60 protein-coding genes and 1 pseudogene (1 of these 61 only partly in view) are annotated in these 53,949 nt (G+C 63.4%); 31 read left to right on the top strand and 30 right to left on the bottom strand.

Features of this window, described 5'->3' with window-relative positions:
- The 6 genes in view from ehuD to doeB are tightly spaced (at most 38 nt apart) and all read left to right on the top strand, a layout consistent with a single transcriptional unit that may run on beyond the window.
- Positions 1-531 carry the 3' portion of an ectoine/hydroxyectoine ABC transporter permease subunit EhuD gene (gene ehuD / locus NKH43_RS02625; protein ID WP_352856437.1) on the top strand. It extends 129 nt beyond the left edge of the window, so only the last 531 of its 660 coding nucleotides appear in the window; its start codon lies beyond the left edge, outside the window; its stop codon occupies positions 529-531.
- Positions 528-1,301: an ectoine utilization protein EutA gene (gene eutA / locus NKH43_RS02620; RefSeq protein ID WP_352856435.1), complete on the top strand. Its 774-nt coding sequence runs from the start codon at positions 528-530 to the stop codon at positions 1,299-1,301. The genes ehuD and eutA overlap by 4 nt, the downstream gene beginning before the upstream one ends.
- A 10-nt stretch (positions 1,302-1,311) precedes the next feature.
- Positions 1,312-2,304, top strand: a complete 993-nt coding sequence (gene eutB, locus NKH43_RS02615; RefSeq protein ID WP_352484024.1) for a hydroxyectoine utilization dehydratase EutB — start codon at positions 1,312-1,314, stop codon at positions 2,302-2,304.
- Positions 2,301-3,293 carry a cyclodeaminase gene (locus NKH43_RS02610; protein WP_352484023.1) on the top strand — a complete coding sequence of 331 codons (993 nt, stop codon included), beginning with the start codon at positions 2,301-2,303 and terminating at the stop codon, positions 3,291-3,293. Before eutB ends, NKH43_RS02610 begins: the two co-directional genes overlap by 4 nt.
- Before the next feature lie 38 nt (positions 3,294-3,331).
- Positions 3,332-4,510 carry an ectoine hydrolase DoeA gene (gene doeA / locus NKH43_RS02605; RefSeq protein WP_352484022.1) on the top strand — a complete coding sequence of 393 codons (1,179 nt, stop codon included), beginning with the start codon at positions 3,332-3,334 and terminating at the stop codon, positions 4,508-4,510.
- A gap of 5 nt (positions 4,511-4,515) precedes the next feature.
- Positions 4,516-5,517, top strand: a complete 1,002-nt coding sequence (gene doeB / locus NKH43_RS02600; protein ID WP_352484021.1) for a N(2)-acetyl-L-2,4-diaminobutanoate deacetylase DoeB — start codon at positions 4,516-4,518, stop codon at positions 5,515-5,517.
- Positions 5,518-5,519: 2 nt separating this feature from the next.
- Here the strand turns inward: doeB and NKH43_RS02595 are convergent, their stop codons facing one another.
- The gene (locus tag NKH43_RS02595; RefSeq protein WP_352589645.1) at positions 5,520-6,179 is read right to left on the bottom strand and encodes a GntR family transcriptional regulator; all 660 of its coding nucleotides are present in this window, start codon (positions 6,177-6,179) and stop codon (positions 5,520-5,522) included.
- Positions 6,180-6,501: 322 nt separating this feature from the next.
- Between NKH43_RS02595 and NKH43_RS02590 the strand changes: the two genes are divergently transcribed.
- From NKH43_RS02590 to atzF, 8 genes are read left to right on the top strand one after another with little or no spacing between them, the layout of a single operon-like run.
- Positions 6,502-7,629, top strand: a complete 1,128-nt coding sequence (locus tag NKH43_RS02590; protein ID WP_352856432.1) for a BMP family ABC transporter substrate-binding protein — start codon at positions 6,502-6,504, stop codon at positions 7,627-7,629.
- Positions 7,630-7,649: 20 nt separating this feature from the next.
- Positions 7,650-8,774 carry an ABC transporter permease gene (locus tag NKH43_RS02585; protein WP_352856430.1) on the top strand — a complete coding sequence of 375 codons (1,125 nt, stop codon included), beginning with the start codon at positions 7,650-7,652 and terminating at the stop codon, positions 8,772-8,774.
- Positions 8,774-9,700: an ABC transporter permease gene (locus tag NKH43_RS02580; protein WP_352856428.1), complete on the top strand. Its 927-nt coding sequence runs from the start codon at positions 8,774-8,776 to the stop codon at positions 9,698-9,700. The genes NKH43_RS02585 and NKH43_RS02580 overlap by 1 nt, the downstream gene beginning before the upstream one ends.
- Positions 9,701-9,714: 14 nt before the next feature.
- Entirely contained in the window at positions 9,715-10,416 is a 702-nt protein-coding gene (gene biuH / locus NKH43_RS02575) for a biuret amidohydrolase (RefSeq protein WP_023720643.1), read from the top strand.
- 10 nt (positions 10,417-10,426) lie between these two features.
- Positions 10,427-11,959 carry an ABC transporter ATP-binding protein gene (locus NKH43_RS02570; protein ID WP_023720642.1) on the top strand — a complete coding sequence of 511 codons (1,533 nt, stop codon included), beginning with the start codon at positions 10,427-10,429 and terminating at the stop codon, positions 11,957-11,959.
- Positions 11,959-12,627, top strand: a complete 669-nt coding sequence (locus NKH43_RS02565; protein ID WP_023720641.1) for a cysteine hydrolase family protein — start codon at positions 11,959-11,961, stop codon at positions 12,625-12,627. The genes NKH43_RS02570 and NKH43_RS02565 overlap by 1 nt, the downstream gene beginning before the upstream one ends.
- Positions 12,620-12,970, top strand: a complete 351-nt coding sequence (locus NKH43_RS02560; RefSeq protein WP_023720640.1) for a cupin domain-containing protein — start codon at positions 12,620-12,622, stop codon at positions 12,968-12,970. Before NKH43_RS02565 ends, NKH43_RS02560 begins: the two co-directional genes overlap by 8 nt.
- Positions 12,967-14,775: an allophanate hydrolase gene (gene atzF, locus NKH43_RS02555; RefSeq protein ID WP_352494456.1), complete on the top strand. Its 1,809-nt coding sequence runs from the start codon at positions 12,967-12,969 to the stop codon at positions 14,773-14,775. The genes NKH43_RS02560 and atzF overlap by 4 nt, the downstream gene beginning before the upstream one ends.
- Positions 14,776-14,780: 5 nt before the next feature.
- Here the strand turns inward: atzF and NKH43_RS02550 are convergent, their stop codons facing one another.
- Positions 14,781-15,338, bottom strand: coding sequence for a cytochrome c (locus tag NKH43_RS02550; RefSeq protein ID WP_352855734.1), 558 nt, complete (start codon positions 15,336-15,338; stop codon positions 14,781-14,783).
- Positions 15,335-15,733, bottom strand: coding sequence for a Cu(I)-responsive transcriptional regulator (cueR, locus tag NKH43_RS02545; protein ID WP_031194477.1), 399 nt, complete (start codon positions 15,731-15,733; stop codon positions 15,335-15,337). Before cueR ends, NKH43_RS02550 begins: the two co-directional genes overlap by 4 nt.
- A 263-nt stretch (positions 15,734-15,996) precedes the next feature.
- Between cueR and NKH43_RS02540 the strand changes: the two genes are divergently transcribed.
- From NKH43_RS02540 to NKH43_RS02530, 3 genes are read left to right on the top strand one after another with little or no spacing between them, the layout of a single operon-like run.
- Entirely contained in the window at positions 15,997-17,064 is a 1,068-nt protein-coding gene (locus tag NKH43_RS02540) for a type III polyketide synthase (RefSeq protein ID WP_352856426.1), read from the top strand.
- Positions 17,061-17,774, top strand: coding sequence for a methyltransferase domain-containing protein (locus NKH43_RS02535; RefSeq protein WP_023720635.1), 714 nt, complete (start codon positions 17,061-17,063; stop codon positions 17,772-17,774). Before NKH43_RS02540 ends, NKH43_RS02535 begins: the two co-directional genes overlap by 4 nt.
- Entirely contained in the window at positions 17,771-18,991 is a 1,221-nt protein-coding gene (locus NKH43_RS02530; RefSeq protein WP_352856424.1) for an NAD(P)/FAD-dependent oxidoreductase, read from the top strand. The genes NKH43_RS02535 and NKH43_RS02530 overlap by 4 nt, the downstream gene beginning before the upstream one ends.
- Before the next feature lie 123 nt (positions 18,992-19,114).
- Here the strand turns inward: NKH43_RS02530 and NKH43_RS02525 are convergent, their stop codons facing one another.
- From NKH43_RS02525 to NKH43_RS02490, 8 genes are all read right to left on the bottom strand, one after another.
- Positions 19,115-19,279, bottom strand: coding sequence for a hypothetical protein (locus NKH43_RS02525; RefSeq protein ID WP_352589569.1), 165 nt, complete (start codon positions 19,277-19,279; stop codon positions 19,115-19,117).
- 113 nt (positions 19,280-19,392) lie between these two features.
- The gene (locus tag NKH43_RS02520) at positions 19,393-19,959 is read right to left on the bottom strand and encodes a hypothetical protein (protein ID WP_023720632.1); all 567 of its coding nucleotides are present in this window, start codon (positions 19,957-19,959) and stop codon (positions 19,393-19,395) included.
- On the bottom strand, positions 19,956-20,735 hold the full coding sequence (locus NKH43_RS02515; protein WP_352484015.1) for a DsbA family protein: 780 nt from the start codon (positions 20,733-20,735) through the stop codon (positions 19,956-19,958). Before NKH43_RS02515 ends, NKH43_RS02520 begins: the two co-directional genes overlap by 4 nt.
- A gap of 51 nt (positions 20,736-20,786) precedes the next feature.
- Positions 20,787-21,470 (bottom strand): SCO family protein, encoded by a 684-nt coding sequence (locus NKH43_RS02510; protein WP_352856422.1) that lies wholly within the window; start codon positions 21,468-21,470, stop codon positions 20,787-20,789.
- A gap of 67 nt (positions 21,471-21,537) precedes the next feature.
- On the bottom strand, positions 21,538-22,065 hold the full coding sequence (locus tag NKH43_RS02505) for a TlpA family protein disulfide reductase (RefSeq protein WP_352856420.1): 528 nt from the start codon (positions 22,063-22,065) through the stop codon (positions 21,538-21,540).
- A gap of 7 nt (positions 22,066-22,072) precedes the next feature.
- Positions 22,073-22,513: a DUF411 domain-containing protein gene (locus NKH43_RS02500; RefSeq protein WP_023720628.1), complete on the bottom strand. Its 441-nt coding sequence runs from the start codon at positions 22,511-22,513 to the stop codon at positions 22,073-22,075.
- Between the two features lie 28 nt (positions 22,514-22,541).
- Positions 22,542-23,978 (bottom strand): multicopper oxidase family protein, encoded by a 1,437-nt coding sequence (locus tag NKH43_RS02495; RefSeq protein WP_352856418.1) that lies wholly within the window; start codon positions 23,976-23,978, stop codon positions 22,542-22,544.
- Between the two features lie 131 nt (positions 23,979-24,109).
- Positions 24,110-24,484, bottom strand: coding sequence for a hypothetical protein (locus tag NKH43_RS02490; RefSeq protein ID WP_352856416.1), 375 nt, complete (start codon positions 24,482-24,484; stop codon positions 24,110-24,112).
- 146 nt (positions 24,485-24,630) lie between these two features.
- On the opposite strand from NKH43_RS02490, the gene NKH43_RS02485 reads away from it, so the two are divergent.
- Positions 24,631-25,227, top strand: a complete 597-nt coding sequence (locus NKH43_RS02485; protein WP_023720625.1) for a cation efflux transmembrane domain-containing protein — start codon at positions 24,631-24,633, stop codon at positions 25,225-25,227.
- A 198-nt stretch (positions 25,228-25,425) separates the two neighbouring features.
- Here the strand turns inward: NKH43_RS02485 and NKH43_RS02480 are convergent, their stop codons facing one another.
- Positions 25,426-25,848 carry a hypothetical protein gene (locus NKH43_RS02480; RefSeq protein WP_352856414.1) on the bottom strand — a complete coding sequence of 141 codons (423 nt, stop codon included), beginning with the start codon at positions 25,846-25,848 and terminating at the stop codon, positions 25,426-25,428.
- A gap of 188 nt (positions 25,849-26,036) precedes the next feature.
- Here NKH43_RS02480 and NKH43_RS02475 point away from each other — a divergent pair, with 188 nt between their 5' ends.
- A complete protein-coding gene (locus NKH43_RS02475) occupies positions 26,037-26,849 on the top strand; it encodes a class I SAM-dependent methyltransferase (protein ID WP_352844661.1) in 813 nt (270 codons plus the stop codon).
- Here NKH43_RS02475 and NKH43_RS02470 read toward each other — a convergent pair.
- Complete coding sequence (locus NKH43_RS02470; protein ID WP_352844659.1) at positions 26,833-27,129, bottom strand: hypothetical protein; 297 nt, start codon at positions 27,127-27,129, stop codon at positions 26,833-26,835. The two genes, NKH43_RS02475 and NKH43_RS02470, sit on opposite strands and share 17 nt — an antisense overlap.
- Positions 27,130-27,460: 331 nt before the next feature.
- Here NKH43_RS02470 and NKH43_RS02465 point away from each other — a divergent pair, with 331 nt between their 5' ends.
- The 3 genes from NKH43_RS02465 to NKH43_RS02455 all read left to right on the top strand — a co-directional run bounded on the left by NKH43_RS02465 (position 27,461) and on the right by NKH43_RS02455 (position 31,086).
- Positions 27,461-28,990: a DUF2778 domain-containing protein gene (locus tag NKH43_RS02465; RefSeq protein WP_352856412.1), complete on the top strand. Its 1,530-nt coding sequence runs from the start codon at positions 27,461-27,463 to the stop codon at positions 28,988-28,990.
- A 196-nt stretch (positions 28,991-29,186) separates the two neighbouring features.
- Positions 29,187-29,972 carry a ThuA domain-containing protein gene (locus NKH43_RS02460; RefSeq protein WP_023720619.1) on the top strand — a complete coding sequence of 262 codons (786 nt, stop codon included), beginning with the start codon at positions 29,187-29,189 and terminating at the stop codon, positions 29,970-29,972.
- A 55-nt stretch (positions 29,973-30,027) separates the two neighbouring features.
- A complete protein-coding gene (locus tag NKH43_RS02455) occupies positions 30,028-31,086 on the top strand; it encodes a Gfo/Idh/MocA family protein (protein ID WP_352856410.1) in 1,059 nt (352 codons plus the stop codon).
- A gap of 103 nt (positions 31,087-31,189) precedes the next feature.
- Here the strand turns inward: NKH43_RS02455 and NKH43_RS02450 are convergent, their stop codons facing one another.
- Positions 31,190-31,888 (bottom strand): TetR/AcrR family transcriptional regulator, encoded by a 699-nt coding sequence (locus NKH43_RS02450; RefSeq protein ID WP_352639466.1) that lies wholly within the window; start codon positions 31,886-31,888, stop codon positions 31,190-31,192.
- 183 nt (positions 31,889-32,071) lie between these two features.
- Here NKH43_RS02450 and NKH43_RS02445 point away from each other — a divergent pair, with 183 nt between their 5' ends.
- Complete coding sequence (locus tag NKH43_RS02445) at positions 32,072-32,548, top strand: RidA family protein (RefSeq protein ID WP_023720616.1); 477 nt, start codon at positions 32,072-32,074, stop codon at positions 32,546-32,548.
- Positions 32,549-32,857: 309 nt separating this feature from the next.
- Positions 32,858-33,289 (top strand): DUF6841 family protein, encoded by a 432-nt coding sequence (locus NKH43_RS02440; protein ID WP_352856632.1) that lies wholly within the window; start codon positions 32,858-32,860, stop codon positions 33,287-33,289.
- Positions 33,290-33,313: 24 nt separating this feature from the next.
- Here the strand turns inward: NKH43_RS02440 and NKH43_RS02435 are convergent.
- Positions 33,314-33,511 (bottom strand): annotated as a pseudogene (locus NKH43_RS02435) (polar amino acid ABC transporter ATP-binding protein); the annotation flags it as partial.
- Positions 33,512-34,003: 492 nt separating this feature from the next.
- On the opposite strand from NKH43_RS02435, the gene NKH43_RS02430 reads away from it, so the two are divergent.
- Positions 34,004-34,426: a hypothetical protein gene (locus NKH43_RS02430; protein ID WP_352856408.1), complete on the top strand. Its 423-nt coding sequence runs from the start codon at positions 34,004-34,006 to the stop codon at positions 34,424-34,426.
- Positions 34,427-34,569: 143 nt separating this feature from the next.
- Here the strand turns inward: NKH43_RS02430 and NKH43_RS02425 are convergent, their stop codons facing one another.
- From NKH43_RS02425 to NKH43_RS02400, 6 genes are all read right to left on the bottom strand, one after another.
- Positions 34,570-35,298: an amino acid ABC transporter ATP-binding protein gene (locus NKH43_RS02425; RefSeq protein WP_376703691.1), complete on the bottom strand. Its 729-nt coding sequence runs from the start codon at positions 35,296-35,298 to the stop codon at positions 34,570-34,572.
- A gap of 29 nt (positions 35,299-35,327) precedes the next feature.
- Positions 35,328-36,002 (bottom strand): amino acid ABC transporter permease, encoded by a 675-nt coding sequence (locus NKH43_RS02420; protein WP_352484003.1) that lies wholly within the window; start codon positions 36,000-36,002, stop codon positions 35,328-35,330.
- Positions 35,999-36,670 (bottom strand): amino acid ABC transporter permease, encoded by a 672-nt coding sequence (locus NKH43_RS02415; protein WP_023720609.1) that lies wholly within the window; start codon positions 36,668-36,670, stop codon positions 35,999-36,001. Before NKH43_RS02415 ends, NKH43_RS02420 begins: the two co-directional genes overlap by 4 nt.
- A gap of 127 nt (positions 36,671-36,797) precedes the next feature.
- Positions 36,798-37,586, bottom strand: coding sequence for an ABC transporter substrate-binding protein (locus NKH43_RS02410; RefSeq protein WP_023720608.1), 789 nt, complete (start codon positions 37,584-37,586; stop codon positions 36,798-36,800).
- A gap of 111 nt (positions 37,587-37,697) precedes the next feature.
- Positions 37,698-38,861 carry a saccharopine dehydrogenase family protein gene (locus tag NKH43_RS02405; protein WP_352856405.1) on the bottom strand — a complete coding sequence of 388 codons (1,164 nt, stop codon included), beginning with the start codon at positions 38,859-38,861 and terminating at the stop codon, positions 37,698-37,700.
- A complete protein-coding gene (locus tag NKH43_RS02400) occupies positions 38,858-39,361 on the bottom strand; it encodes an Lrp/AsnC family transcriptional regulator (protein ID WP_023677254.1) in 504 nt (167 codons plus the stop codon). Before NKH43_RS02400 ends, NKH43_RS02405 begins: the two co-directional genes overlap by 4 nt.
- Before the next feature lie 777 nt (positions 39,362-40,138).
- On the opposite strand from NKH43_RS02400, the gene NKH43_RS02395 reads away from it, so the two are divergent.
- Positions 40,139-40,600: a hypothetical protein gene (locus tag NKH43_RS02395; RefSeq protein ID WP_352856403.1), complete on the top strand. Its 462-nt coding sequence runs from the start codon at positions 40,139-40,141 to the stop codon at positions 40,598-40,600.
- A 168-nt stretch (positions 40,601-40,768) separates the two neighbouring features.
- Here the strand turns inward: NKH43_RS02395 and NKH43_RS02390 are convergent, their stop codons facing one another.
- The 3 genes from NKH43_RS02390 to NKH43_RS02380 all read right to left on the bottom strand — a co-directional run bounded on the left by NKH43_RS02390 (position 40,769) and on the right by NKH43_RS02380 (position 42,743).
- Positions 40,769-41,203 carry an acyltransferase family protein gene (locus NKH43_RS02390; RefSeq protein WP_352856401.1) on the bottom strand — a complete coding sequence of 145 codons (435 nt, stop codon included), beginning with the start codon at positions 41,201-41,203 and terminating at the stop codon, positions 40,769-40,771.
- Positions 41,110-41,814: an acyltransferase family protein gene (locus tag NKH43_RS02385; protein WP_352856399.1), complete on the bottom strand. Its 705-nt coding sequence runs from the start codon at positions 41,812-41,814 to the stop codon at positions 41,110-41,112. The genes NKH43_RS02390 and NKH43_RS02385 overlap by 94 nt, the downstream gene beginning before the upstream one ends.
- 203 nt (positions 41,815-42,017) lie before the next feature.
- The gene (locus NKH43_RS02380) at positions 42,018-42,743 is read right to left on the bottom strand and encodes a 3-keto-5-aminohexanoate cleavage protein (protein WP_352856397.1); all 726 of its coding nucleotides are present in this window, start codon (positions 42,741-42,743) and stop codon (positions 42,018-42,020) included.
- A gap of 158 nt (positions 42,744-42,901) precedes the next feature.
- Between NKH43_RS02380 and NKH43_RS02375 the strand changes: the two genes are divergently transcribed.
- The gene (locus tag NKH43_RS02375) at positions 42,902-43,645 is read left to right on the top strand and encodes a 2OG-Fe(II) oxygenase (protein WP_352856396.1); all 744 of its coding nucleotides are present in this window, start codon (positions 42,902-42,904) and stop codon (positions 43,643-43,645) included.
- Between the two features lie 24 nt (positions 43,646-43,669).
- On the opposite strand, the gene NKH43_RS02370 is transcribed toward NKH43_RS02375, so the two are convergent.
- Positions 43,670-45,025, bottom strand: a complete 1,356-nt coding sequence (locus tag NKH43_RS02370) for a sigma-54-dependent transcriptional regulator (protein ID WP_023720598.1) — start codon at positions 45,023-45,025, stop codon at positions 43,670-43,672.
- Between the two features lie 6 nt (positions 45,026-45,031).
- Positions 45,032-46,891 (bottom strand): sensor histidine kinase, encoded by a 1,860-nt coding sequence (locus NKH43_RS02365; RefSeq protein WP_352788136.1) that lies wholly within the window; start codon positions 46,889-46,891, stop codon positions 45,032-45,034.
- A 236-nt stretch (positions 46,892-47,127) separates the two neighbouring features.
- Here NKH43_RS02365 and NKH43_RS02360 point away from each other — a divergent pair, with 236 nt between their 5' ends.
- From NKH43_RS02360 to NKH43_RS02345, 4 genes are all read left to right on the top strand, one after another.
- Positions 47,128-48,459, top strand: coding sequence for a dicarboxylate/amino acid:cation symporter (locus tag NKH43_RS02360; protein WP_292659748.1), 1,332 nt, complete (start codon positions 47,128-47,130; stop codon positions 48,457-48,459).
- A gap of 470 nt (positions 48,460-48,929) precedes the next feature.
- A complete protein-coding gene (locus NKH43_RS02355) occupies positions 48,930-49,994 on the top strand; it encodes a glycosyltransferase family 2 protein (protein ID WP_352494435.1) in 1,065 nt (354 codons plus the stop codon).
- A 153-nt stretch (positions 49,995-50,147) separates the two neighbouring features.
- Complete coding sequence (locus tag NKH43_RS02350; protein ID WP_352489936.1) at positions 50,148-50,426, top strand: type II toxin-antitoxin system RelE/ParE family toxin; 279 nt, start codon at positions 50,148-50,150, stop codon at positions 50,424-50,426.
- A 26-nt stretch (positions 50,427-50,452) separates the two neighbouring features.
- Positions 50,453-50,761 (top strand): HigA family addiction module antitoxin, encoded by a 309-nt coding sequence (locus NKH43_RS02345; protein WP_352455430.1) that lies wholly within the window; start codon positions 50,453-50,455, stop codon positions 50,759-50,761.
- A 41-nt stretch (positions 50,762-50,802) separates the two neighbouring features.
- Here NKH43_RS02345 and NKH43_RS02340 read toward each other — a convergent pair whose 3' ends face one another.
- The 4 genes from NKH43_RS02340 to NKH43_RS02325 form a co-directional block, all read right to left on the bottom strand.
- On the bottom strand, positions 50,803-51,081 hold the full coding sequence (locus NKH43_RS02340; RefSeq protein ID WP_352856393.1) for a DUF982 domain-containing protein: 279 nt from the start codon (positions 51,079-51,081) through the stop codon (positions 50,803-50,805).
- A gap of 90 nt (positions 51,082-51,171) precedes the next feature.
- Positions 51,172-51,978 carry an ABC transporter permease gene (locus tag NKH43_RS02335; protein ID WP_023720592.1) on the bottom strand — a complete coding sequence of 269 codons (807 nt, stop codon included), beginning with the start codon at positions 51,976-51,978 and terminating at the stop codon, positions 51,172-51,174.
- 4 nt (positions 51,979-51,982) lie between these two features.
- Positions 51,983-52,816: an ABC transporter permease gene (locus NKH43_RS02330; protein WP_031194462.1), complete on the bottom strand. Its 834-nt coding sequence runs from the start codon at positions 52,814-52,816 to the stop codon at positions 51,983-51,985.
- A 17-nt stretch (positions 52,817-52,833) separates the two neighbouring features.
- The gene (locus NKH43_RS02325) at positions 52,834-53,949 is read right to left on the bottom strand and encodes an ABC transporter substrate-binding protein (protein WP_031194461.1); all 1,116 of its coding nucleotides are present in this window, start codon (positions 53,947-53,949) and stop codon (positions 52,834-52,836) included.

Below are 53,949 nucleotides of genomic sequence, written 5' to 3'. Positions count from 1 at the left end.
CGCCGCTCGCCGAACAGGGCGTTGTCGCGCACGGTCGGCTTCCTTGCCGAGTTCATCCGCGGCACGCCGCTATTGGTGCAGCTCTATTTCATTTTCTACGTGTTGCCGGACGTTGGTATCCTGTTGCCGCCGCTGGTGGCGGGCGTCATCGGCCTTGGGCTGCACTACGGCACCTATACGGCCGAGGTCTACCGCGCCGGCATCGATAATGTGCCGCGCGGCCAATGGGAAGCGGCCAAGGCCTGCAATCTGAACGCCACGCAGACCTGGACGCACATCATCATGCCGCAGGCGATCCCGCCGATGATCCCGGCGCTTGCCAATTATTTCATCGCCATGTTCAAAGAGACGCCGCTGCTGTCGGCGATCACCGTGCTGGAACTGATGAACCAGGCCAAGAGCGTCGCCAATACCTATTATCGGTATATCGAACCGATCACCTTGGTCGGCGCCTTCTTCCTCGCCATCAGCCTGTTCTCGGTGGTGCTGCTGCGCTGGCTGGAACACCGTTATGGGCGGATCGAACGATGAGCGCTGCACCCGATATCCGCCTGCGCTCGGCCCGTCCAGCGCTCGATGCACGTCCGCTGGAAAAGCGGGTCGGCCTGATTATCCTTGCCACCGACCATACGAGCGAACCGGATTTTCACCGCATGGTGGCAAGCGATCATATCGGCGTCTATGTCGCGCGTATTCCCTACGCCAACCCGACGACGCCGGAGAATTTGCGCAAGATGCAGCCGTCACTGACGGCGGGCGCGGCCCTGATCCTTCCTGACGAACCGCTCGATGCGATCTGCTATTCCTGCACCTCGGCCTCCGTCGTGATCGGCGATGCCGAAATCGAGGCGGCGGTGAAGGCCGCGAAACCCGGCGCGCCGGTGGTGACGCCGCCGATGGCCGGAGTGCGCGGCCTGAAGGCGCTGGGCGCCAGGACAATCAGCATCCTCACCCCCTATACGGTCGAGACGAGCCGGCCAATGGCGGCCTATTTCGCGGCACATGGTTTCGAGATCGCCAGCTTCACTTGCCTCGGCTTCGAGGATGACCGCGAGATGGCGCGGATTGCGCCGAAATCCTTGGTCGATCTGGCCCGCGAGGCGACGGCCCCGCAGGCCGACGCGCTGTTCGTGTCCTGCACGGCGCTGCGGTCGGCGCTGGCAGTTGTCGGTATGGAAGAAGCCATCGGCCGTCCCGTCGTCACCAGCAACCAGGCGACAGCCTGGAATTGCCTGCGGCTTTGCGGCGACGACGAGCCACGCCCCGAATTCGGCCGCCTGATGACGCTGCCGTTGAACTGATTGCAGAGCCATGACCACGTCCAGGATAAGCCTCTCCGACATCCGCGCCGCACGCGAGCGCATCGCAGGCAAGGTCGAGCGCACGCCGACCGTCACTTCCCCGAGTCTTTCCCAACACTTGGACGCTCCTGTTTATCTCAAGCTCGAACATCGGCAGACCACCGGCGCCTTCAAGTTGCGCGGTGCCTCGAACGCTATCGCCTCGTTGACAGAAGAGGAGAGCGCGCGCGGCGTCGTCGCGGCCTCGACCGGCAACCATGGCCGGGCGCTTGCCTATGCCGCTCGACTGCAAGGCATCCACGCGACGATTTGCATGTCGCGGCTGGTGCCTGAGAACAAGCTCGAGGAAATCCGTCGGCTCGGCGCCGAGATCCGCATCGTCGGCAACAGCCAGGACGATGCGCAGCGGGAGGTCGAACGGCTGGTCGCGGAAGAGGGGCTGATCATGCTGCCGCCTTTCGATCATCCTGCGGTCGTTGCCGGGCAAGGAACACTTGGGCTGGAGATCATGGAACAAGTTGCGGACGCCGCGCTGGTGTTGGTGCCGCTTTCCGGCGGTGGGCTGGCGGCTGGCGTTGCCGCTGCCGTCAAGGGCGTCAGCCCGGCAACGAGGGTCATCGGCGTTTCGATGGCGCGCGGTGCGGCGATGAAGGCAAGCCTCGACGCCGGGCATCCGGTGTCGGTCGAGGAACTGCCGACGCTGGCCGACTCGCTCGGCGGCGGCATTGGGCTCGACAACCGGCTGACCTTCGCCATGTGCCGTGATCTGCTCGATGATGTGATCCTGCTCAGCGAGGACGAGATCGCCGCCGGCATCCGCCATGCTTATGAGCAGGAGCGCGAGATCGTCGAAGGCGCCGGCGCGGTCGGCATTGCGGCTGTGCTTGCCGGCAAGGTCGGGGCGAACGGCCCGACGGTGCTCGTGCTGTCCGGCCGCAACATCGACATGACACTGCACCGCAAGATCATTTGCGGCGAAGCAATTGCGGAGAGCGCAGCATGAGCCGGATGACGATCCTCACCGAAGCTGAATTGCGCAAGATCGTGAAGCTCGATCTCGATGCCGTCGCCTGTGTCGAGAACGCGTTTCGCGCGCTCGCCACCTTGCCGGTGGCGATGCCGCCGATCCTGCGGCTCGACATTCCCGAGCATCGCGGCGAGGTCGATGTCAAGACCGCCTATGTGCCGGGCATCGACGGTTTTGCGATCAAGATCAGCCCCGGCTTTTTCGATAATCCGAAGCTCGGCCTGCCTAGCGTCAACGGCATGATGGTGCTGCTGTCGGCGAAGACCGGGCTGGTCGAGGCGCTGCTGCTCGACAATGGCTATCTCACCGACATCCGCACGGCGGCGGCCGGCGCGGTCGCCGCCAAACATCTGTCGCGTCCGGACTCCTCCGTTGCCGCAATCTTCGGCGCCGGTGTTCAGGCCGGACTGCAGCTCGAGGCGCTGATGCTGGTGCGGTCGATCACCGAGGCTCGGATCTGGGCAAGGGATGCCGCCAAGGCCGAAGCCGCGGCGGACGCATTGTCCGAAAGACTGGGCATCGCCGTTCACGCCGAGCCGGACGCGGCAAAGGCTGCGGCCGATGCCGACATCATCGTCACCACGACGCCGTCGACCGAGCCGCTGATCAAGGCCGGCTTCGTCTCCGCCGGCCAGCACATCACCGCGATGGGCTCGGACGCGGAGCACAAGAACGAGATCGCGCCGGCGATCCTGCGCATGGCCGACCTCTACGTCGCCGACAGTGCGAAACAGACGCGGCGCCTGGGCGAACTGCACCATGCCATCGTGGCGGGCGTGATGGCGGCCGATGCCGAGATCACCGAGCTTGGCCACATCATCGCCGGCGAAAGGCATGGCCGGCGTTCGGACAGCGACATCACCATTGCCGATCTGACCGGCACCGGCGTGCAGGACACGGCGATCGCCACGCTCGCCCGCGACCGTGCGCGTGCAGCCAAGACCGGTACGATTTTCGAAAGCTGATACCGGCCGCAAGGCCCAACAAACGAGGACCAAGAACAATGCAGCCTAATTTGAAATTCTCGCGCGGCGAATATGCGGAGCGCCTCGCCAAGACGCGGAAGGCGATGGCGGCCAAGGGCGTCGATCTGCTTGTTGTCAGCGATCCGTCCAACATGGCCTGGCTGACCGGCTATGACGGCTGGTCGTTCTACGTACACCAGGCGGTCGTCGTGCCACCGTCGGGCGAGCCGGTGTGGTACGGGCGCGGCCAGGACGCCAACGGCGCCAAGCGCACCGCCTATCTCGCGCACGACAACATCGTCGGCTATGCCGACAACTATGTGCAGTCGACCGAGCGCCATCCGATGGATTTTCTGTCCAGCGTGCTCGCCGATCGCGGCTGGGGCAAGCTCAGCATCGGTGTCGAGATGGACAATTACTGGTTCTCGGCCGCTGCCTTCGCATCGCTGCAGAGGCACTTGCCCAACGCCCGCTTCGTCGATGCCACGGCACTGGTCAACTGGCAGCGCGCGGTGAAGAGCCCGACCGAAATCGACTACATGCGCAAAGCCGCCCGCATCGTCGAAGCGATGCACCAGCGCATCGTCGACAAGATCGAAGTCGGCATGCGCAAATGCGACCTGGTCGCCGAGATCTATGATGCCGGCACGCGCGGCGTCGACGGCATTGGCGGCGACTATCCGGCGATCGTGCCGCTGCTGCCGTCAGGCACTGATGCATCGGCACCGCATCTGACCTGGGACGACAGGCCGATGAAATCGGGCGAGGGCACTTTCTTCGAGATCGCCGGCTGCTACAACCGCTACCATTGTCCGCTGTCGCGCACCGTCTTCCTCGGCAAACCGACGCAGGAATTCCTCGATGCCGAGAAGGCGACGCTGGAAGGCATGGAGGCGGGACTTGCCGCGGCCAAGCCCGGCAACACCTGCGAGGACATCGCCAACGCCTTCTTCGCGGTCCTGAAGAGATACGGCATCGTCAAGGACAACCGTACCGGCTATCCGATCGGGCTTTCCTATCCGCCGGACTGGGGCGAACGCACGATGAGCCTGCGCCCAGGCGACCGCACCGAGCTCAAGCCCGGCATGACCTTCCATTTCATGACCGGCCTGTGGCTGGAGACGATGGGGCTGGAGATCACCGAATCCATCCTGATCACCGAAACGGGCGTCGAGTGCCTGGCCAATGTGCCGCGCAAGCTGGTGGTAAAGAATTGAGCCCGATGTCCAGCCTTCGCCCATCACCGATCACGCCGAGCGTCGATTTCGAGCGCGACGGCGTGCAGCACGGTTTCTTGCGCCTGCCTTACAGCCGTGACGATTCCGCCTGGGGATCGGTGATGATCCCGATCTGCGTCATCCGCAACGGCAACGGGCCGAGTGCGTTGCTCACCGGCGGTAATCATGGCGACGAATATGAGGGGCCGCTGGCGCTTTACGATCTCGCCCGCACGCTCGATCCGAAGCAGGTCAGCGGCACGGTCATCATCGTGCCGGCGATGAACTATCCGGCGTTCCGCGCCGGCACGCGCACCTCGCCGATCGACAAGGGCAATCTCAACCGCAGCTTTCCCGGCCGGCCCGACGGTACGGTGACCGAGAAGATCGCCGATTATTTCCAGCGCGAACTTCTGCCGCGCACCGACATCGCGCTCGATTTCCATTCCGGCGGCAAGACGCTCGACTTCGTGCCGTTCTGCGCCGCCCATATCCGGCCCGACAAGGTGCTGGAAGAGAAGGGGTTCGCTGCGGTTGAAGCTTTCTCGGCACCCTGGTCGATGAAGATGCTGGAGATCGACGCGGTCGGCATGTTCGACACTGCCGCCGAAGAGATGGGCAAGCTGTTCATCACCACCGAGCTCGGCGGCGGCGGAACTTCGCGCGCGGAAACGGTGCGGATCGCGCGTCGCGGCGTGCTCAATGTGCTGCGCCATGCCGGCATCGTCGCCGGCGCGGTCGAGATGCAGCCGACCCGCTGGCTCGACATGCCATCGGGAGATTGCTTCTCGTTCGCCGAGGACGACGGGATGATCGAAACCATGATCGATCTCGGCGAGCCGGTGGCAGAAAACCAGGTGCTGGCGCGCATCCATTCGATCGGCCGCACCGGCGGCGCTCCGCAGGAGATCCGGGCCAAGATGTCCGGTCTGTTGGCGGCGCGGCATTTCCCCGGATTGGTCAAGGCCGGCGACTGTGCTGCCGTGGTGGCCGTGCTGGTCGATTGAGGCTAGGAGGCCGATGTCGGAAACGGCTCGGCCTTGCCTTTAGGGCGGTCGCCGATGGCAAAGACGGCGCTCGCCTCGCTGACGATCGAGACATGGTCCTTGGCGGCTGTTCCGGCGGCCGTACTGTCGCCGCGCATGATTGCGGTAACGATGGCGTCATGCTCTTGCCAGGACTGGGCCAGCCGGCCGGGCAGCATGAATTGCGCGCGCCTGAACGGCGCCAGCCGGCCGCGGGTCATGACGGTCAACTCATAAATGTGCTTGCTGTGGGCGCCGCGATAGAGCCGGGTGTGGAATTCGGTGTTGAAAAGCTCATACTCTTCTTCGGCACCGAGCTGCACGAAGCGCGCCGAGGCCTGGTGCTCGGCCTCCAGCGTGCGGCGTTCGCCGGCCGTCATGCGCTCGGCCGAGAAGCGCGCGCAGATCGCTTCAAGCTCGGCCATGCTCTCGAACATCGAGGCGAGGTGCTCCTGCGTCATCACGGCGACGGTGGCGCCGCGGTTGGGCCGCCTTTCGACCAGTCCCATGGCGCTGAGCCGGCTGAGCGCTTCCCTGATAGGCGTGCGTGAGACGTCGAAGCGGGCGGCGAGCGAGGCTTCGTCGAGTTTTTCGCCGGGACGCAGGAAACCGGTAACGATCCGGTCGCTGATCGCCCTCACCATCTGATCGACGGTCGTGCCCGACCTGATCAAATTGCGCTTTGCCGACACGTCTCCTCCGTCCAGTCTCTTCGCGCAGCCATAAGCCACGCACCGGCTTCGATTCCTCCGCAGCTCTGTATGCCTATGTTTTAGCCTTCATGTCAAATTGGCCGTTTTAGAGGCAAAAAGTGTATGCAATTGCTCCGGCTTCGTGCAGGCTACATCGGCACACTCATTGATATTGCTGAATAAATCCAATTTCTGAAACTGGCACGCTGATTGCATACACTTCTTTCATTGAGGTGTTAACCGGCCCCAAAGGCCCCATAGAGGGAGCATTCACATGACCGAGCGATTCATGCTTAGCCGCCGCGACCTGCTCAAGACTTCCGCCGCCGGAGCGGCGCTCGGTCTTGCGTCCGCATCGTTTCCGATCAGCAGGGCCTTCGCCGCGACCGCAACCGTCGGCTTCATCTATGTCGGGCCAAAGGACGATTACGGCTACAACCAGGCGCATGCCGAAGGCGCGGCGACGCTGAAGGGTATGGACGGCATCTCAGTTGTCGAGGAGGAGAACGTGCCGGAGACGGTCGACGTCCAGAAGACGATGGAATCGATGATCAATCTCGACGGTGCGTCGCTGATATTCCCGACCTCGTTCGGCTATTTCGATCCGCATATGCTGGCCATGTGCGCGAAATTCCCCGACGTGCAGTTCCGCCATTGCGGCGGCATGTGGAACAAGGACAAGCATCCGATGAATGCCGGTTCCTATTTCGGCTATATCGGCATGGGCCAGTATCTGAACGGCGTCGTCGCCGGCCACACCAGCAAGACCAAGAAGCTCGGCTTCGTCGCGGCAAAGCCGATCCCGCAGGTGCTGCTCAACATCAATTCCTTCCTGCTCGGCGCGCGCTCGGTCGACCCGACCATCACCTGCCAGGTGATCTTCACCGGCGAGTGGTCGCTTGCGGTCAAGGAGGCGGAGGCCACCAATGCGCTGGTCGACCAGGGCGCCGACGTCATCACCTGTCATGTCGACAGCCCCAAGGTGGTGGTCGAGACGGCGGCCGGGCGTGGCGCCTTCATCTGCGGCTATCATGCCAACCAGAGCCCGCTGGCGCCGGAGAAATACCTGACCGGCGCGGAATGGAACTGGGCCAAGGTCTACAAGATGTTCGTCGACGATCTGGTGGCCGGCACGCCACTTCCCAATTTCACGCGCGGCGGCCTGGCCGACGGTTTCGTCAAGATGAGCCCGCTCGGCCCCGCCGTCGGCGAGGCCGCCCGCAAGCAGTTCGACGGCACGCTGGCCGAAATGATGAAAGGCGGATTTTCCGTCATCAAGGGTCCGTTGAAGAGCAACAAGGGCGTCGTCGTCGCGACCGAAGGCCAGGCCTTCGTCGAGACCGCGCTCGAGCTGGAAAGCATGGACTACCTCGTCGAGGGCGTGGTCGGTTCGACCGCCTGAACCGGATCGGAGACGGGGCCATGGCAGACACGGTCAGTACCGCGAGCGCACCAGCGCTGTTTGGCGCCAGGAATTATCTGGCGGCACTCGAATGGGTGGCACGGCGGGCGGAAGCCTTCGTCATACCGCTCGCGGCGCTGATCGTCGGCATGGCGCTGTTCAGCCTGTTCATCGCGCTGGTCGGCAAATCACCGGTGCAACTCTACGTGACGATGTGGCGCGGCGGCTTCGGCTCCTGGTTCTCGATCCAGAACTCGCTGTCGCGGGCCGCACCGCTTTTGCTGGCAGCGCTCTGCGTGGCGCTGCCGGCTCGGCTCGGCCTCGTCGTCATCGGCGGCGAAGGCGCGATCGTGCTGGGCGGCGTTGCCGCCGCCGCCATCGGCGTCGCGGCGAATGGCGCGCCGGCTTTCGTGGTCATCCTGTTGATGGGCGTGGCGGGCGTGGTCGCCGGCGGCATCTGGATAGGTGCCGTCGGCGCACTCCGCCACTACCGCGCCGTCAACGAAACCATATCCAGCCTGCTGATGGCCTATATCGCCATCGCGCTGATGAACCATCTGGTCGAAGGGCCGCTGCGCGATCCGGCCTCGCTCAACAAACCCTCGACCGAGCCGCTGGCGGATGCCTACCGCATCGGCAACATTCCAGGCATGGACGTGCACTGGGGCCTTGTCGTCGGCATCGTCGCCTGCGTCCTGTCCTGGCTGTTGATCGAAAAGACGCGCTGGGGGTTTGCCGCCCGCATTGCCGGCGGCAATGTCAGGGCGGCCCAGGTGCAAGGGCTTGCCGTCGGCCCGCTGATCGTCGGCTTTACCGGGCTCGCCGGCGGCTTTGCCGGACTGGCCGGCATGCTGGAAGTCGGCGCCGTGCAAGGCAGCGCCAACGCCTCGCTCGCCGCCGGCTACGGCTATACCGGCATCCTCGTCGCCTTCCTCGCCCGCCACAATCCGCTCGCCATCATCCCGGTCGCTTTCCTGCTCGGCGGCATCGGCGCTTCCGGCGGGCTGATCCAGCGCCGCATGGACCTGCCCGACGCCACCGTGCTGGTGCTGCAAGGCATGCTCTTCGTGGTCATCCTGTTCAGCGAAACCTTTTACGGCCGCTTCAAGGTTTTCAATCCCGATCTGTGGAAGAGGGGCTCCTGATGGACGCGACCGAGATCGGCCTGTGGGGCGTGCCGCTCGCCATTCTCGGCGGCGCCATCCGCGTCTCGACGCCGTTCATCTTCGTGTCGCTCGGCGAAGCCATCACCGAGCGCTCCGGCCGCATCAATCTCGGCCTCGAAGGCACGCTGGTCTTCGGCGCAATGACCGCCTATGCGGTAGCAGTGGTGACCGGCTCGCCATGGCTCGGCGTGCTGGCTGCCGCCGGTGCCGGTCTTTGCTTCGGGCTGTTCCATGGCTGGATCTGCAAATTCCGCGGGGTTAACGACATCGCCATCGGCATCGCGCTGATGCTGTTCGGCTCGGGTCTCGCCTTCTTCTTCGGCAAGCCGTTCATCCAGCCCTCGGCGCCAGACCTGCCGGCCATCGCCTTCGGTGGCTGGTCGAATATTCCGCAGGTGCAGGCGGCGCTCAACGTCAACGTGCTGTTCCTGATCGGGGCCGCACTTGCGCTGTTCCTGTGGTGGGCCTTCCGTAACACCCGCGCCGGCCTGATCGTACGCGTCGTCGGCGACAGCTCCGATGCGGCGCGCGCCATGGGCCTCAATCCCAACACCGTGCGCCTGCTTGCGACAGGCGTCGGCGGCGCGCTCGCCGGCATCGGCGGCGCCTATCTGTCGCTCTATTACCCCGGCAGCTGGACCGAACGCATCTCGTCGGGGCAGGGGCTGATGGCGGTGGCGCTGGTCATCTTCGCACGCTGGAACCCGCTCGGCTGCTTTGCCGCGGCACTGTTGTTCGGCGGCGCCGGGGCGCTAGGCCCGGCGTTGCAATCGGTCGGGGTAACGCAGGGCTACTATCTCTTCTACGCCGCACCTTACATCCTCACGCTCATCATCATGATCGCCATCTCGTCGCCGAGCCGCTCGCTTGCCGGCGCGCCGGGCGAGTTGTCGATCACCAAATGACTGGAGTTTTCCCGATGAACGCCAGAGCCGAGATCACCCAGCGCTACATCGACGCCGACCCTTATCCATGGCCCTACAATGGCGAGCTGCGGTCGGACAATACGGCTCTGATCATCATCGATATGCAGACCGATTTCTGCGGGCCGGGCGGCTATGTCGATCATATGGGCTACGATCTTTCGCTGGTGCGGGCGCCGATCGAGCCGATCAAGTCGGTGCTTGCAGCCATGCGGGCCCAGGGCTACACCATCATCCACACGCGCGAGGGCCACCGGCCCGATCTCGCCGACCTGCCGGCCAACAAGCGCTGGCGCTCACGCCGCATCAATGCCGGCATTGGCGACCCCGGACCTTGCGGGCGCATCCTGGTGCGCGGCGAACCAGGCTGGGATATCATCCCCGACCTCTATCCGGCGGCGGGCGAACCGATCATCGACAAGCCGGGCAAGGGCTCGTTCTGCGCCACCGATCTGGAGCTGATCCTGCACCAGCGCGGCATCGAAAACATCGTGCTGACCGGCATCACCACCGATGTCTGCGTCCACACGACCATGCGCGAGGCCAATGATCGCGGCTTCGAATGCGTGATGCTTGAGGACTGCTGCGGCGCGACCGACTACGGCAACCATCTCGCCGCGATCAAGATGATCAAGATGCAGGGCGGCGTGTTCGGCGCGGTGTCGAGCTCGGCGTCCTTCGTCGCGCAGCTGCCGTGAGGGGGCGATCTTGAGCGGAACCATCGTCAAGAAAGCCGTCGGCGTCGAGACTATCGGCATGACCATGCGCTTCGGCGCCTTCACCGCGCTGGACGATGTCTCGATCAAGGTGCCAGCGGGATCATTCCATGCGCTGCTCGGCGAAAACGGTGCCGGCAAGTCGACGCTGGTCAAATGCATGATGGGTTTTTACCGCCCGACCGCCGGCGACATGCTGGTCGATGCCCGCGAGGTCGCGATAGCCAGCCCGAAGGATGCCTCGGCGCTCGGGCTAGGCATGGTCTATCAGCATTTTACCCTCGTCCCGTCGCTGACCGGTGCGGAAAACCTGGTCATTTCCCGCGAGAAAGTGCCGGGCGTCATCGACTGGCGCAAGGAGCGCGCCGCACTTGCGCAATTCATGCAGCGGATGCCGTTCAAGCTGCCGCTCGACGTCAAGGTGGCGGAACTTGCGGCCGGCGAGAAGCAGAAGCTCGAAATCGTCAAGCAGCTCTATCTCGGCCGCAGTTTCCTGGTGCTCGACGAGCCGACTTCGGTGCTCACCCCTGGCGAGGCACAGGAAGTGCTTGGCCTGGTGCGCGACATGACCAGGACAGGCGACCTCACCGTGCTGATGATCTCGCACAAATTCCACGAGGTGACGGCCTTTGCCGACGACATCACCGTGTTGCGCAAGGGCAGGCTGACCGGAACCGGAAAGGTCTCCGAACTTTCGCACAAGCAGATGGCGGCGATGATGATCGGCGACCAACCGATTGCAGCACTCGACAGTCGCGCTCCGGTGCCGGCCGGCGCCAGGCAGGTGCTGACGGTAAAGTCGCTGAAGGCGCCTGACCGCACCGGCTTGAAAAGCATCGACATCGGCGAGCTCGACGTGAAGTCCGGCGAGATCGTCGGCATCGCCGGCATCTCCGGCAACGGCCAGAAGGAGTTTCTCGAAGTCCTTGCCGGACAGCGGGCACGCAATGCGGGCGACGTTCTGGTGAAAGGCTCGCCCTATGGTGCCAGCCGCAGCGAGGCGCGCACGCTCAATGTCCGCTTCATTCCGGAGGAGCCATTGCGCAATGCCTGCGCACCGCGGATGACGGTGGCCGAAAACATGGCCTTCCGGACCTTCGACCTCAACGAGGCCGGCAAGCCGGTCAACTGGATCAGGATGAGCGCGATCAGGGACTACGCGGCCCGTCTTGTCGAACAGTTCAAGGTCAAGACGGCCTCGCTCGCTTCGCCGATTTCATCATTGTCGGGCGGCAATGTGCAGCGCGCGGTGCTGGCGCGGGAACTGACCGGCGAGGTCGATTTGCTCATCGTGTCGAACCCCTGCTTCGGCCTCGACTTCTCCGCCGTCGCCGAAATACGCGCCCGCATCATGAAGGCGCGCAATGCCGGTGCTGCAGTGCTTTTGATGTCGGAGGACCTCGACGAGCTGCTTGAGCTCTCGGACCGCATCTTCGTCATGTCGGATGGCGCGCTGGTCTACGAGACGCCGATCGCGCAGGCGAGCGTGCAGACGATCGGCGAGCACATGGCGGGACATCATTGATGGCGGAGATCGAGGCGCTGCCGTTCCCGTTTGCCTTCAAGCCTGAGGCGATGGCGCTGGTCGTCATCGACATGCAGCGCGATTTCGCCGAGCCCGGCGGCTTCGGCGCCAGCCTCGGCAACGACGTCAGCCGGATCACGGCGATCGTGCCCACGGTGAAAAGGCTGCTCGAAGGGTTTCGCGCCGCTGGCCTGCCGGTGATCCACACGATGGAGTGCCACAAGGCAGATTTTTCGGATCTGCCGCCGGCCAAGCGCAATCGCGGCAATCCGTCGATCCGCATCGGCGATATCGGTCCCATGGGTCGCGTGCTGATCGTCGGCGAACCGGGAACGGCGATCCTCGATGAACTTGCACCATTGCCTGGCGAGATCGTCATCGAAAAACCCGGCAAGGGCGCGTTCTATGCCACCAGCTTCGGCGATGACCTCAAGCGGCTCGGCGCACAGCAACTGGTCTTTGCCGGGGTGACGACGGAGGTCTGCGTGCAGACGACGATGCGCGAGGCCAACGACCGCGGCTATGAATGCCTGCTGGCGGAGGATGCGACGGAGAGCTATTTTCCGGAGTTCAAGACGGCAGCCCTTGCCATGATCAGGGCGCAGGGCGCGATCGTCGGCTGGACGGCGACAACGGACCAGGTGCTCGAGGGAATTTCCAATGCCTAACATTGCATACCAGGCCCTCATCCAAGGGGGCTGGCGTGATCTGCCATTCGAGCCTTTTCGCGAAGGCATCACGGTGCATTGGCTGCTCAAGGGGGGATCGACGGAACCGTCGGTCGCGATTCTCAACTACCGGGCGGGCGCCGGCGTGCCGCGTCACCGCCACGCCGGGCTGGAAACGATCATCGTGCTGGAAGGCTCGCAGAGCGACGAGAACGGCGACTATGCAGCGGGCAGTGTGATCCTGAACCCGGTTGGAACCGAGCATTCGGTGTGGACAAAAGACGGCTGCGTCGTACTCATCCAGTGGAACCTGCCGGTCGTCATTCAGGGCGAGGCCGAATGAGCGACATCCGCTTCGACATAGCGAGCCTGCACGCCGCCTATCAGGCCGGCCTCAGTATTGGCGATATGATCGATACGGTCCATGCGCGGCTCGCGGCGGCCGATGACCCGGGCATCTTCATCCATCTGGCGAGCAGGGCGGAGATGCTTGCCGAGGCGGAAAAGCTCGGCCCGTTCGATCCGTTGGCAAAGCCACTGTGGGGCGTTCCGTTCGCGGTCAAGGACAACATCGATGTTGCCGGCATGCCGACCACGGCGGCCTGCGCGGAATATGCCTACTTGCCGGCGAACGACGCCACCGTCGTCGCGCGGCTCAAGGCCGCCGGCGCGCTGGTCGTCGGCAAGACCAATCTCGACCAGTTCGCTACCGGCCTGGTCGGCGTGCGCACGCCCTATCCAATCCCGAGGAATGCGATCGACCCGACACTGGTGCCGGGCGGCTCCTCATGCGGCTCGGCCGTGGCGACGGCGCGTGGCATCGTCTCGTTCGCGCTCGGCACCGACACCGCCGGTTCGGGCCGCATACCCGCCGGCCTCAACAACATCGTCGGGCTGAAGCCGAGCGTCGGCGCGCTGTCGGCCGCCGGCGTCGTGCCGGCCTGCCGCACGCTCGACTGCGTCTCCGTCTTCGCACTCAACGTCGACGACGCCTACAGCGTGTTCGAGGTCGCGGCGGCGAAGGACGACGCCGATCCCTATTCACGTGACCTCGGCATCCAACCGCTTGCCGCGCGCCCACCGGTGCTGACGGTTGGCGTGCCGGCCAAGGCCGATCGGACGTTCTTCGGCGACCAGGCGATGCAGGCGGGCTTCGAGGCCGCTCTTGCCTCGCTGGAGACGCTGGGCTGCAGGCTGGTCGAAATCCCGTTCGGCGATTTCTACGCCACCGCCAATCTGCTTTACGAGGGCGCCTGGGTGGCCGAGCGTTACACCGCGATCAGGGACTTCATGGATGCCAACGAGGCGGCCATGCATCCGGTGACGCGGCAGATCATCGGCGGTGCGCGAAAACTTTCCGCAGCGGACGCCTTCAACGGGCTCTATGCCTTGCAGGCCTACAAGGCCAAGCTTGCGCCGGTTATCGCCTCGGTCGATCTTTTCTGTGTGCCGACCGCGCCGACGCATTACACAGTCGAAGCGGTGTTGGCTGACCCTATCGTCACCAACAGCCGGCTCGGCACCTACACCAACTTCGTCAATCTGCTCGACATGTGCGGCATCGCCGTGCCGACCGGAACCCGCAGCGACGGTTTGCCGATGAGCGTCACCTTGCTTGCCGCGGCGGGCAAGGACCATCTGACGGCGTCGCTTGCGCGCGATGTCCATGCGGCAAGCGGCCTTGCGCTGGGCGCTACCGGCTGGCCGCTGCCGCCGCGTGGCGATATCCGCGTGGACGTGGATGAAGGCACGATCGAGCTGGCCGTGGTCGGCGCGCATCTATCGGGGATGGCGCTGAACGGCCAGTTGCAGCAGCTCGGCGCGATTTTCGCCCGGGGTGCGAGAACGGCGCCGCTCTACCGGCTTTACGCACTCGCCGGCCAGTCGGTGTCGAGACCGGGGCTCGAGCGCACCTGCAATGGCAAGGGCACAGCCATCGAGGTCGAAGTCTGGCGGCTGTCGCCGCAAGCCTTCGGTCGCTTCGTCGCGGCGATCCCGCCGCCGCTCGGCATCGGGACGCTTCTGCTCGACGACGGAACTTCGCCGAAAGGCTTCCTCGTTGAAAGTGCCGGCCTTACCGATGCAGAAGAGATTTCGCATTTCGGCGGCTGGCGCAATTTCATGGCGGATCAGCAGCTGCGGAGCTGACGCCATCACTCGACCTTTTGCCGGAACTTCGAGTGGCAGCTCGAGCAATCCTGCAAGATGAGATGCAGGAGGTGCTCCGCCGGCAATTTGGCGGGATCGGCTTCCGCCGTCCCCGGTCGCTTGCCAAGCAGGCTGCCACCGCCCATCGCCGGGCCGGAACCCATTCTCATGTCGTCGGTAATGCGCGGCGGCACCCGCTCGGCGTCGGAGGCCAGGGCGCTGGCCAGCGTCCCGATGTGGCGAGCCAGCCCTTCGAACTCCGCGCGGGCAGGGTCGATATCCAGCTTGGCGCCTGAAGGCGCACCCAATGTCGCGCTGGGGAATTCGGCAATGAGGGAAGGGCCGGTGCGGGCGCGGATGGCCTCGGCCGCCGCTTTGAAAGCCGCGGCGTCATACGCCCGCTTGCCGTCGAACATCCCGGCGATCGCCTTTGCCGCCGCAGCCATTTCCTTCATCGAGGCCTGGCGAGCCTCGATGACCGCATCACGGCTCGAATGGGCGGCAGCGAGCACGACAGAGACGCAGGCAAGCGACAGCACTGTTAGAGCGGCTGCGAGCCTCACTGGGCCACGCCTTGTCCCGCCAACTCGTCGATGATCGGGCACTCCGGCCGCTCGTCGCCGTGGCAGTGACTGACCAGATGGTGAAGCAAGCCGCGCAATCCGACCAGTTCGGCGATCTTCCTGTCGATCTCCACCAACTTGGCTTTCGCGATCGCCTTCACGTCAGCGCTGTCACGTTCCCTGTCTTGGTACAGCGAGAGCAACTGGCGGCATTCGTCGACCGAAAACCCCAGGCTTCGCGAGCGCTGCAGGAAGCGCAGCCGGTGAATATCGGCCGTCGAGTAATCGCGATAGCCATTGTCTGTCCGGGCCGGGTGCAAGAGCCCGATGTCCTCGTAGTAGCGGATCGTCTTGGCCGGTAGGCCGGATTTTTCGGATGCGACGCCGATGTTCATATCGGAAATCTCCTTTATCGGAGGAAATAGACCTTCCAGTAGATGGAAGGTCAACATGATGTGGCGATTTTGGATGCCCGACGCAACCGCCCGCCGGCTCCAACCGTTTGCCTGCCAACAGCGCATACTGAACCTTCGGGAAGAAATCAGTTTTCGGAAACGTTTATCGAACAGCGCTCAAACTCAGCGCCCGGCACCAGGTACCGATCAGCAAGGACCCTCCGGCGGCACGTTACGCCGTGCAGACGCCGAGGAGATAGAACATGCCCGTCAACGCCTATATCAACCGGATCGCGACAGCGGTGCCGGAGCACGAGGTTCATCAATTCTACCTGCGTTTCGCGGCCTCGATGCTCGCGGCCGATCGCCGGAGGATCTTCGAACGCGTGGCCGATCTTGCCGGCATCGAGCACCGCTATTCCTGCTTTGCGCCGGCGTCCGATCCCGAAGGACCATCCGCCGACCTGGCCGGGACCTTCATTCGGGGCGCGTTTCCCGGAACGGCCATGAGAATGGCGATGTTCGACGATGCCGCACCTGTTCTGGCGCAAAAGGGCATCGACGGATTGCAACTTGGCGACGACGCTTCCCGCATCACCCATCTTATCGTCACTACCTGCACCGGTTTTTCGGCGCCGGGCATCGATCTCGAGCTGGTTGCGCGTTGCGGGCTGCCGGACGGGGTCGAACGCACGATGATCGGTTTCATGGGTTGCTACGCGGCGATCAACGGCCTCAAGCTGGCGCGTCACATCGTCCGCTCCGACCCGCAGGCCAAGGTCCTGCTGGTCAATATCGAGCTCTGCACGATGCACCTGCGTCAAACCACCGAACTGGAAAAACTGCTGTCGTTCTGCCTCTGGGGCGATGGCTGTGCGGCTGCGCTCATCACTTCCGAGCCGCTCGGCATCGAGCTCGATAGCTTTCACTGCCTGGTGGCGAGGGAGCGGCGGGATCTGATGCGCTGGAATATTCGCGACCACGGATTCGAAATGGTTCTTTCCGGCCAAGTGCCGGCAGCGATTCATGAAGCGTTGCGGAGCAACCAGGCCGCCATCCTCGGTGGCCGGCCGACCGAGGCGATCGACCTTTGGGCCGTGCACCCGGGTGGGCGTTCGGTGCTCGATGCCGTCGAAAGGGCTCTGGAACTGGAGCCCACCGCGCTGGAACCATCGCGCGCGGTGTTGCGCCAATACGGGAACATGTCGTCGGCGACCGTCATGTTCGTGATGAAAGAGATGCTGAAGGCGCCTGCCGGCCTGCTCGGCTGCGGCATGTCGTTCGGACCCGGGCTGACGGCCGAAACCATGCTCTTTCGAACGGTGTCATGAGCGGCCTGGAGCATCGGCAGCTTGCGCCGGAAATCCTTGACGGCCTTGCGGCCGACGATCCGCGAGCGCTGACCGCGCGCCGCGACCTTCGGCGCATCAATATGCTGATGTTTCAGGTGCCGATCATGACGTCGTTGCTCAGGAGGTTTGTGCCAAAGCCGCCACGCCGCATTCTGGAGATCGGCGCCGGCGATGGCTCCTTCATGCTGGCGGTGGCGCGGCGCATGGCCAGGCATTGGCCTGGGGTCGAACTGATGATGCTCGACCGCGTCAGCCTCGTCACCGCGCAATTGCGCGGCGATTTTGACAGGCTGGGATGGAAGGCTGAAGGGATCACCGCCGATGTCTTCGACTGGGCAGGAAAGATCGAGGGCGCACGGTTCGACGCCGTCACGGTCAATCTGTTCCTGCATCATCTCGACGATGCGCAGCTCGTGCGTCTGTTTTCGCTGATCAGGCCGAAAGCCCCGTTGCTGCTGGCGACTGAGCCGTTGCGGGCGAAACTGGCGCTGGCCGCGACCCGTCTTCTGCCGGCAATCGGCGCCAATGACGTCACACGAAACGATGCGGCGCAAAGCGTGCGTGCCGGCTTTCGCGGCAGCGAGCTTTCCGGTCTCTGGCTTGCGGCCAACGGCAAACCGGTCGAGGAGCGGCGCGCCGGCCTCTTCTCCCACATCTTCGTCGGCGCCAGTGCCGGCAGCGACTCATGACGCGATTGTCGACTCATGACGCGATCGTCATCGGTGCCGGCCCGGCGGGGACGTCCGTCGCGCTCACGCTGGCCCGGCGCGGATGGGCCGTGGCAATTGTGGAAAAGACCGCATTTCCGCGCCGCAAGGTCTGCGGCGAATACATCTCGGCAAGCAATCTTGCGCTTCTCGACCAGCTGGACATCGGCGATGCCTGGCGTACCGATGCCGGCCCCGAAATCCGCCGCGTCGGTTTGTTTTCCGGCGAAACCTGCGTCGAGGCGGCAATGCCACGTGCAGGAGCTGGGCCTCCTGCAAAAGACGGCTTCGGCCGGGCACTCGGCCGGGACATTCTCGACTCTCTGCTTTTGCAGACGGCGCGATCGGCGGGTGTCGAAATCTTCCAGCCCTGCCGCGCCGTCGCCATCGACCGGGACGGCGAGATGCAAAGGGTACGAATTCAAGCCGGGGACGAAACGGCGATGTTGCGCGCGCCTGTAATTGTCGCCGCACACGGCTCCTGGGAACCGGGGCCGCTGCCCAGCCAGCTCGCAAAGGCCAATCGCCCGTCGGACCTGCTCGGCTTCAAGGCGCATTTCACCGGGTCGTCGCTGGCGCCGGATTTGATGCCTCTGCTGGCCTTTCCCGGCGGCTATGGCGGCATGGTCTCGGCCGATCATGGCCGCTTGTCGATCTCGTGCTGCATTCGCCGCGATATGCTGGCGCGGTTGCGTAAACAACATGGCCCCAAACACCGGAGCCATGTGCCGGCCGCCGATGCGGTCTCCCGCCATCTCGTCGACTCATGCCGGGGCGTGCGGGACGCTCTGGAACCGGCGCTTCTCGACGGTCCGTGGCTTGCCGCAGGTCCGATCCGGCCGGGAATTCGCTCGTTCTACGAAGAGGACCTCTTCCGCGTCGGCAACGCAGCCGGAGAGTCTCATCCTGTTATCGCCGAGGGTATCTCGATGGCGCTGCAGTCCGGCTGGCTGCTGGCTTGCGAACTCGCATGCGCGCCAGGTGGCCGAGCAGGGCGTGAGGCTGCCGCCAGGCGCTATGAGGCGGCCTGGAAAAGACTGTTTTCGACACGGGTCTACGCTGCCGCGGCCCTTGCCGGAATTGCCCTTCGCCCCGGCAGCGCCACCTTGATGGCGGCGATCGTCCGGAATTTCCCGCAGACACTGACACTGGGCGCGCAACTGAGCGGCAAGACCAAGCGGGTTCCCGGCTTTGCCTGACGAGTGACGCGGCGTCGTGCTGCCCTGGTCGCCTTACATGCCACCGCCACAGTTGGCAGCAGCTGGCTCCTTCTCCCCGGAATTTGTCATCGCATAGTCGTATACCTGACTGCGTCCGCGGCTTCAGGTTCGCAGGTATTTGACCAAGGCTGCAATCGCGAGCAAGAGGGCGACGAACACCAGGACCCAGACGAGTGCCATGCCGCCCATCATCCACGTATCCATTGGACCATTCATCATTGCAATCACCTTTACGGTCAGTGAAGGCCCGCCTTCGTCGGTAAGCATCGGCGACTGCGAAGGCAATTAGCTCGCCGGGGACTTCGGTCAAGACGACCAGGAAACCGATCGGCCGCCTGTCGCCTTGTCCCGCCAACCGGAAGTGTCCTGTCCTGTCCGTCTCACATACCTCCGCCGCAGCCGTCCGAGAGATCCCAGACGTCGACGACCTGCTTGCCGGTGAAACCTTGCTCGCGGATCAGGAACTTCGCCAATCCGCCATACACTTTCCAGCGCCAGCATTGGCAGCAGCAAGGGCCTTTCTCGTTGGAATTGGCCATCGCATAGTCATAGGCCTGCTGCTCGTCGCCGGAGAGTTTCACATCGTAGTAGGGCATCATCTTCTGTGCGATGCCGGCCGGAATATCGTACGGATCGTTCGGGATCATCGCGATCTCGCGGTACCTGGCCAAACCGTTCACCTGCTCGGCATAGCGCTTTGTCTCCATTGGGCTGCAGCACGAGCCCGTGATCCGCGACATCGCCGGCATGGTCGCAATCGACTCCGTGAACTTGGCCGAACACGTGCTGTTGCCGTTCTGGCTGAGATATTTGAAGCGGCGCACCAGATCGGAATCCTCCGCGGCGATCGTCAAATCCGGCCCCTTGAGCAAGCCGACGACCGCAGCGACGCCAAAGGCGCTGCCCAGAACAACCGTCCGTCGGGTTGGATGGCATATCCGGCTCATTTGCTGTTCCTCGCTTGCTCGATCAGTTTCTTCATCGTTGCGAGGTCGGTCGCGCCGGGGAAAATCTGCTCGCCAACGACGAAGCTTGGCGTTCCACTGATCTTCAGCGCCTGTGCCAGTTGCGTATTCCGGTCGATCGACGCCTGGATATCGGGCCGCTGCATGTCGGTCTTCAGCTTAGCCACATCGAGACCGACGTCGGCAGCAACCTTCAGCACGACCGCTTCGGTCACCCGCGTCTTCACCGCATACAAGGCCTTGTGGAATGCCATGTACTTGCCCTGGCGCATTGCGGCGAGAGCCGCCTTGGAAGCAAATACGGAATCCGTGCTGAGGATCGGGAATTCCTTGTAGACGATTTTGAGCTGCGGATCGTCGGCCACGGCTTGCGCCAGGATCGGCGCAACCTGGCGGCAATAGGGGCAGTTGTAGTCAAAGAACTCGACCATGATGACGTCGCCTTCGGCGTTGCCGCCGACCGGGCTCGCCGGGTCCCGGAAGATATCGTCGGCCTTGGCCGCCAGGGCAGCCTTCGCCTCTTTTGCCGCGGCCTCGCGCTGGCGGGCATCGAGGCTCTGCAGCGCCTCCATGACGACCTCGGGATGCGCGAGGATATAATCGTGGATGCGCTGGTCGAACTGGTCCTGGGACATCTCGCCCGCGGCGATCGCCTGACCGTGGATACCGAGCGCGAGCCAGGCCGTCGCACCGGCCAGGACGAAGGCACGGGCCATTTTGCCGATGGCTCCGCGCCAGGAATTGGATTTGTGGATCACAGGGTTCTCCTTCCCTCTGTTTCGCCGGACCGCCGGCATGTGAATGGTGCCTCAGAACATGCCCTTGATCTTCGCCCACCATCCCGTTTCCGGCTCATGGTGCGGGCGCTCGACATTGTTGGTGAGCGCATTGACGAAGGTGACGAGATTGACCGCAGCGAAATTCGGGCCATGGAAATTCGCCCGCCAGCGGCCCTCCTTGTCGATCACATGGGTGACGGTGCCGTGCATCTGATAACCATCGTCCGTCAGTGTGAACTTGTGGCCGAAGGCCTCCGCCAGTCTGCGGGTCGCATCTTCCGGCTGATCCGCCGTCGTGGTCAGGAACAGCCAATTGACGGGGTCGAGCCCGTGCGTCTGCCCGTAGCTGCGCAGCACGTCCGGCGTGTCCCTGGCAGGGTCGGTGGTGATGGTCACAAAGCTGACCTGGCCTCTCATCGGCGTGCCGTTCACCATTTTCTGGACCTCGGCGATCTTCTCGGCATGCAGGGGGCATACATCCGGGCACGATGTGTAGATGAAGTGGAGGACGACCACCTTGCCGCGCAGATCTGCCGTTCGCACGACACGCCCATCGGCGGTGCGCAGCGTGAATTCAGGCGCCGGCTTGTCGATCGTTTGGAAATATTTCTCGTCGCCCTCAAGCATGGTGTCGATTTCGTCGAGCGAGTGGGCTTGCGCCCGATACGAAAAGCCCACGGTCAGCGCCGCAATGGCAATGGCGCCCAGCAGCAAACACCTCCACTCGTTCAAAGCCGACGCAAGGCAGCGAGCCTTCAACCCGGACATATCTGTTCCTTTCTCACTCGGCAGCGATGCGGCTGCCGATGAAGTCGACCATGTCGGGCGCGTCCCATTCGGCCGGCCCAATCAGCCGGCCGATCTCCTTGCCGTCGCGATTGATCAGCAGGGTTGCCGGAAGGCCGACGGAGCCGATGGCGAACATGGCCTTGCCCGAGGCATCGATGTTGAGGGCGAGGTGCTTGATGCCGATCTCGGCAAAGAACTTCTTCACAATCTCAGGACCGGCACGGTCCATGGACAGCGCGACGACCTCGAAATCCGGACCGCCCAGTTTGGCTTGCAGACGATCGAGCGTCGGCATCTCCTTGCGGCAGGGCGCGCACCATGTCGCCCAGATGTTGAGCAGCACGACCTTGCCGTGGAAATCCGCAAGCGTTTTCGGCTTGCCATTGCCATCCTCGAAGCTGATTTCCGGTACGGGGGCGGGCGCCTCGTGAACGACAAAGTTCTGCGGCGGCTCGGCGGCTGCTACCGGCAGCGAAAATGCCAGCAGCATGCCAATCAGGACCATGGCCAGTTTGCTCACAATAGCCTCACTCGGTCGCGTAGACGGTGGGTGCCTTGCCGTCCTTGGTGAAGGCGTAGACGACGAAGGGGCCTTGCTTCTCACCACCCATGCCTGGAGCGCCCGTCGGCATGCCGGCCAGCGTTATGCCGGTGATGGCCGGGCGTTCGGTCAAAAGCTTCTTGACGATTTCGACCGGCACCAGGCCATCGACGACATAGCCGTCGACCATCAGCGTGTGGCAGCCTTCGAGGTCGGCCGGCACGCCGGCATCGCTGCTGATCTGAGAGAGATTGTTGACCGGCTTGATGTCGACCTTGAAGCCGTTGTGCTCGAGATAGTTGGCGTAGGATTCGCAGCAGCTGCATTGCGGGTTCTTGTACATGACGGCGTTGATCGTGGCGGCGAAGGCAGGCAGCGGCGTTGCGATCAGCAGGGACAGTGCGGCTAGGCGGTAGGTCAGTTTCATTGCAGTTCTCCTTGGTTGGACAAAACTTTCAGGTCACGCGGAACACTGTCATCAGGCCGGCCATCTGGTGATCGGCGACATGGCAGTGCAGCATCCAGTCACCGGGATTGTCGGCAACGAAGGCGCATTCGATCGTGTCCTTGGGGGCGAGCAGCACCGTGTCCTGCCATTGCCGGTGCGGTACCGGCGAGCCGTTGCGCGAAAGCACCGACAGGCTGAAGCCGTGAACGTGCATGGGGTGCCACCATGCGGTTTCGTTGCGCATGGTGAGACGGCAGGTGGCGCCGCGTTCCAGCGTGAACTGTGGCGCCATGCCCGCGTGGCCGTCGCCGGTCATCGACATGCCGTTGATTGCCCAGGCGGCGGCGCCGTTCATGCCGGGCATCGCCATGCTCATCATGCCGCCGACGCCGGCCAGCTTGCCGCCGCCCATCATGCCGCCCTGCAGGACGATCTCATGCCGTTCGGCCTTGGCCAGGTCGGGGGCCGGCAGCGGATTGGCCGGCAGGCGAAGCGGCGCATCGAGAGGATGATCGCGCAGCGGTGCTCCGGCGTCATAGGCGAGCGCGGTCAGGGAGTAGGCAAGGCCGTCGTAGAACTCATCGATCACCGCGTAGCGCTTGCCCGGGTCGCCCTGCATGTCGAGCACGACATCGATGCGCATGGCGGGCGCAAGCACCAAGCGTCCGCCCTCCGGCTCATGCGGGTCGCAGGGCTGGCCGTCGATGGCGACGATGACCGGACGGTGGCCTTCGAAACGCAAAGCCATGATGCGAGCGAGTGACGCATTGGCCAGCCGCAACCTGACGCGCTCGCCGGCCTTCACGGTCAGGTCGGCCGGCGGTGCACCGTTGACGGTGACGACATTGCCGACGCGGCCCGACATCGCCGCATCCATCATGTTGCCGAAGCCGGCAGCGATTTGCCCATTCTTGGTGAGCCGCCAGTCCTGCAGCAGCCATAGAAGCTCGCGGTCGACCGCGACCGGTTCGGCTTCCTCGACGATCAGTGCGCCTGCAAGGCCACGGCCAAGCTGAACCAGGCTGTCGGCATGCGGATGGTACCAGAAGGTGCCGGCATCGGGCGGGGTGAACTCGTACACGAAATTTTCGCCCGGCCTGATCGGCGGTTGGGTCAATCCCGGCACGCCGTCCATCGCGTTCGGCAGCCGGATGCCGTGCCAGTGAACCGTGGTGTCCTCGCCCAGTCCGTTCTCGACGATGATGCGAGCGGGCCGCCCCTGGCGCAAGCGCAGTGTCGGGCCGGGGACCGTGCCATCATAGGCCCATACCGGAGTGCGCGGACCATCGGGGCCGGTGAGCCGTGCCTGGCCTGGCGCCACCCTGATCCGGTGTTCGCCGGTAGCCAGCGCCAGTGCGGGGCGGATCGGCGCGGAGGCGGCAATGCTTGCCGCCGCAAGCAGGAATTTGCGGCGCGTTATGAACGGACTTGAAACGGAATTCACCCTTGTGACCCCTGCGGTAACCGACGGCGAACATCGCGACATCGATTGAATTGCTGCCGCGTCCGTTGCGCAGTACGCGCAACCGGACGATCAAACGCCGTCAATCAACCGCGGAAACGGCAGAAACGGCGTCAGACGAGAGCGCTGGGTCTTGGAGGGAATGGCTCGGGCAACAGACTTCGCCCGTGCAGGAACGCGGCGGGAAGCGCCGGCGGCAGCTCTGCCCGCAGCAGTCCCGTCACGGGGAGAGCTTCCGGCAGCACCGCCAGAACCGGTGCGACGCAGGTCGGCGCACATTGCATCGGTTTGTCGTTGTCGGCCGAGCTCTTGAGGCAAGCGCTGCACTCGCCGCCCTTCGCATCGGCCATCTTGGCCATGTCGGCGTCGGTGGTGCCGGCATCTGCGGCCATGATCATGCGGCTGTCGATCGCCATCCTGGCCGACATGACGGCAGCCTGAGCGGCGGACAGGCTGAACCCGGCGATCACGAGGACCGCGAGCAGCATAGTCAGGAGGTGTTTTGGTGACAGACGTGCCATGTTCGACCTAGGCTGGCCTCAAATAGCGGTTTTTGCAAGCCCCTGCGAGATCGAGACCATCGAGAGCCGGGGCGGCCAGCAATAACATCAACACCATCACATCGGGACAGACCATGCAGCAAGCCATTACGTCGGACGGCCTTCGCCGGGTGGTGCTTGTCGTCGCGCTGCTGAACCTCGGTTATTTCGGCATTGAATTCGCCGTGGCGCTGGCGATCGGCTCGGTGTCGCTGTTCGCCGACAGCGTCGATTTCCTGGAAGATGCCTCGGTCAACCTCCTGATACTGCTCGCCATGGGATGGTCGCTGCGTGCCCGCTCGCGGGTCGGCATGGCGCTGGCACTTATCCTTTTGGTGCCGGGCCTGGCGACGCTGTGGACCGCGTGGGAAAAGTTCAACATGCCGGTGCCGCCGCAGCCAACGGCCCTGACGCTGGCGGGGTTGGGCGCCTTGGCGGTCAACCTGTCATGCGCCTACATGCTGGCGCGCTACCGCCACCACAGCGGCAGTCTTACCAGGGCGGCATTCCTCTCGGCCCGCAACGACGCCGTCGCCAACATCGCGATCATACTGGCCGGACTGGTGACGGCCTTCCTATGGCGCTCGGCATGGCCGGATCTGATCGTCGGGCTGGGAATCGCGGCACTGAATGCAGACGCGGCGCGCGAGGTCTGGGAGGCTGCCCGGGAAGAGCACCGAGCCGTTTCGTGAAGCCAAACGCTCAGCGCGCTGCCGGATTGCTAATCCGCCAATGCAGGGCGCATACCGGCCGGCAGTGATCCAGAAACTTGCGTGATCTCTAATATAAACGCACACTTGCAAAGCGGACCGAGAGAGAAACCGCCACGAACATCATCAAAAAGGCCCGCGTCCCGGACGAGGACGCGGGCCGGTTTTCGTTGGCATGCGCTAGGCAGGTATCAAGACGGCGATGCGGTGGATGCCGACCACCTTGCTGGTGTTGGCTGCCGCCTCGGTCTTGCCCTTGGAGCAGGTATACATGTCACCTTCCTTGAGCTTGAATTGCTTGTCGGCTTTCTTGATCGTGAATTCACCGGCGGCAATGGTACATACCATGTCGTTGTCCATTACCATTGCGGGAGCGGCTGCTCCCGGCTGAAAGACCACATCGACAATTGAGATGCTCTTGTAGGCGGGGATATCGGAATTGCCGGTGCCGACCTCAACCACCCTGACGCCGGGGGCTATTTCCTTTTCTTCCTTCGGGCCGTATTTCTTGACCTTTGCAGCTGCCGCCAGCGTGAACAAAGGCGTTACCGCGGCCGCCGTCACGCCGAGCGCAATTGCAGACCTGCGATTTATGGTTTTCATCGCGTCCTCCCATTATGTTGGCCGCGCACCAATGTGCATGACCACTCTATATTAGCACATTTGCAGATAACCGCAGAACGCCGTTTCGGAGGGTCCATGAGCGAACCGCCCCTCGGTCGAATGCGATCGAAAAACAGACAATTCCATGCTATGCTGACGAGCCATCAAACGGACGGCGGGGGATAGCAATGTTGGAAACGGACAAGGTGTTCGCTGGCTCGATTCCGGAAAACTACGACCGCTATATGGTGCCGTTGATTTTCGAGCCGTTCGCCGCAGATCTTGCACGACGGGCCGCGTCCTTGTCGCCCAGGGCCGTTCTGGAAACCGCCGCGGGCACCGGGGTTGTCACCCGCGCATTGGCGCCAAAACTGGCCCCCAGTGCAAGCTATGTCGTAACCGACCTCAACCAGCCGATGCTCGACTACGCCGCTTCGCGGCAAGCTCCCGATGATCGCATCGAATGGCGTCAGGCCGATGCTCTGGCGCTGCCGTTTGAAAATGCGGCCTTCGATCTCGTTTGTTGTCAGTTCGGTGCGATGTTCTTTCCCAACCGCTCATCTGCCTACCGCGAAGCCCGGCGAGTTCTGAAGCCTGGCGGACATTTCCTATTCAGCGTATGGGATCGCATCGAGGAGAATGTATTTGCCGACGATGTGACGAATGCTCTGGCGCGGATTTTTCCGAACGATCCGCCGCGATTTCTGGCACGCACGCCGCATGGCTACCACGATACGGCACTGATCCGTCGCGAACTGGAGGAGGCAGGTTTTTCCGGTGTGGTGATCGAGACGAGGGCCGAACAAAGCCGTGCCTCCTCGCCGCGCCTTCCGGCCGTTGCTTATTGCCAGGGCACTCTGCTTCGCAACGAAATCGAGGCCAGAGAGGCGGGAAACCTGGATGCTGCAACCGACTACGCCGCAGCCGCGATTGCAGACAGGCATGGCAGCGGCGGGGTTGCTGCCAAAATCCAGGCTCACATAATCATGGCTGTGGTCTGAACGGTTCATCGTTTTCCGGGCGGAAAACCGTTTCACACTTTTCCTGGAATTTGCTTGAGGTGCTGGATATTCCGTTCCAGCGCTGAGCTGTAAACGTCTTGCCGCTATCCTGAATTCCCAGACGTTGATCGTTCATTCGCCCGAGTGGCAGGTCGACAAGCGGCAGGTCGATAATCGCCAGTTCGACCGATCGCCGGGGCTTGATGGCGGCGGCTGCCGGCGGCGCGATTCTGGTCGGCCTGGCTTCACTTTGGCAGCCGTCGCCGACTCCGCCCAGCAAGGTCTAGTCATTTCGCTTTCTTGACTCGGCCGACAAAAACGGGCAGCAAAGTCATCATTGGAGGGCAGTTTTGCCAACTATGCAGGTTTTGGAGGGCGTTTTTCGGTGTGACCGTCGCCCAATCGGCGGTCGGTAGAGGGATTGGTTAACCAACTTTGTCCATCTTTTGAATCAATCGGCAACAGACGCGAAGTGTGCTGGGGGCACCAGGCGAACTGTGAATGTCACGGCTGCGAAATCCGCTAGCCGGCAACGGCCGATTGAGAGTGGTTGAATGGCGTTTGTAAGTGCGAAAACCCGGGGTGACAGTCCTGCAACTGGATTGACTTCGATGAGGCCCGGCGTGCGCTGGGTCGCGGTTCCGGCCGTCGGTGCAGCCATTGCTTTATGGTCGGTGGCGACCTTGGCCGGCCTTTATTCGATGGGAACCTCGCTCACCGCAGCTTCCAACGGTCTCCCGCAAAGCCTGCTCGCGCCGCGCACCATCGCGCTCGCCGATCCTCGCCGCAGCCTTGCAAAGGCGCAGGCCCCGACATGGGCCGCGGCAAACGCAGCGCTGTCGGCCCAGCTGCTGCAGCACGGGTGCGATGCCAACTGCCTGCGGTCGGCGTCGAACTTCGTTCGCCAGGGAAAATCGGCGCGTCTCAAGCGCAATGCCGTGCCGCTTGTCGCCGCCGCATCGCGGCATCCAAGCTTCGACGACGTGGTGGCCAAGGCCGCGCTGTCGCCGCAAAAGCTTGCCGCCGCCTTAGCCCGTGCCTCCTCCGGCTCACCCGTCATGCTCGCCAGCCTGCCGGCCGATGCCCGGTTCGCCGAACCGGTGCGCATACCCGACCCGAACGGCCCGGCATCGGTGCGCTTCGGGCCGGCGGTGGCGGAGATCGAACGCTCGTCGCGCCTGGCGCTGGCGCTGGCGAATACATTGCCGGAGCAGATGATCGACGTGCTCCCGGCAGCCGTCGCGGCAAGCGAGCCCGCAGTTTCACAAGAGCCGCAAGAACTTGAGGTCCAGTTGGCCTCGCTGCCGCCGCAGGACGACATGCCCGACAGCATTCCGCTGCCGACGCTGCGTCCGCGGGCGGTCATCGATGAGCCGGCGCCCCAGACTCAAGCCTCGAAAGACCGGGCGCCGAAAGACCGGACGCCAAAGGATCAGGCAGCAAAAACGGAGCCGCCCCAGGCATCCAAGGCCCAGGCATCGAAGACCCAGGCATCCAGGGCGAGCAAGGTCCAGACGGCCGATGCTCCGCCGGCCGAGACGCAACCCGGCAGCCTGTCGCCTCGCAATTCGTCACAAGCGGCAGTGCCGGCGGTGTCGGGCAAGCCGGGCAAACGGTCGAAGACGCAGGGCGGCGACATGCTCGCCTATGCCAAGCCCGACATGCCTTCCGGCGGTCTCGGCGGGGCCTTCAGGAACCTGTTCACCACGCCTGGCATGGGCAGCGGCGTCGCCGTCTACGACATCTCGGCCAAGACCGTCTATATGCCCGACGGCTCGCGGCTGGAGGCACATTCGGGACTGGGCGCGATGGTCGACCAGCCGCGCTACGTTCACAAGAAGAATGTCGGTCCGACGCCACCCGACACCTACAATCTGACGCTGCGGGAATCGCGCTTCCACGGCGTCGAGGCACTGCGTCTCACCCCTGCCAGCGGCAGCAACAAATATGGCCGCGACGGCCTGCTCGCCCACACCTACATGCTGCGCGGCGGCCGCGCCGAATCCAATGGCTGCGTCGTTTTCAAGGACTACGCCCGCTTCCTCGCCGCCTACAAGAAGGGCAAGATCAAGCGCCTTGTCGTGGTGCCGCGGCTGTCGAAGCCGCTGACACGCGTCGCCCAAGAGGGCCGCGGCGCTTAGGTTGTTCGCAGGCAGCGCAAACATGTGAGACGTCGGCGGGAACAGCGCCGGCATCGCTGGTTTTGCCGCGTGGACTTTCCCGCCCGATTTCCAACAGATTGTCAGCAGCCGGCCGCGAAACGGTTTTCATTCCCGGCCGGGGATATTATGACTGACCGGTCGGGCGGCTCCAGCTTCAAACAATCAAGAGGACATCATGACAATACGCGCTGTCGTTTGGGGCGAGAATATCCATGAGCGAACCAATGAGGTGGTCGCCGGCATCTATCCCGAGGGCATGCACGCGACGATTGCCAATGCGCTGAAGCTCGACCCCGAGATTTCGGTGTCGTGGGCAACCCTGGAGCAGCCGGAGCATGGGCTGCCGGCCGACCGTCTGGCCGAGACCGATGTCTTGCTGTGGTGGGGGCACAAGGACCATGGCGCCGTCGCCGACGAAGTGGTCGAGCGCGTGGCGCGCCGTGTCTGGGAGGGCATGGGGCTGATCGTTCTCCATTCCGGCCATTTCTCGAAGATTTTCAAGAAGCTGATGGGCACGCCCTGTACGCTGAAATGGCGCGAGGCGGGCGAGCGCGAGCGGCTTTGGGTGACCAGCCCCAACCACCCGATCGCAGCCGGGATCGGCGAGTATTTCGAGCTCGAGAACGAGGAGATGTATGGCGAGCAGTTCGCCGTGCCGGAGCCGCTCGAGACCGTGTTCATCTCGTGGTTCCAGGGCGGCGAAGTGTTCCGGTCGGGGCTGACCTATCGCCGCGGCGCCGGCAACATCTTCTATTTCAGGCCCGGCCACGAGACCTATCCGACCTATCACGATGCCAACGTCCACAAGGTGCTGCGCAATGCGGTGAAATGGGCGCACAACCCGCTCGGCTCCAATCCGGCCATCCTCGATGCGCCGAACGTGCCGGCGGAAAAGGCGCTCGAGCCGATCGTCGAGCGCGGCGGAAAACTTCATTCCGCCGGCGAAGCCGGCTTTCGCTAGACCACAAATCCATGGTCGAACAAGAAGATAAAGCCCTGTCCTAAGGATAAGAATCATGCGCCTCTTGATACTCGGCACCGGTTGGATGGCGGAGGAGCACGCCAGGCAGTTCGGCAAGATCGAGGGCGTCGAACTGATCGGCGCCGTCGATCTCGACCGTACGCGTGTCGACAAGTTTTCGGACATCTACGGTATCCCCAACCGGTTCGCGTCGCTGGACGAGGCGCTGGCATGGGGCAAGTTCGACGCGGTGGCGAACGTGACGCCGGATCGCATCCACCATCCGACCACCATGATGCTGATCGCGGCAGGCAAGCCGGTGCTGTGCGAGAAACCGCTGGCCGAAAACTTCGAGAAGGCCAGTGAGATGGCCGATGCCGCCGAGCGGGCCGGCATCATCAACATGGTCAACCTGACCTATCGCAACGTCGCGCCGCTGCAGAGAGCGCGCGCCATGGTGCTGGCCGGCGAGATCGGCACGGTCAGGCATGTCGAGGCGTCCTATCTGCAGAGCTGGCTGGTGTCCAAGTTCTGGGGCGACTGGCGCACCGATCCGAAATGGCTGTGGCGGCTGTCGCGCGGCCATGGCTCCAATGGCGTGTTGGGCGACGTCGGCATCCACATCCTCGATTTCGCCAGCTATGGCGCGGCGCTCGATATCGACCATGTGTTCTGCCGGCTGAGATCCTTCGACAAGGCGCCCGGCAACCGGATCGGCGAGTACGGGCTCGACGCCAATGACAGTTTCACGATGTCGCTGGATTTCAGCAATGGCGCCTTCGGCGTCGTCCATGCCAGCCGCTGGGCGACCGGCCATTTGAACGAACTCCGTCTGCGCATCTACGGCGACAAGGGCGGCATCGAAGTCGTGCACAATCTGACCGGCTCAGAGCTGAAAGCCTGCATCGGCGAAGACGTCGAGAACGCCAAATGGCAAGTTCTGGACGCCGGAACGGTGCAGACCAACTACCAGCGCTTCGTCGATGCAGTGCGCAACGGCGTCCAGGCCGAACCGTCGTTCCGGCATGCTGCCGAATTGCAGAAGGTCCTCGACCTCGCCGTCGTCTCGGATGAGAAGCGGGCTGAATTGAGCACGCACGCGGATGCGCAATAGGCCTGGGTTCCTCGCGGCGGGGCGGGGGCGGTCAGGGTCAAAACAAAACCGAGTTTGCATCTCGGCCATTCACGGCAGGAAGTCACGGCTCTGAAAGCAGAGTTCATTGTCTTGGAGAGAGGCCATCGAGCAGGAAGCCGAGGCCTTTCCGGAAAGCACCATCCCAATCGTTATCCAACAGCAGACGAGAGCGTTCGATCGTCGGATAGCGTTGGCTGAGCCCTGTAAGGCGCTGCTGCGTGTCGGCTCTGCCGTCGTACGAGAGGTCGAAGTTCGCCCGGCTGATGGTGGCGCCCATCACATAGTTCCACAGCGACCATATCGCGACGTTCAAATCTGCGTCCGCCACACCGGCCCTGGACAAGGTCTTGCTCAGCAGTTCAAGGCGACTGAGGATGTTCGCGCCGAGCGCCCGGCGCGGCAACAGCGATGCCGACCAAGGATGGCGCAGCATGCTGGCGCGCCAGTCTTCGAGCATATGGACGACTTCTCCGCGCCAGTCTCGAGGCTCAACCAGTTGCGGCGGTCCGCCATATTCGAGCACCGAATCGAGCGCCAGATCAAAGACATCCTCTTTGTTGTCGACGTGCCAATATAGGCTCATCACGCCCGAGCCGAGGCGATCGGCCAGCCGACGCATCGTCAATCCGTCGACCCCTTGAGCGTCCAGCAGTTCTACCGCGGTCGCCACGATACGTTCCCGCGAGAGAGGCGGTTCACTGCGCGGCTCCTGCACGGGCTGGAGCGACCCGCTTGTCCGCTGAGACCGCGTGCTCCGGGCGCCGCTACGTTTGGCTGCCATCCGTCTTCCTCGCTGTTCGGGCCGTCGATTTTGACCGGCAACGCGACGAATGTCGATCCTGAACGATTGACTCGTACGACGTACCATGCGACTGGCTCGTGCGGCGTACGAGTCGATCGCCGATATCAATCATGCCGGCCGCGAGGGTGTCTTGCTCGCAGTCGGCAGAGCCAAGAGAAAATCATGCCACGCGCCAAGCGCCTGCTTATCGGAGGGTTAATCGTGATGACCATGGGCGTTTCCACTGCCACAGCGAATGATCTCAAGCTGACCATCGTCAATCCACAAAACCTCTATGACCCATCGCCGAATGGCTACAGCACGGCGGTGATCACGCCCCGCGGAGCCCGGCTGGCCTACATCTCCGGACAGGGCGGCCAGGACAGCACGGGAGCCTTGTCGCCCGACTTCGCTGTCCAGGTTGCGCAGGCCTACGCAAATTTGCGCACCGCCCTCGACGCGCTCGGTGCCAGACCGGATCAGGTCGCCAAGCTCACGGTCTTTGTGGTCGATCACGATATGTCCAAGCTTGGGGTCTTGACCAAGAACGTCAAGGAGATGTTCGGCGAGGCGCTGCCGGCGCAGACTCTAATTCCCGTTCCCAAGCTTGCAATCGACCCGATGCTCTTCGAGGTGGAGGCCGTGGTCGTGCTTGACTAGGGGCGCGGCTATAGCTCCGATCGCCCAAATTGAAATGGGTCGAGCGCGCCTCCGACAGCCGCGCGCTCGCCATCACGAGGGCCGAGCAACAGGGCTTCGCTTGTTGCGTCTGCGGCGACAAGGGTGGCATCGAAGTCGTGCACAATCGGGTCGCACCACGCATTCGTCATCCCAGGGTCTGCGCCGCGTCGCTTCACTCCTTGCTCCACCCCCGGGACGAAGTCATCATGGCTGAGGCCATTGCGGATGTCGGAGCTTGGCGGAGTGGTCCCTGATCCACCCAACATAGCATCACTTGGAGAGGCAATGATGGAGACCAGCGTAAGGAAGCTATTCGAGCGGTATGAGCGCTTTTTCAACCAGTCCCTCGGCGGCGACATGGACAAGGATGAGGTCGCATCGCTGTATGCTTCGGACTTCATAGCGGCCTCGCCTGCCGGGGTCATGACTGGAAAGAACGATGAACAACTCAAGCAGGTCATGGCGCAAGGCTATGCGCACTATCGCGCGATAGGTACGAAGGAAATGCGGATACGCAATCTCAGGCTCTCGCCGATAGACGAACATCATTGCGTGGCCCATGTCGCCTGGACGGCAACCTATGCCCGCAGGGATCAATCGAAGGTGGCGATAGATTTTGACGTCCACTACCTCGTGCAGAAATTGGACGCGGAGCCGAAGGTTTTCGGCTGGATATCAGACGACGAGCAGGCGCTGTTGAGAAAGCACGGCATCGTCTGAGGTCCGCTTTGTCCTAATGCCCTCCTAATGCCGCAGGATCTTGCTCAGGAAAGCGCGGCTGCGGTCGGTCTTCGGGTTGGAGAAGAACTCGTCCGGGGTGCCGCTCTCGACAATGGCGCCGGCGTCCATGAACACGACGCGCTGGGCGACCTTGCGGGCAAAGCCCATCTCGTGCGTCACCACCATCATGGTCATGCCTTCCTCGGCGAAGACGTCGAGAACGCTAAATGGCAAGTTCTGGCCGCCGGAACGGTGCCCACCAACTACCAGCGCTTCATCGATGCAGTCCGCAACGGCGTCCAGGCCGAACCGTCGTTCCGGCATGCTGCCGAATTGCAGAAGGTCCTCGACCTCGCCGTCGTCTCGGATGAGAAGAGGGCCGAATTGAGCACCCATGCCGATATGCAATAGGTTTGGCTTCCTCGCCCCCGCCAAGCGGGGGGAGATGTGGCCGCAAAGCGGCCGGAGAGGGGTCTTTGGCAGCGAGGGCCTTCGCAAGAATGAAATGTCTTTGATGTCGGGACAAGGTCGCACGCAATGACATGGTCAGCGCAATTCCCCCTCTCCGTCTCGGCGACCCGGGTGGTTTGTGAAACCTCGCTAGCCGCGAGCGAGACTGAACTAACTCGGAAGGTCAGTTGACACTTCGCCGCAACGGCCCATCCTTGATTGTTGGCCTGCCTTTCCGACCAACTTTTGAACAGGGAGGAAACAATGGAAGCCGTCAATCGTAGATCCACACTTGCACTCGGTCTTACACTGGCCGCAACGCCTATGATCGCTTGGGGGACACCAGCAGCCGCCCAGACTTACGGCCCCGATGAGGGCAAGGAGGTCTCACCCGGCGTCAGAGTTGTAGCGCTTGGTGAGCGCAAGTCGGTCATACCAGCCTATGCAACGGTGAAGCTGCGCGATGTTGTCATTCAGCCCGGAGCGAAGACGGCTGACAACATGATGAAGAACGACATGCTCTGCCACATGACTGAGGGAGAACTTTCGGTCGTTCACAACAAACAAAAGTTCACAGTCAAGAAGGGCGATGTTTGGGCCTGCGCTAATGGCGCTACGACAGAAGGCACCCAGAACACGAGCAGTGCGGTCGCGATCATGCGGGTCATCGATTTGATGCCCGCATAAGGGAAGCGGCTGGTGGAAGTGCGGCAATGGCCGCCCTAAGAGGAAGCCCGGCGCGCATCTGTCGTATTAGGGAACGTCCAGCGAAGGGCCGCTTTCCATCCATCTCGGCCATCGACGACAGCCAGCTGAGTTGAGTTTGAACTCTAATGCCGCAGGATCTTGCTCAGAAAGGCGCGGCTGCGGTCGGTCTTCGGGTTGGAGAAGAACTCGTCCGGCGTGCCGCTCTCGACGATGGCGCCTGCGTCCATGAACACGACGCGCTGGGCGACCTTGCGGGCAAAGCCCATCTCGTGCGTCACCACCATCATGGTCATGCCTTCCTCGGCCACCGCAACCATGACGTCGAGCACTTCCGAGATCATCTCGGGGTCGAGCGCCGAGGTCGGCTCGTCGAACAGCATGATCTTGGGGCGCATGCCGAGGCAGCGCGCGATCGCCACGCGCTGCTGCTGGCCGCCTGAGAGCTGCGCCGGATAGGCATCGACCTTGTCGGCGAGGCCGACCTTGGCGAGCAGCTCGCGCCCGGCCTTCTCGGCCTCAGTCCGCGGGATCTTGCGGACATGGATCGGCGCCAGGGTGACGTTCTCGAGCGCCGTCTTGTGCGGATAGAGGTTGAACGACTGGAAGACGAAGCCGATCTCGGTACGCAGTCGCGTCATGTTGGTGGCGGGGTCGCCGAGGCGCTGGCCGTCGACCGTCAGGTCGCCGTCGCGGATCGTCTCCAGCCCGTTGATGCAGCGGATCAAGGTGCTCTTGCCCGAGCCGCTCGGGCCGCAGACGACGACCACTTCGCGCGGCTCGACGCTCAGCGTAATATCCCTGAGCACGTTGAGCTGGCCAAACCATTTGTTGACGCCGCGAAATTCGATCATGCCGGCACCATTCTTGCTGCTGAGGTTCGTCATATCTGCACCTCGCCATGGGCCGCGCCCATGCGCTGTTCCAGCCGTCGGGCCAGCATGATCAGGGGGTAGCAGACGATGAAATAACCGAGGCCGACGAGGAAGAAGACCAGCAGGCCGTTCGGCACACGCTGCACCACCAGCCAGCCGACGCGAGTGAGATCGGTGAGACCGATCGCCGAGACGACCGAGGAATCCTTGATCAGCAGCACATATTGCCCGACCAGAGGCGGCAGCACGATGCGCATCGCTTGCGGCAGCACCACCTGGCGCATGCGCTGCCAGCGCGACAGGCCGGACGCCAGCGCCGCCTCGACCTGGCCGGTCGGCACCGAGCGGATGCCGGCGACGACGATCTCGCAGATGAAGCAGGCGGCCAGATTGGTCAGCGCGATGATGCCGGCGGTGAAGGCGTCGAGCTCGATGCCGAGTTCCGGCAGGATGAAGAAGATCAGGAAAATCTGCACCAGGAACGGAGTGCCGCGGATCAGGTCGACCCAGCCGCCGATCGCGCTGCTGATCAGCCGGTTGCCGCCTGTGCGCAGGATACCGAGGCCGAAGCCGAGCAAGGTGCCCAGCACCAGGCTGATCAACGACAGCACCACGGTCATGCCGAGGCCGCGCAAGGCGAGGGGATAGCTGCCGGCGATGCTTTGCAGTTGCTGCCAGATCATGTCCGTGCCCCCGCCAGGCCGAGCCAGCGCCCGGAGAGTGCCGCCAGTCCCTTCAGCCCGTAATAGAGCAGCAGGTAGAAGGCGGCGATGGTGATAAAACCTTCGGCCGGCATGAAGCGGTCGGAAGCGAGCAATTGTCCGGCGCGCGTCAGTTCGGCGACCGAGATCAGCGACAACAGCGCGGAATCCTTGACCAGCACGATCGCCTGGCCGAGCAGCGGCGGGATCGTCACCTTAAACGCCTGCGGCAGGATGACGAGGCGCATGCGCTGGACATAGGTCATGCCCGAAGCGACGCCGGCCTCCACCTGGCCGCGCGGGATCGACAGGATGCCGGCGCGGATGATCTCGGCGACATAGGCGCCGCTGTTCAGCGACAGGGCCAGGATGCCGACGACGAGCTCGGGCAGGACGAAGCCGAGCCGCGGCAGGCCGAAATAGAGGAAATAAAGCTGCGCCAGCAGCGGCGTGGCGCGCACTGCATCGATATAGGCCTTGGCCGGGACGCGGAACAGCCGGCCGCGCTGCAGGTTCATCGCGGCGAGTACGATGCCGACGGCGAGCGCGCCGGCAAAGGAGAGGACAGACAGCCACACGGTCGTGACGAGGCCCTGCCCGAACAGGGGCAGATATTCGACGATGGTGCGGAAGCTGAAGTTTTCGAGCATGGTGAGGCGGTGACTGGTGAATGGTGAATGGTGAGTAGCGAGTAGCGAGTAGCGAGTAGCGAGTAGCGAGTAGCGAGTAGCGAGTAGCGAGTAGCGTTCCCTACTCCCTACTCCCTACTCCCTATACTCAGTGATCCTTCTTCCAGGCGTCGGAATTGACCCAGTAATCGAGGTTCTTCTGCAGGCGGCCGTCGAGGCTGACCTGGTCGAGGAACAGGTTCATCCAGGTCAGCAGGTCCTGCTCGTCATAGCGCGTGGCGAAGGCCAGTGGCTCCTTCGACAGCATGTCCGGCATGATGATGAAGCTGCCGGCCGGATAAGCGGTTGACTGGCCCTTGACCGCCGAGACGTCGTTGACGCCGCAATCGGCCTGGCCGTTGTTGACGGCGTCGAGCAGCAGCGGGCCGCCGCCCTTGTAGCTCTTGATGTCGGCATCGGGGAAGGCGGCCTTGGCTTCCTTCTCGCCGGTGGCGCCGAGCAGCACCGCGATCTTGGTGCCCTTGGCCTTGCAGTCCTCGGTGGACTTGAAGGCGGTCCCAGCCTTGGTGAAGACGGTGCTGCCCGTGTACATGTAAGGCTTGGTGAAGGCGACCTTCATGCCACGCGCCAGTGTCGGCGTCATGTCGGCAACCAGAAGATCGGCCTTGCCCGACAGCAGCGCCGGGATCAGGCCGTCCCAGTCGAAGTCGAGGAAGGTGATCTTGACGCCCATTTCCTTGGCCATCAGTTCGGCGAGTTCGACCGAACTGCCGGTGCGTTCGCCGGCGGCGCCGACCAGCGAGAAGGGCGGTCCCTGCGTCTGCACGGCGACGCGCAACTCACCGCGCTTGGTAATCTCGTCGAGCGTTCCGGCACTGGCGGCAGCGGTGAGGCCGGCGAGCGCAAGTCCGGCGATGAAAAGCTTGGCAATCTTCATTTGGGCATTCCTCCTTGTTGTCGTTTGTTGTTCCACTTGTTGTTTCACCCCATCGGGGCGCCTTTTGAGCGGCGGCGCCGTTGCCGGCGGCAACCACCGTTCGAAAATCCTTCAATCCCAGCTCACCGTTTCGGCAACCTTGATGCCGCGCCTGGCCAGCTCGTCTAGGAAAGGGCCTTCGGGCACATGCAGCAGCGGGTTGAGCAGGCCGGGCGTGGCGATCTCGCGCCGTGCCAGCATCTGCGCCACGATGCTGGCGGGATAGCCGACGCCAAGGCTCATGCCGAACAGGCCGGAGGCGAGGTCGCGTTCGATGACCAGCTCCGAGGTCACCGTCTTGCGGCGGCCGCCTTCGCTGCCGACAAAGACGTTGCGCATCACGCAAAGGTCCTTTTCGTCGGCGCCATATTGCAGTTGCGGACCGAGCAGCCGGCCGAGGAATTCGCGTGGGCTGACGCCGGTGCCGGGCACCTTGTCCTCGGACAGGAGGCCGAGCTGCTTCAGCGGCGCCCAGAAAGCCGACCAGCCGGGCCAGCGCAGCGAATAGCGGCCGGAGCGCTGCAGCCCCTTGGCGGCGGCGAGCATGCCGGCATAATGCGGCGCGTCGCCATTGGGGAAGGCCTCCAGCCTGCCCAGCCCGGCGATCTCGATATCGTGGATGAAACGATTGTCGTGCTGGCGGGCGGCCGGCACGTCGACCCGTTTGCCGTCCTCGATCAGCACGCTGTCCCGGTTCTGGCTGACCAGAACCATGTCGAAATTCCAGCTCACCTTGTAGCGCAGCGGCTCGACCACCGCTTTCGGCTCGGGAATGCCGCCGCAATAGGAATCGATCGCGGTGATGGTGTCGAACTGGCTTGCGGCGCGCGCGTAGAGCACAAGGTCGATGCCGGGGTCGAGCCCGCATTCGGTGACGATCGAGACGCCGGCCTTTTCGGCCTCGGGAGCGAGATCGGCGATGGCCTTGCCGTAATTGGTGGTGACCAGCGGCGTGCGCGTCGCGATCGCCGCCTGCACCGCCTCGCGCATCAGTGGCTGCGGCAACAGGTCGATGACCGCATCGACGCCCTTCATCACATCGGCCAGCACCGGACCGATCGCGCCCTCCGGCACGACAAAACGCACCCGGGCAAGGTCGGTCAGGCCGCCAAGCCGCGCCGCGCCGTCGGTTGCGGTGTCGAGGCAGACCACTTGCTCGACGCCGTCGCTGGCAACGAGATCGGCGATCGCTGCCCGGCCTTGCAGGCCGAGGCCGCCGAGAACCGCGATCTTCATGCCATTTCCTTTCGCGTCTCGTCCGACCAGCAGCCTTCCGGCAGGCTGACCCATTTGTTGCAGGACGCCATGACGACGAAGGTTTCGCTGCGCACGACCTCGCCCGGCTCACCGGCGCCGGGGATCAGCTCGCTGGTGACGCGGTAGAGATCGGCGACATCGCCGGCCACGGTCACGTCGACGATGATGTCGAAGCGTCCGGTGACGACGGCGGCCGAATTCACGAAAGGCAGTTCGGAGATGCGCTGCGCCAGTTCACGCGCCCGGCCGCGCCCTTGCGCGTTGATGCCGACGATGGCCGAGATCAGCTCGGGGCGTTCGGTCAGGTTGAGCAGTCCGACGATCTTGAGCAGGTTGCGGTCGAGCAGGTTGCGCAGCCGCATGCGCACCGTCGGCACCGAGATCGCCATCTTCTCGGCGAGGCGGTTGACGCCAAGCTGCGCATCCTGCGACAGCAGCTTGACCAGTCGCCGGTCGGTCTGATCGAGATGTTCCCGCAAACGCTCAGGCTTTCATAAAGGGAAAGAAACGATTGGATTTTCTTTCAGATATGAAAATACCTTATGAGAGATTTTTAACAACGGCAAGAGCCATGTCATCCGCCATGGCTCTGTGCCTGTCGACAATTTCGTCGCAGATGCCACATTTTGTTCTTGCTTTGTGCCGGCAGCTATGCTACTAATTTGGGTATGGTGCTAATCGCGCCGCCGACCCGCCCTCCCGAGGCGGGTTTTTTGTTTTCCGGATACCTTTGAAGGTTCAGCGCCGCCGGCTTGAGTTGGCGGTACAGCGCCGTTCGGGACGCGCTGTGTTCGAGGGTGAAAGAAGCAAATGGCGCAAGAGGTGCCTGGAATCCATAGTTTAGAAAGGAACGGTAAATCGATATGAAGAAGATTTTTCATCTGTTGGTGCTGACGGCAATCTGCACCATTACCGCCGCCATGGCGCCAGTTGGCGCCGCATATGCCCAGAATGCGCCCTACTGGCGAGCGGACTGAGAGGAGGGGCCTTGCACCGGCGTCTCGTGCTACACCGACTGGTCTTTCGTTCAGGCGGAGGATTCCGCGCAAGCCGATCCCAGCCTGAACGCAATTGTCAGCGGCCTGGTCTCGACCGGCGCAGGGAATGTATCCTCGCACGGCGGCAACAGCTTCGGAAAGTTCGAAACGACGCTGGCTGCCATCAATGCCGGGAAGCCCCACTCCAAAGTCTACAAGGAGTGGCTCTTTGCAGGCGGCCTGGCCAAGAACGACGCTTTCGGACGTCCGCTCCAGGCGGTGCCGCCGTCAGGGATCGATGGAACCTATGTCGCGTGGTTTTTCATTCCGACCGATTACCAATACGCGGGAAACGGCTGGACGAATATCTTCCAGTTCAAGGTGACCGAGCAATCGCCCTTCAAGCAGGACCCAACGTGGTGGGTCAACCTGACCGACAATCCGACTGACGATGTCGTGATGCTGCATGTGGAAAATGCGGCGGCCGGAGTGCACAATCCGGCTAACGATGTTCCCGCCCCGAAGGGCCGCTGGTTTCAGCTGCGCGCGGATCTTTATGAAGGGGTAGGCATCGATTGGTATCTGGACGGGGTGTTTTGGCAATCGTCGTCGAACGCAGCGTGGCCGGTCGGGCGGGATTCCGACGGATCAGGTACACCTCAGTCATTCGTGTTTGGCGTGGGTCACTATGGTGGAGTTGGCAAACTCTACACTGACGATGCCTACATGATTGCAAAGTAGCCACTGACACATTGTCGAAGTGCATAAAATAACAAGCTGCTTCGGGTCCAACCGGGCGGCTATTTTTGTACCTAGAGCGCGTCGCATTGAACGGATCCTGCGACGCGCTTTAAGTTTTTGTCTTATGCATGTCGTTGTCGGAAAATCGTTGCGAGGCGCAGCCGCAACTTATTGTGCCTTCACCTGATGGGCGGAAAGGCTCATCCGCGAAATGGCCAAAAGCGGCTTCTCAATAAAACTATAGCTGGCCAGGGAGACGGCAATGCAGGCGGTGACAATAACCATGCCTGCAACCCATGGTGATACACTGGCGCTTGCAACGACAGGAGCGGTCGCAAGCAGCACGATAGGATGCGTCAGATAGAGAGAGTAGGAAGCATCACCCAATCTTGCCAGCACGCGAGGAGCAAGAAGCCGGAAGTAGCTTTCCAGGCTGATGCAACCCGCGACAAGGATCAACGCCGGGATTCCCTGAGCAAGGGTTCGCGGCAAGTTGAAGCCAAGTCCCATCACCAGCATGGACACGATGGCGAACACGAGTGCCGAGACACCCAGGACGGCAGGCAAACGCGCCAGCCTGCCGACCAGGTGGCCGAGAGCCATGCCGGCAAGGAACTCAAACAGGATTGGCGTGGTATAGAAAACAGCGCAGTGTCGGCGGCGGGTTTGAAGATGATGCGCGCCGCTACTGCGATTGCAAAGACAACGCCGACCATGGCCATTTGCGTCAACCTGCCAAAGCCCATGGTCGCCGCGAACAGAATGTAAAACAGGATTTCCAGATTGAGCGTCCAACCCACGCCAAGCACTGGTTGGACATAACCTGTAACAGTGTCGAGATAGGGAATGAAAAGCAGGCTATTGGTGAGCTGCTCAAGAGACACTGCACGACCGGCAAACAACCAAAGTGCGGCGACCATGACGAAGGTCATAACCCAATAGAACGGAACGACGCGCGTGAAGCGCTGCATCAAAAAAGCACGATGGTCGCGACGTCTGTTCTCCGTCGAGAGAACCATGACAAAACCGCTGATGACGAAAAACAGATCGACACCACTGTTTAGGATGGGAATGCCCACATCGAGCATGCCCAGTGCGGCCGGAAGATGATAGATAACAACCATGAGGGCTGCTAGCCCCCGCAGGATCTGTACCGATGTATACTGTTGAACCCGGCGCGGCGCAGCGTGATCATTCTCTGGAATGATGTTCATCGAAAAATGGTCCCCTGTGCGGGGAGCATTAACACACGGGGTCGTTGACGTGCTGATTAATTGCTGGTTTAATTAATGCGTAAAGTTTTAGATAAGTTTTACTGACACCAGCACGCGGCTATACTTTAGACCCGCCCGACTTTGGCCTGCCTCTCTGTCAAAACCTGGCTCCCAGTGAAGAGGAGATTGGCTGTTTCCCCGCGCTAACGGCTGGTCTCGAAGATAGCGACGGCTGCCGCTGTCAGCGCGGCGTTACCGGGTGCTACTGTTCCATCAGGAAGCTCCTTGCCGTCTTCCAGCCCGACGCGCGTCGACCAACGGCGTTCCGCCGCCCGGTGCACGAAAGGCCAGACCGTGGCGTCGGCACCGTGCAGCAGGATCGCCCGGCGCATCCCGGCGCCGTCGAGCACGGCGGCGATATCGTCACTGACCTCCAGCGCCGCGTCCAGGGGCTGCTCGGAGATTTCGAGCAGGATGCGCAGCACCCGTTTGCCATGGTCGAGGCTCACCAGGCGTTCGGCGTCGGCGACGGAGGCAAGCCCCGCCTCGATGCCGATGCCGCGCTGGCGCAGACTCTCCATGACGGCAGGCGCGGCGTCTTCGCTCAGATTGACCGAGGCATAGTCGGGCAGCTCGCTCCAACCGGCGATCGCGGCCAGCGTCCGCTCGTCGTCGTTTTCGATCCAGGCGCCGGTCGACACGCCGATCAGCGTTCCCGGACAGGCACGGCGGAGCGCCATCACAGTCCGGTCCATAGCCGCAGGCGCGATGCTTTCGCGGCCGTCGAGTCCGCGCGCATGGACATGCAGCTCGGCCGCACCGGCGGCAATCGAGGCCGCACCGTCGCGCGCCATGGCCTCCGCGTCGAGCGGCAGGTTGGGGTGGAAATCGGCGCTGCGCGCGCCATTGATGCAGGTCTGGACAATCATTGAGATGGCGGTCCCCGTTGAAGTGGAACAAGTTTAGCGCATGACAACGAAATCGGAAATTGGATGATGTCCCATCCCGCGAAGCTAACCCGGCAAGAAACGGGTGGTCTGCGCGCGCTGTCTCACCCATCTCTGGTCGTAGAGAAGGAGGCGAAGCCATGACCATCCATTCGATAGGCGCGAAAGCGGCGATGAAATCGGCGGAAGCGCGCGTCGCCGCCTATGACTGGCGGAAGCTGGCCGATGAGCTGAGCGGCTATGGCTGCGCGGTGATGGAAGAGCTGCTGACGCCGCAGGAGTGCCGGCAGATTGCCGGACTTTATCCGGACGAGAGCCATTTCCGCAGCCATGTCCACATGGCGCGGCATGGTTTCGGCAAGGGCGAGTACCGCTATTTCCGCTATCCCTTGCCCGATCTGATCGGCGGCTTGCGCACCGCGCTCTATCCGCGCCTGGCTGCGGTCGCCAACGACTGGAACGAGCGCATGGGTATCGCGCAGCGCTATCCCGACGAACACGCCGCGTTCCTCGAGCAATGCCACGAGCAGGGCCAAACGCGGCCGACGCCGCTCCTGCTGCAATATGTCCCCGGCGATTTCAACTGCCTGCACCAGGATCTCTACGGCGATCTGGCGTTCCCGCTGCAGGTGGCGATCCTGTTGTCCGAGCCCGGCAAGGATTTCACCGGCGGCGAGTTCGTGCTGACCGAGCAGCGTCCGCGCATGCAAAGCCGCGTCGAGGTGGTGCCGCTGCGCCAGGGCGACGCGGTCGCCTTCGCGGTCCACAATCGTCCGGTCCAGGGCACGCGGGGCAATTACCGGGTCAATCTCAGGCACGGCGTCAGCCGGCTTCGCTCCGGCATGCGCCACACCGTCGGTATCATCTTCCACGACGCCAAGTAGCCGAGCCTCTCGGCCCGGCGGCGATTACCTGGAAAAATCGCTGCGCACGATGCCGTGGCGCTGGAGCTTGTCGTAGAAGGTCTTGCGCGGAATCCCCAGCGCTTCGATCGTGCGCCTGACATCGCCCTCGTTGCGGCCAAGCGCCTCGCGAATGATGTCGGCCTCGTAGCGCTCCAGCCGCTCCGGCAGCTTCATGGCGGCGTTCGATTCAGTTGGGGCAGGGGGTTGTGCTTCGGCGCCTTCCTCCAATCCAAGCACGAACCGCTCGGCGAAATGCGCCAGTTCGCGCACATTGCCCGGCCAGTCATGGTCGCTCAGATGGCGATGTACCGTCGCCGGCACTGCCGGCACCGGACGATGGAAGCGGGCGGCGGCGCGCTCGGCGAAATAGAAGAACAGCAGGGCGACGTCGTCGCGGCGCTCGCGCAGCGGCGGAATGGAGATCGTCACCACGTTGAGCCGATAGTAGAGATCCTCGCGGAAGGCGCCGCGCTGGCGCGGATCACCGAGATCGACCTTGGCGGCGGCGACGACGCGCAGATCCACCGGCCGCACCTCGTTGGTGCCGAGCGGAGTGACCTCGCGCATCTCCAAGACGCGCAGCATCTGCACCTGTGTCGAGACCGGCATGCTTTCGATCTCGTCGAGGAACAGCGTGCCGCCGCTGGCATGCTCGATGCGGCCGATCCGTTTCTTCTGCGCGCCGGTGAAGGCGCCGGCCTCATGGCCGAACAACTCGCTCTCGATGACGGTCTCCGGCAGCGTACCGCAATTCAGCGCGACGAAATTGCCCTTGGCGCGGCGGCTCCAGCGATGCAGAAGGCTTGCCACCACCTCCTTGCCGGAGCCGGTCTCGCCGGTCACCAGCACGTCGACATCGGTGTCGGCGATCTGGCGCAGTGTGCGGCGCAGCCTGTCCATCGCCGGTGTCTGGCCGATCAGCGGCAGGCCGTCCTGCGCCTCTCCGGCCGCCTCGCGCAAGGCGCGGTTCTCCATCACCAGGCGGCGCTTTTCCGCTGCGCGACGCACGCTCTGCACCAGCCGGTCGGCGGCGAAAGGCTTGGTGATGAAGTCGTAGGCGCCGTCCTTGATCGCCTTGACGGCCATGGCGATGTCGCCATGCCCGGTGACGAGGATGACGGGAATGTCGGCATCCAGCCGCAGGATGCGGTTGAAAAGCTGCAAGCCGTCGATCTGCGGCATGCGGATATCGGACACCACGACGCCGGCAAAATCGGCGTCGAGCCTGGCCAGCGCCTCGGCCGCCACCGCAGAGGCCGAGATCGAGAAGCCGGCAAGCTCCAGCGTCTGCGCGGTGGCCTTGAGGAGATCGCGATCGTCGTCGATCAAGATGACCGGCGCGGCATTGTCGTTCGTCATGATGGCTTACGCTGCTTTCATGAGATGGATGGAGAAGCGGGTGCCGCCGTCGTTGCTTGAAACCTCGATGCGGCCGCCATAATCGGCGACGATGTCCTTCGAGATGACGAGGCCAAGGCCGAGGCCTTTTTCCTTGGAGGTGTTGAACGGCGTGAACAGCGACTTGAGAATCCCGGGCGGAATGCCAGGTCCGTTATCGGACACGCCGACCGTCACGCCGTCCGCGGTCTCCTCGACCGATACCTGCACATAAGCGTCGTCGCGGCCGTCGAGTGCTTCGAGCGCGTTCTGGAAGAGGTTGATCAGCACCTGTTCGAGCCGGACCCGATTGCCCATGACTTTGAGGCTCGGCGGCGGCAGGTCGATGGCCAATGCGTCGAGCCGACCGGCAAAGCGGCTTCTCAACAGCATGACCGCGCCCTCGACAACACCACGTAATTCAACAGGCTCGGCGGCGGTGCGGCCCTTGCGGGCAAATGCCTTCAACTCCTCGGTGATTGAGCCGATGCGTTCGGTAAGTGCTGCAATGGCGCCGAGGTTTTCCTCGGCCGGCCCGGTCTGCTTGCGGTCGAGGAAGGTGCGGGCATTGTCGGCATAGGCGCGGATGGTGGCGACCGGCTGGTTGATCTCATGGGCGACACCGGCGGCGACCTGGCCGAGGATGGCGAGGCGGTTGGCCTGGACCAGATCCTGCTGCACGATTTGGAGCTTGGCTTCGGTGCTGCGGTGGCCTGCTATCTCGGCCTGCAGCCGGTCGCGGGCTTGGCTCAGATCCTCGGTGCGTTCGACGACGCGGCGTTCGAGTTCGGTGCGCGCCGCCTGTTCGGCGGCAATCCGCATCTGCGCCGACTGCCGCCGCCACAACAGATACGCGGCCAGGCCGAGCAGCGGGACGACGGCACCCAGTGCCAGAAGCCGCATTTCGCGGACGGCAGCGGCGATCGGCGCTTCGGCCGGGATCAGATAGTCGAGCTGCCATGGGGTCGAAGGGACCGGCGTGGAAAGGCTGAGATACTCCGCCTCACTGCCGCCGGGCGTCACCGCGTGGACGATCGACACATCCGGGCTGAGCGCCTGCCGGTGCATGATCGGCAGCGGAACCAGCGGCGCGTCGCCGAACTGTTGGCTGTCGCGGATCGCGGCTTGCTCAGGTCCGGCCAGCGGCGCGGTTGTCATGAAGCGCCAGGACGGCACGCTGGTGATCAGCACGACGCCGTTCTCGTCGCTGACATAGGCCGGGCGGTTGGCCTCGCGCCAGTCGGCTTCGAGCTGGTCGAACTCCATCTTGACGACGACGACGCCGAGCGGTGCGGCGGCATCGCCGACGCGTCGCGAAATGTAGAGGCCGGGACGCTTGCTGACATTGCCGAGCGCAAAGTACTCGGCGGTTCCGGCCTGCATTGCGCCGGAGAAATAATCGCGAAAACGGTAGTCATTGCCGACGAAGCTGATCGGCTCGCGCCAGTTGCTGGAGGCGATCGCCAGTCCGTCGGTGCCGACGACATAGAGCACCGACGCCTTGGTGCCGGAGACCAGCCCCTCGAGCTTGCGGTTCAGAACATCGATTGCCGCGGCATTTTTCTGCGACAGCGCGTCACGCACTTGCTGGTCCGCGGACAGAAGCAGCGGCAGGGCGCGCGGGCTTTCGAGCACGGCGCGCAGCAGCGCGACCTTCAGATTGGCGTCGGTACGCCCCTGCGCCGCCAGGGTCCCGACCTCGGCGGTGCGGCCGTAGAGGCCGGCACCGTAGAGCGCTGCCGTGACGATCAGCAGGGCGACGGCCGCAAACAGCAGCCAGGCTCGGCGCGCCCGCCTGGCGAGTTGCTCGGGCGTCGAAGACAAGGCACCGGCGGGGCGTTGCAGCATCGCCCATTTGTGCATGAACTCGCACAAAACACAATTCGACCTATGCGGAGATTCGCACTTGTCTGTGTGTCCAGCAGTGCGGACATTTGTGAATGCTCAACAAAATCAATGATGAAAGGCCCTTCTGCGTATCTGGCACGGCTGTTGCAAACACGAATTCAGCAGTCGCGAGGCTGCTGGTCAAAACAACTGCCCCGGGGAGTCGAGCTTTCGATCGGGGCGCCATGGAGGACGTCATGCAGACAGCAATCGCTGCCGCCGAGCCGCGCGGCAAACTTCCCTTATACCGGCATCTTTATGTGCAGGTGCTGGCGGCGATCGCCGCCGGTGTGCTGCTCGGCCACTTCTATCCGGAAACCGGCGAGGCGATGAAGCCGTTCGGCGATGCCTTCATCAAGCTGGTGAAGATGGTGATCGCGCCGGTGATCTTCCTGACGGTGGCGACCGGCATCGCCGGTGTTTCCGACCTGCAGAAGGTCGGCCGCGTCGCCGGCAAGGCGATGATCTATTTCCTGGTGTTCTCGACGCTGGCGCTTGTCGTCGGCCTGGTCGTCTCCAATGTCGTCCAGCCCGGCGCCGGCATGCACATCAATCCGGCCACGCTCGATACCACCAAGGTGACGGCCTATGCCGAGAAGGCGCACGACACAACCATCGTCGGCTTCCTGATGAACATCATCCCCGACACCATCACCGGCGCCTTCGCGCAGGGCGACATCCTGCAGGTGTTGTTCTTCTCGGTGCTGTTCGGTGTCGCCCTGGCACTGGTCGGCGATCGCGGCCGTCCGGTCGTCGATTTCCTGCAGGCACTGACCACGCCGATCTTCCGCCTCGTCGCCATCCTGATGAAGGCCGCACCGATCGGCGCCTTCGGCGCCATGGCCTTCACAATCGGCAAATACGGCATCGGCTCGATCGCCAACCTCGCCATGCTGATCGGCACATTCTACCTGACCGCGCTGCTGTTCGTGCTGGTGGTGCTCGGCGCGGTTGCCCGCTACAATGGCTTCTCGATCCTGGCGCTGATCCGCTACATCAAGGAAGAGCTGCTGCTGGTGCTCGGCACCTCGTCCTCGGAAGCGGCATTGCCGGGCCTCATGGCCAAGATGGAGCGCGCCGGCTGCAACCGCTCGGTGGTCGGCCTGGTCATCCCGACCGGCTATTCCTTCAATCTGGACGGCACCAACATCTACATGACGCTGGCGGCGCTGTTCATCGCGCAGGCGACCGACACGCCACTCACCTACGGCGACCAGATCCTGCTGCTCGCCGTCGCCATGCTGAGCTCCAAGGGTGCCGCCGGCATCACCGGCGCCGGCTTCATCACGCTGGCGGCAACGCTTTCGGTCGTCCCCACCGTGCCGGTCGCCGGCATGGCGCTGATCCTCGGCGTCGACCGCTTTATGTCGGAGTGCCGGGCGCTGACCAACTTCATCGGCAATGCGGTGGCGACAGTGGTGGTGGCACGCTGGGAGGGAGAACTCGACCAGACGAAGTTTGCCGCGGCCATGGCCGGCGACTTGCCCGAGGAAGTCGACCTGTCGCTGCCAGGGTTGCAGGCCGCCTGACTGTCTAGGCCACATGACTATAAGCCCCGGAGGCGGTTCGCCGGCTCCGGGGCAAAGCACCGGCGGTCGCGGCATGCCGCCTGAACGCAACCTGAAGTGGCCCTGTTTTCGACGCGGGGCTTGTTCCAGCCGCATTTGAAGGCCAGTATCCGCCATGCCTTCAGGGCACCCGTCCGCTTCGCTCCCGACCTGATCGCGAGGCGAGACATTTCCGTCGGGCTCGGTTGCGACATCACCTTGGCCGAACCGTCTGGGCTTTTGCTGCCGCCGACCCCTGACCATGGCAGCAGCCCTCGAAGGCAATGGCGGCCTCAGTACGAAGTCGCAAAGCGAAACGTGACCCGTCTCCTGATAGAAAGCGCAGGCTTTCTCCCAGGGAACTCGTTGCGCGCCAAGAGGGCGCTTGAAGAGGGGGGCAGGCCCATGAGCGGGCCTTTGCCGAACCAAAGCAAGATGCGAGGTCAAACGCGATGCAGACTGTCCCGAGAATTCCGGTATCCATCATCATCCCGAACTACAACTACGCGCGGTTCCTCAAACGCAGCATCGACAGCGCCCTCGAGCAGGACTACGCGGATGTCGAAGTCATCGTCGTCGACGATGCATCGCAGGACAATTCCACGACAATCATGGAATCGTATCGCGACGAGATCCTCGCATGTCCGCGAGCGCAAAATGGCGGACACGCCGCGGCATTCAACACTGGCTTTGCAGCGAGCTCGGGCAAGATCGTCCTGTTCCTCGACGCCGACGATTATCTTTATCCGACCGCCGTCTCCACCATCGTCGACACCTGGGACGAGGCAACCGCCCAGGTCCAGTCCAGACTGCATATCGTCGACGAAGGGCAACGCATCAAGGATGTCTTTCCGCCGCCCGAACTGCCTTTCGACAGCGGCGATGTCATGCCGAAACTCCTGCACAAGGGCCGCTACCAGACCACCGTGACCAGCGGGCTGGCCTTTGACCGCGCAACGCTGGAGTCGATCATGCCCATACCGGAGCCGGAGTTCCGCCAGGGCGCTGACGGCTATCTTGCCACGCTGGCGCCGATGTATGGGCACGTCCAATCCATCGACGAATGCCTCGGCGCCTACCGGATCCACGGCGCCAACCATTCGGTCTTCGGCGAAAAGCTCGCCGAGCGGGCACGCTGGCGGGTAACCCACGATTTCCGCCGCATGCAGGCACTGTCGGACCAGGCCTCCGGGATCGGCCTGACCATCGTGCCGTCGGATGCCGTCCGCCACGATCCGGTCCACCTGGAAGAGCGGCTGGCGTCGCTCTGCGCCGACAGAGACCGACACCCCGTGGCCGACGATTCCCGGCTGGCGCTCGGGGCGGCCGGCGCCGTCGCCAGCCTCGAAATGACCGCATCCCTGCGGCGGCGCGCAATCCTTGCCGCCTGGTTCCTGTCGGTCGGGGTGTTGCCGCGGAAAATGGCAACGGCGGTGCTGTCGTGGAAGCTTGATGCGTCGTCGAGGCCGGCATTTTTGAGCCGCCTGTCGAAGAGAATCCGCCACGCCATGGGATAGCGGATGATGCCGTGACATGGGTCCGCCAGGTATTCGGTTGGCCCGGCCCAGCGTCCAGCGGGCGTAGTTATTGCCTCCGATGGGCTCGGACCATTCTGTAAATCATTTGCTTACACCTGCTTGACCCGAGTAAGCAATATGCTTACATGTTGCATGATCAAGTCGTTCAAGCACAAGGCGCTGGCGGACCTCTTTCAAACCGGAAAGACCGGAAAGATCGACGCCAAGATGCATAAGCGCATCCTTGTCCGGCTTGACCGCTTGGAAGTCTCGGAAAGGCCTGATGACATGGACCTGCCCGGCTTCGACTTCCACGCTTTGAAGGGCTTTAACCCGACCCGCTACACAGTGCATGTCAACGGGCCGTGGTGCATCACATTCGAATTCGACGCCAATGATGCTGCCCGCGTCGATTTCGAACAGTACCATTGAGACGGCTTAGATTGGAGAAATCGATTATGAGCGTGTATGAGCCGATGCGTCCGATGGAGCGCTGCCCATCCCACCCTGGGGCGCTGCTCGACGACATTATCCCGGCAACCGGAAAGACCAAGGTGGAAATCGCCAATCTGCTCGGAATCTCGCGCCAGCAGCTTTACGACATCATCCGCGAAAAGAAGCCGGTCTCGCCGGCCGTCGCGGCGCGCCTTGGAAAGATGTTCGGCGACGGCGCCGCGATCTGGCTCAGGATGCAGGCCGCTTACGATGCGTGGCACGCGGAGCGCGAGGTTGACGTCAGTGCCATTCCAAGGCTGCATGCTGCCTGAGATGCAATAGATCGGCCGAACCACCGAGGCTCACAAATCGATCACGGTCCCGCCTGCCTGGACCGGTCCTGCGGTTCAACGGCTCGCTCGACCAGGACATGCGCTTCCCGCGCGGCCTCGATGAACGCGGCTTCGGTCCAGCGGTCGTCGCTCATAGCGCGGCGGCATGTGCGCCGTGCCAAGCCGTGTTTGGCGCTGCCAGCGTCGCGCCAGTGGGCTTCCAGCAATTCGACAGCCTGCCGTGCGTTGGAAATGTTGCGGATATCTCCCACGATGCCGACCGCAATCGCAACCGGCTTGGAAAACCATCCTTGATTCATGGCGAAGCCTTCGACGTGTTGAACTACCTATAACGAAAATCGTGGCGCAAGGTTTCATTCGCGCCAGTCACCGCGGCAGTGAGGCGGCCCTCACTGCGCCGCGCGCAGCCTGACCACGACGCTGCGCGCCACAAGCACCAGCACCGTGATGACGATCAGGATCACCGAGAGTGCGGCGATCGCCGGGTCGATGTTGTCGCGCAGGCCCATCCACATCAAGCGCGGCAGCGTGATGGCGTTGACCGAGGTGATGAACAGGGTGACGCCGATCTCTTCCCAGGACAGCACGAAGGACAACAACGCCGCGGTGACGATGCCGAACTTGATGTTGGGCATGATGATGCGGGTGGCGCGCTCCCACACGGTGGCGCCGAGGCCGCGCGCGGCAAGATCGATGCGGCGGTCGAGCTGGCTGAGCGACACCAGGATCAGCACCGTGGCGAAGGGCACCGTCATCACCGCATGCGCCATGGCGACACCCAGCCAGGTGTCATAGCCGAAGAACGACGAGAAACCCGAGATCGAGGTCAGCAGGAAATAGAGCGTGATTGCCGAGACCACCGGCGGTACCACCATCGGCAGCAGCACGAAGCCGACCAATGCTGCGGTGAAGCGCGGCTGGAACATCCAGACGCCGAGGCCGAAGCAGAGCGCGAGCACGGTGGAAAAGGCGCTGCTGACGACGCCGATCCTGATCGAGAGCAGGATCGAGTTGATCCAGCGCGGATCCTCGATCAACGCCCGGTAATGGCGCAGCGACAATTCGCCCGACGGCATCGCCAGCATGCGGCTCGGCGTCAGCGACACCGGAATGACGGCGAGCAGCGGCAACAGCAGAAACAGCGCGACCAGGGCGGCGAGGACCAGCGAGACGGGACCGGGGCGATAGGTCGGCATCGCGCTACACCAACTGCTTTGGTCTGATATAGCGGAACAGCAGCGCCATCAGCGCGCCGACGAACAGCACCAGCACCACGCTGATCGCAGCGCCCAGGCCCCAGTCCGGGCTCTGGAAGATGCGGAGATAGATCAACTCGGCGATCATCACGCTACGACCGCCGCCGAGGATCGCCGGCGTGACGAAGAAGCCGAGCGAAAAGACGAAAACGATCAGCGCCGAGCCGATGATGCCGGAGCGGGTCATCGGCACGAACACCGACCAGAAGGTCCGCATGCGGCTGGAGCCGAGGCCGCGCGCCGCCAGCAGCACGCGGTCGTCGAGACTGCGCATCGAAGAGGCCAGCGGAAACACGGCGAAGGGGATGAGGAAATGCGTCATGCCGACGATGACGCCGAACTCGTTGCGCACCAGCGCCAGCGGCTCCGAGATGAAGCCGACCGCCTGCAGCCAGGTGTTAATCAGGCCGCGATTGGACAAAAGCGCCACCCAGCCGAAGGCGCGGGTCAGCACCGAGATCCAGAACGGCACCAGGATGCAGAATTCGGCCACGACGCGCTGCACCGGCGTGCCGCGCACCCAGACAACGGTGATGGCGTAGGCGGCGGCAACCGAAACGATCGTCACGATCGCCGCGATGCGCAGCGTGCGGATAAAGACCGACTGCACCAACTGATCCGTGAGCAGCGCATTGTACTGCCCCAGCCCCGGCGTGGGCAGCGTAAAACTCCATTTGACCACGCCGAGGAATGGCCAGGCATAGGCCAGCACAAGAAAGAGGAGCAGCGGCGCCATCAACAGCGCCGCGCCCATCCTGTCGGAGAGGTATGCTCTCATCCGGTTATCCCGGCTTGTCAGGCGGAGATGATCTTCGTGTATTCGTCGAGTGCTGCCCCATAGTTCTTGGCGTACCAATCCATGTCGAGCGGGATCTGCTTTTTCATGTTCTCGGGATCGACCGGGTTGATGCGCTTCTTGTCGGCGGGGATCAGCGCATCGGTGGCCGGATTGGCCGGACCCTGGCCGAGCTTGTCGAACATGATGAGTTCCTTCTCCGGGTCCTGGGTGCTGGCGATGAACTTCATCGCCGCGTCCTTGCCGCCGGGATTGCCCTTGAGCACGGCGAGCGCGCCGGGCGAGATCAGACCCTGGTCCCAGATGAACTTGATCTTGCCGCCGGAATCCTGCTCGATGAGCGAAGCCCGGGTCGACCAGACGATCGCCATCGACGCCTCGCCATTGAGCAGTACGCTCTGGCTTTCGGCGCCGCCACCCCAATAGGCGACGACGTTCTCCTTGAAGGCGGCGATCTTGTCATGCGCGCGTTTGAGGTCGAGCGGGTAGAGCGAGGCCGGCGCGATGCCGTCAGCAAGCAGTGCCGCTTCCCAGCTCGACACGCCCCATTTGTAGAGCGAGCGCTTGCCGGGGAATTTTGCCACGTCGAAGAAGTCGGCCATGCCGGTCGGTGCCTGGCTGCCGTATTTCTCGGCATCGTAGGCGATGACATAGGAGAAGAAATAGGTCGAGGCGGCGTGTTCCCAACCGAAGCCCTCGCGCATCTTCTTCTTGTCGACGATCGTATAGTCGATCGGCTCAAGCATGCCCTGCGCGCCGAGCGTGATGGCCGAGAACGGATCGACGTCGACCAGGTCCCAGGTCGGGGCGCCGCTCTTGAACTGCGCCGCGATTGCGCCTTCGGTCGGGCCGGAGCCATCCATCTTAACGACGATGCCGGTCTCCTTGGTGAAGGCCTGGCCGTAAGCCGCGTCATAGGCGGTGATGGCGTCGCCGCCCCAGTTGACCAGCACCAGTTCCTTCGCCGCGGCAAAGGCGCCGGTCGAGCGCAGCAGCATCGGCGTGCCGGCCAGCACCAGCGCGGCCAGCTGCGTGAACTGCCGGCGCGAGATCTCTCCGCGCACGGCCCTGGCGGACAGCGCCTCGATGGAATGTTTCTTGGTTTGGTTTGTCAT

It is taken from the genome of Mesorhizobium sp. M1163, from assembly GCF_040318415.1.
Lineage (GTDB): Bacteria > Pseudomonadota > Alphaproteobacteria > Rhizobiales > Rhizobiaceae > Mesorhizobium.
The sequence above is the reverse complement of the archived record's forward strand: the minus strand, read 5'-3'. Positions and strand labels throughout refer to the sequence as shown.

What these genes read in the sequence shown, in the direction of transcription:
- eutA (WP_352856435.1), top strand. Translation starts at nt 528, where the DNA reads ATGAGCGCTGCACCCGATATCCGCCTGCGCTCGGCCCGTCCAGCGCTC.
- eutB (WP_352484024.1), top strand. Translation starts at nt 1,312, where the DNA reads ATGACCACGTCCAGGATAAGCCTCTCCGACATCCGCGCCGCACGCGAG.
- NKH43_RS02610 (WP_352484023.1), top strand. Translation starts at nt 2,301, where the DNA reads ATGAGCCGGATGACGATCCTCACCGAAGCTGAATTGCGCAAGATCGTG.
- doeA (WP_352484022.1), top strand. Translation starts at nt 3,332, where the DNA reads ATGCAGCCTAATTTGAAATTCTCGCGCGGCGAATATGCGGAGCGCCTC.
- doeB (WP_352484021.1), top strand. Translation starts at nt 4,516, where the DNA reads ATGTCCAGCCTTCGCCCATCACCGATCACGCCGAGCGTCGATTTCGAG.
- NKH43_RS02595 (WP_352589645.1), bottom strand. Translation starts at nt 6,179, where the DNA reads ATGGTGAGGGCGATCAGCGACCGGATCGTTACCGGTTTCCTGCGTCCC.
- NKH43_RS02590 (WP_352856432.1), top strand. Translation starts at nt 6,502, where the DNA reads ATGACCGAGCGATTCATGCTTAGCCGCCGCGACCTGCTCAAGACTTCC.
- NKH43_RS02585 (WP_352856430.1), top strand. Translation starts at nt 7,650, where the DNA reads ATGGCAGACACGGTCAGTACCGCGAGCGCACCAGCGCTGTTTGGCGCC.
- NKH43_RS02580 (WP_352856428.1), top strand. Translation starts at nt 8,774, where the DNA reads ATGGACGCGACCGAGATCGGCCTGTGGGGCGTGCCGCTCGCCATTCTC.
- biuH (WP_023720643.1), top strand. Translation starts at nt 9,715, where the DNA reads ATGAACGCCAGAGCCGAGATCACCCAGCGCTACATCGACGCCGACCCT.
- NKH43_RS02565 (WP_023720641.1), top strand. Translation starts at nt 11,959, where the DNA reads ATGGCGGAGATCGAGGCGCTGCCGTTCCCGTTTGCCTTCAAGCCTGAG.
- NKH43_RS02560 (WP_023720640.1), top strand. Translation starts at nt 12,620, where the DNA reads ATGCCTAACATTGCATACCAGGCCCTCATCCAAGGGGGCTGGCGTGAT.
- atzF (WP_352494456.1), top strand. Translation starts at nt 12,967, where the DNA reads ATGAGCGACATCCGCTTCGACATAGCGAGCCTGCACGCCGCCTATCAG.
- cueR (WP_031194477.1), bottom strand. Translation starts at nt 15,733, where the DNA reads ATGAACATCGGCGTCGCATCCGAAAAATCCGGCCTACCGGCCAAGACG.
- NKH43_RS02540 (WP_352856426.1), top strand. Translation starts at nt 15,997, where the DNA reads ATGCCCGTCAACGCCTATATCAACCGGATCGCGACAGCGGTGCCGGAG.
- NKH43_RS02535 (WP_023720635.1), top strand. Translation starts at nt 17,061, where the DNA reads ATGAGCGGCCTGGAGCATCGGCAGCTTGCGCCGGAAATCCTTGACGGC.
- NKH43_RS02530 (WP_352856424.1), top strand. Translation starts at nt 17,771, where the DNA reads ATGACGCGATTGTCGACTCATGACGCGATCGTCATCGGTGCCGGCCCG.
- NKH43_RS02525 (WP_352589569.1), bottom strand. Translation starts at nt 19,279, where the DNA reads ATGCTTACCGACGAAGGCGGGCCTTCACTGACCGTAAAGGTGATTGCA.
- NKH43_RS02520 (WP_023720632.1), bottom strand. Translation starts at nt 19,959, where the DNA reads ATGAGCCGGATATGCCATCCAACCCGACGGACGGTTGTTCTGGGCAGC.
- NKH43_RS02500 (WP_023720628.1), bottom strand. Translation starts at nt 22,513, where the DNA reads ATGAAACTGACCTACCGCCTAGCCGCACTGTCCCTGCTGATCGCAACG.
- NKH43_RS02490 (WP_352856416.1), bottom strand. Translation starts at nt 24,484, where the DNA reads ATGCTGCTCGCGGTCCTCGTGATCGCCGGGTTCAGCCTGTCCGCCGCT.
- NKH43_RS02485 (WP_023720625.1), top strand. Translation starts at nt 24,631, where the DNA reads ATGCAGCAAGCCATTACGTCGGACGGCCTTCGCCGGGTGGTGCTTGTC.
- NKH43_RS02480 (WP_352856414.1), bottom strand. Translation starts at nt 25,848, where the DNA reads ATGAAAACCATAAATCGCAGGTCTGCAATTGCGCTCGGCGTGACGGCG.
- NKH43_RS02475 (WP_352844661.1), top strand. Translation starts at nt 26,037, where the DNA reads ATGTTGGAAACGGACAAGGTGTTCGCTGGCTCGATTCCGGAAAACTAC.
- NKH43_RS02465 (WP_352856412.1), top strand. Translation starts at nt 27,461, where the DNA reads ATGAGGCCCGGCGTGCGCTGGGTCGCGGTTCCGGCCGTCGGTGCAGCC.
- NKH43_RS02460 (WP_023720619.1), top strand. Translation starts at nt 29,187, where the DNA reads ATGACAATACGCGCTGTCGTTTGGGGCGAGAATATCCATGAGCGAACC.
- NKH43_RS02455 (WP_352856410.1), top strand. Translation starts at nt 30,028, where the DNA reads ATGCGCCTCTTGATACTCGGCACCGGTTGGATGGCGGAGGAGCACGCC.
- NKH43_RS02450 (WP_352639466.1), bottom strand. Translation starts at nt 31,888, where the DNA reads ATGGCAGCCAAACGTAGCGGCGCCCGGAGCACGCGGTCTCAGCGGACA.
- NKH43_RS02445 (WP_023720616.1), top strand. Translation starts at nt 32,072, where the DNA reads ATGCCACGCGCCAAGCGCCTGCTTATCGGAGGGTTAATCGTGATGACC.
- NKH43_RS02440 (WP_352856632.1), top strand. Translation starts at nt 32,858, where the DNA reads ATGGAGACCAGCGTAAGGAAGCTATTCGAGCGGTATGAGCGCTTTTTC.
- NKH43_RS02430 (WP_352856408.1), top strand. Translation starts at nt 34,004, where the DNA reads ATGGAAGCCGTCAATCGTAGATCCACACTTGCACTCGGTCTTACACTG.
- NKH43_RS02425 (WP_376703691.1), bottom strand. Translation starts at nt 35,298, where the DNA reads ATGATCGAATTTCGCGGCGTCAACAAATGGTTTGGCCAGCTCAACGTG.
- NKH43_RS02420 (WP_352484003.1), bottom strand. Translation starts at nt 36,002, where the DNA reads ATGATCTGGCAGCAACTGCAAAGCATCGCCGGCAGCTATCCCCTCGCC.
- NKH43_RS02415 (WP_023720609.1), bottom strand. Translation starts at nt 36,670, where the DNA reads ATGCTCGAAAACTTCAGCTTCCGCACCATCGTCGAATATCTGCCCCTG.
- NKH43_RS02410 (WP_023720608.1), bottom strand. Translation starts at nt 37,586, where the DNA reads ATGAAGATTGCCAAGCTTTTCATCGCCGGACTTGCGCTCGCCGGCCTC.
- NKH43_RS02405 (WP_352856405.1), bottom strand. Translation starts at nt 38,861, where the DNA reads ATGAAGATCGCGGTTCTCGGCGGCCTCGGCCTGCAAGGCCGGGCAGCG.
- NKH43_RS02390 (WP_352856401.1), bottom strand. Translation starts at nt 41,203, where the DNA reads ATGGCTCTCGGCCACCTGGTCGGCAGGCTGGCGCGTTTGCCTGCCGTC.
- NKH43_RS02385 (WP_352856399.1), bottom strand. Translation starts at nt 41,814, where the DNA reads ATGAACATCATTCCAGAGAATGATCACGCTGCGCCGCGCCGGGTTCAA.
- NKH43_RS02380 (WP_352856397.1), bottom strand. Translation starts at nt 42,743, where the DNA reads ATGATTGTCCAGACCTGCATCAATGGCGCGCGCAGCGCCGATTTCCAC.
- NKH43_RS02375 (WP_352856396.1), top strand. Translation starts at nt 42,902, where the DNA reads ATGACCATCCATTCGATAGGCGCGAAAGCGGCGATGAAATCGGCGGAA.
- NKH43_RS02370 (WP_023720598.1), bottom strand. Translation starts at nt 45,025, where the DNA reads ATGACGAACGACAATGCCGCGCCGGTCATCTTGATCGACGACGATCGC.
- NKH43_RS02365 (WP_352788136.1), bottom strand. Translation starts at nt 46,891, where the DNA reads ATGCTGCAACGCCCCGCCGGTGCCTTGTCTTCGACGCCCGAGCAACTC.
- NKH43_RS02360 (WP_292659748.1), top strand. Translation starts at nt 47,128, where the DNA reads ATGCAGACAGCAATCGCTGCCGCCGAGCCGCGCGGCAAACTTCCCTTA.
- NKH43_RS02355 (WP_352494435.1), top strand. Translation starts at nt 48,930, where the DNA reads ATGCAGACTGTCCCGAGAATTCCGGTATCCATCATCATCCCGAACTAC.
- NKH43_RS02350 (WP_352489936.1), top strand. Translation starts at nt 50,148, where the DNA reads ATGATCAAGTCGTTCAAGCACAAGGCGCTGGCGGACCTCTTTCAAACC.
- NKH43_RS02345 (WP_352455430.1), top strand. Translation starts at nt 50,453, where the DNA reads ATGAGCGTGTATGAGCCGATGCGTCCGATGGAGCGCTGCCCATCCCAC.
- NKH43_RS02340 (WP_352856393.1), bottom strand. Translation starts at nt 51,081, where the DNA reads ATGAATCAAGGATGGTTTTCCAAGCCGGTTGCGATTGCGGTCGGCATC.
- NKH43_RS02335 (WP_023720592.1), bottom strand. Translation starts at nt 51,978, where the DNA reads ATGCCGACCTATCGCCCCGGTCCCGTCTCGCTGGTCCTCGCCGCCCTG.
- NKH43_RS02330 (WP_031194462.1), bottom strand. Translation starts at nt 52,816, where the DNA reads ATGAGAGCATACCTCTCCGACAGGATGGGCGCGGCGCTGTTGATGGCG.
- NKH43_RS02325 (WP_031194461.1), bottom strand. Translation starts at nt 53,949, where the DNA reads ATGACAAACCAAACCAAGAAACATTCCATCGAGGCGCTGTCCGCCAGG.